At 68.2% G+C, this 57,671-nt stretch carries 47 protein-coding genes, 2 tRNA genes and 2 pseudogenes; 19 read left to right on the forward strand and 32 right to left on the reverse strand.

Features of this window, described 5'->3' with window-relative positions; all coding sequences use genetic code 11:
* Both ACFYWM_RS04180 and ACFYWM_RS04185 read right to left on the reverse strand, forming a co-directional pair.
* A partial coding sequence (locus ACFYWM_RS04180; protein WP_389908277.1) for a hypothetical protein occupies positions 1–182 on the reverse strand: 182 nt, incomplete at its 3' end.
* Between the two features lie 212 nt (positions 183–394).
* Positions 395–1,234, reverse strand: coding sequence for an oxidoreductase (locus ACFYWM_RS04185; RefSeq protein ID WP_389908279.1), 840 nt, complete (start codon positions 1,232–1,234; stop codon positions 395–397).
* A 122-nt stretch (positions 1,235–1,356) separates the two neighbouring features.
* Between ACFYWM_RS04185 and ACFYWM_RS04190 the strand changes: the two genes are divergently transcribed.
* The gene (locus ACFYWM_RS04190; protein WP_389908281.1) at positions 1,357–1,902 is read left to right on the forward strand and encodes a TetR/AcrR family transcriptional regulator; all 546 of its coding nucleotides are present in this window, start codon (positions 1,357–1,359) and stop codon (positions 1,900–1,902) included.
* Positions 1,903–2,013: 111 nt separating this feature from the next.
* Here the strand turns inward: ACFYWM_RS04190 and ACFYWM_RS04195 are convergent, their stop codons facing one another.
* Both ACFYWM_RS04195 and ACFYWM_RS04200 read right to left on the reverse strand, forming a co-directional pair.
* Positions 2,014–3,492, reverse strand: coding sequence for an MDR family MFS transporter (locus tag ACFYWM_RS04195; RefSeq protein ID WP_389908283.1), 1,479 nt, complete (start codon positions 3,490–3,492; stop codon positions 2,014–2,016).
* A 413-nt stretch (positions 3,493–3,905) separates the two neighbouring features.
* Positions 3,906–4,742 carry an oxidoreductase gene (locus tag ACFYWM_RS04200; protein ID WP_389908285.1) on the reverse strand — a complete coding sequence of 279 codons (837 nt, stop codon included), beginning with the start codon at positions 4,740–4,742 and terminating at the stop codon, positions 3,906–3,908.
* Positions 4,743–5,100: 358 nt separating this feature from the next.
* Between ACFYWM_RS04200 and ACFYWM_RS04205 the strand changes: the two genes are divergently transcribed.
* Positions 5,101–5,982: a helix-turn-helix transcriptional regulator gene (locus ACFYWM_RS04205; RefSeq protein WP_389908287.1), complete on the forward strand. Its 882-nt coding sequence runs from the start codon at positions 5,101–5,103 to the stop codon at positions 5,980–5,982.
* A gap of 31 nt (positions 5,983–6,013) precedes the next feature.
* On the opposite strand, the gene ACFYWM_RS04210 is transcribed toward ACFYWM_RS04205, so the two are convergent.
* Positions 6,014–6,709: a TetR/AcrR family transcriptional regulator gene (locus ACFYWM_RS04210; RefSeq protein ID WP_389908289.1), complete on the reverse strand. Its 696-nt coding sequence runs from the start codon at positions 6,707–6,709 to the stop codon at positions 6,014–6,016.
* Between the two features lie 71 nt (positions 6,710–6,780).
* Here ACFYWM_RS04210 and ACFYWM_RS04215 point away from each other — a divergent pair, with 71 nt between their 5' ends.
* The 3 genes from ACFYWM_RS04215 to ACFYWM_RS04225 all read left to right on the forward strand — a co-directional run bounded on the left by ACFYWM_RS04215 (position 6,781) and on the right by ACFYWM_RS04225 (position 8,579).
* Positions 6,781–7,464: a hemerythrin domain-containing protein gene (locus ACFYWM_RS04215; RefSeq protein ID WP_389908291.1), complete on the forward strand. Its 684-nt coding sequence runs from the start codon at positions 6,781–6,783 to the stop codon at positions 7,462–7,464.
* A gap of 134 nt (positions 7,465–7,598) precedes the next feature.
* The gene (locus ACFYWM_RS04220; RefSeq protein WP_389908293.1) at positions 7,599–8,267 is read left to right on the forward strand and encodes a DsbA family oxidoreductase; all 669 of its coding nucleotides are present in this window, start codon (positions 7,599–7,601) and stop codon (positions 8,265–8,267) included.
* Between the two features lie 33 nt (positions 8,268–8,300).
* A complete protein-coding gene (locus tag ACFYWM_RS04225) occupies positions 8,301–8,579 on the forward strand; it encodes a hypothetical protein (protein WP_389908295.1) in 279 nt (92 codons plus the stop codon).
* Between the two features lie 148 nt (positions 8,580–8,727).
* Here ACFYWM_RS04225 and ACFYWM_RS04230 read toward each other — a convergent pair whose 3' ends face one another.
* The gene (locus ACFYWM_RS04230; protein ID WP_389908297.1) at positions 8,728–9,249 is read right to left on the reverse strand and encodes an AAA family ATPase; all 522 of its coding nucleotides are present in this window, start codon (positions 9,247–9,249) and stop codon (positions 8,728–8,730) included.
* Positions 9,250–9,352: 103 nt separating this feature from the next.
* Complete coding sequence (locus ACFYWM_RS04235) at positions 9,353–9,511, reverse strand: hypothetical protein (RefSeq protein ID WP_389908300.1); 159 nt, start codon at positions 9,509–9,511, stop codon at positions 9,353–9,355.
* A 247-nt stretch (positions 9,512–9,758) separates the two neighbouring features.
* Here ACFYWM_RS04235 and ACFYWM_RS04240 point away from each other — a divergent pair, with 247 nt between their 5' ends.
* The gene (locus tag ACFYWM_RS04240) at positions 9,759–9,917 is read left to right on the forward strand and encodes a hypothetical protein (protein WP_389908302.1); all 159 of its coding nucleotides are present in this window, start codon (positions 9,759–9,761) and stop codon (positions 9,915–9,917) included.
* 2 nt (positions 9,918–9,919) lie between these two features.
* Positions 9,920–10,174 carry a hypothetical protein gene (locus ACFYWM_RS04245; RefSeq protein ID WP_389908305.1) on the forward strand — a complete coding sequence of 85 codons (255 nt, stop codon included), beginning with the start codon at positions 9,920–9,922 and terminating at the stop codon, positions 10,172–10,174.
* Between the two features lie 160 nt (positions 10,175–10,334).
* On the opposite strand, the gene ACFYWM_RS04250 is transcribed toward ACFYWM_RS04245, so the two are convergent.
* The 3 genes from ACFYWM_RS04250 to ACFYWM_RS04260 all read right to left on the reverse strand — a co-directional run bounded on the left by ACFYWM_RS04250 (position 10,335) and on the right by ACFYWM_RS04260 (position 12,248).
* The gene (locus tag ACFYWM_RS04250; RefSeq protein WP_389908308.1) at positions 10,335–10,709 is read right to left on the reverse strand and encodes an STAS domain-containing protein; all 375 of its coding nucleotides are present in this window, start codon (positions 10,707–10,709) and stop codon (positions 10,335–10,337) included.
* Between the two features lie 68 nt (positions 10,710–10,777).
* Positions 10,778–11,236, reverse strand: a complete 459-nt coding sequence (locus ACFYWM_RS04255) for an STAS domain-containing protein (RefSeq protein ID WP_389908311.1) — start codon at positions 11,234–11,236, stop codon at positions 10,778–10,780.
* Between the two features lie 415 nt (positions 11,237–11,651).
* Complete coding sequence (locus ACFYWM_RS04260; protein ID WP_389908314.1) at positions 11,652–12,248, reverse strand: STAS domain-containing protein; 597 nt, start codon at positions 12,246–12,248, stop codon at positions 11,652–11,654.
* Between the two features lie 35 nt (positions 12,249–12,283).
* Between ACFYWM_RS04260 and ACFYWM_RS04265 the strand changes: the two genes are divergently transcribed.
* Positions 12,284–12,613 (forward strand): helix-turn-helix transcriptional regulator, encoded by a 330-nt coding sequence (locus ACFYWM_RS04265; protein ID WP_389908317.1) that lies wholly within the window; start codon positions 12,284–12,286, stop codon positions 12,611–12,613.
* Positions 12,614–12,777: 164 nt separating this feature from the next.
* A pseudogene (locus ACFYWM_RS04270) lies at positions 12,778–13,565 on the forward strand (IS5 family transposase); the annotation flags it as partial.
* A gap of 83 nt (positions 13,566–13,648) precedes the next feature.
* Here the strand turns inward: ACFYWM_RS04270 and ACFYWM_RS04275 are convergent.
* The 9 genes from ACFYWM_RS04275 to topA form a co-directional block, all read right to left on the reverse strand.
* Positions 13,649–13,725 (reverse strand) — tRNA-Thr (locus ACFYWM_RS04275).
* 64 nt (positions 13,726–13,789) lie between these two features.
* Complete coding sequence (locus tag ACFYWM_RS04280; RefSeq protein ID WP_389908320.1) at positions 13,790–15,298, reverse strand: alpha/beta hydrolase; 1,509 nt, start codon at positions 15,296–15,298, stop codon at positions 13,790–13,792.
* Positions 15,299–15,683: 385 nt separating this feature from the next.
* Positions 15,684–16,541, reverse strand: a complete 858-nt coding sequence (locus ACFYWM_RS04285; protein WP_389908323.1) for a stage 0 sporulation family protein — start codon at positions 16,539–16,541, stop codon at positions 15,684–15,686.
* A gap of 261 nt (positions 16,542–16,802) precedes the next feature.
* The gene (locus ACFYWM_RS04290; protein WP_389908326.1) at positions 16,803–17,957 is read right to left on the reverse strand and encodes a glycosyltransferase family 4 protein; all 1,155 of its coding nucleotides are present in this window, start codon (positions 17,955–17,957) and stop codon (positions 16,803–16,805) included.
* A complete protein-coding gene (locus ACFYWM_RS04295) occupies positions 17,954–18,652 on the reverse strand; it encodes a hypothetical protein (protein WP_389908329.1) in 699 nt (232 codons plus the stop codon). The genes ACFYWM_RS04290 and ACFYWM_RS04295 overlap by 4 nt, the downstream gene beginning before the upstream one ends.
* A gap of 500 nt (positions 18,653–19,152) precedes the next feature.
* Positions 19,153–20,334 (reverse strand): DNA polymerase III subunit delta', encoded by a 1,182-nt coding sequence (locus ACFYWM_RS04300; protein WP_389908331.1) that lies wholly within the window; start codon positions 20,332–20,334, stop codon positions 19,153–19,155.
* A gap of 29 nt (positions 20,335–20,363) precedes the next feature.
* Entirely contained in the window at positions 20,364–22,424 is a 2,061-nt protein-coding gene (gene tmk, locus ACFYWM_RS04305) for a dTMP kinase (RefSeq protein WP_389908334.1), read from the reverse strand.
* 236 nt (positions 22,425–22,660) lie between these two features.
* Positions 22,661–24,088, reverse strand: coding sequence for a metallophosphoesterase (locus ACFYWM_RS04310; protein WP_389908337.1), 1,428 nt, complete (start codon positions 24,086–24,088; stop codon positions 22,661–22,663).
* 161 nt (positions 24,089–24,249) lie between these two features.
* Positions 24,250–26,901, reverse strand: coding sequence for a type I DNA topoisomerase (topA, locus tag ACFYWM_RS04315; RefSeq protein ID WP_389908340.1), 2,652 nt, complete (start codon positions 26,899–26,901; stop codon positions 24,250–24,252).
* Between the two features lie 157 nt (positions 26,902–27,058).
* Between topA and ACFYWM_RS04320 the strand changes: the two genes are divergently transcribed.
* Positions 27,059–27,244 carry a DUF5703 family protein gene (locus ACFYWM_RS04320; RefSeq protein WP_084195129.1) on the forward strand — a complete coding sequence of 62 codons (186 nt, stop codon included), beginning with the start codon at positions 27,059–27,061 and terminating at the stop codon, positions 27,242–27,244.
* A 195-nt stretch (positions 27,245–27,439) separates the two neighbouring features.
* On the opposite strand, the gene ACFYWM_RS04325 is transcribed toward ACFYWM_RS04320, so the two are convergent.
* Positions 27,440–29,821: a chaplin family protein gene (locus ACFYWM_RS04325; protein ID WP_389908343.1), complete on the reverse strand. Its 2,382-nt coding sequence runs from the start codon at positions 29,819–29,821 to the stop codon at positions 27,440–27,442.
* A 974-nt stretch (positions 29,822–30,795) separates the two neighbouring features.
* On the reverse strand, positions 30,796–32,103 hold the full coding sequence (locus ACFYWM_RS04330) for a M20/M25/M40 family metallo-hydrolase (protein ID WP_389908346.1): 1,308 nt from the start codon (positions 32,101–32,103) through the stop codon (positions 30,796–30,798).
* A 166-nt stretch (positions 32,104–32,269) separates the two neighbouring features.
* On the opposite strand from ACFYWM_RS04330, the gene ACFYWM_RS04335 reads away from it, so the two are divergent.
* Both ACFYWM_RS04335 and ACFYWM_RS04340 read left to right on the forward strand, forming a co-directional pair.
* Positions 32,270–32,355 (forward strand) — tRNA-Leu (locus ACFYWM_RS04335).
* Positions 32,356–32,419: 64 nt separating this feature from the next.
* A complete protein-coding gene (locus ACFYWM_RS04340; protein WP_389908349.1) occupies positions 32,420–32,851 on the forward strand; it encodes a hypothetical protein in 432 nt (143 codons plus the stop codon).
* Positions 32,852–32,899: 48 nt separating this feature from the next.
* Here ACFYWM_RS04340 and ACFYWM_RS04345 read toward each other — a convergent pair.
* The 3 genes and pseudogenes from ACFYWM_RS04345 to ACFYWM_RS04355 form a co-directional block, all read right to left on the reverse strand.
* Positions 32,900–34,012, reverse strand: a pseudogene (locus ACFYWM_RS04345) (recombinase family protein); the annotation flags it as partial.
* 381 nt (positions 34,013–34,393) lie between these two features.
* Complete coding sequence (locus ACFYWM_RS04350) at positions 34,394–35,269, reverse strand: hypothetical protein (protein WP_389908351.1); 876 nt, start codon at positions 35,267–35,269, stop codon at positions 34,394–34,396.
* On the reverse strand, positions 35,270–35,668 hold the full coding sequence (locus tag ACFYWM_RS04355; protein WP_389908354.1) for a hypothetical protein: 399 nt from the start codon (positions 35,666–35,668) through the stop codon (positions 35,270–35,272).
* 699 nt (positions 35,669–36,367) lie between these two features.
* Between ACFYWM_RS04355 and ACFYWM_RS04360 the strand changes: the two genes are divergently transcribed.
* Positions 36,368–36,715 carry a GntR family transcriptional regulator gene (locus tag ACFYWM_RS04360; protein WP_389908357.1) on the forward strand — a complete coding sequence of 116 codons (348 nt, stop codon included), beginning with the start codon at positions 36,368–36,370 and terminating at the stop codon, positions 36,713–36,715.
* A gap of 353 nt (positions 36,716–37,068) precedes the next feature.
* On the opposite strand, the gene mobF is transcribed toward ACFYWM_RS04360, so the two are convergent.
* The 3 genes from mobF to ACFYWM_RS04375 all read right to left on the reverse strand — a co-directional run bounded on the left by mobF (position 37,069) and on the right by ACFYWM_RS04375 (position 41,815).
* The gene (mobF, locus tag ACFYWM_RS04365; protein ID WP_389908360.1) at positions 37,069–41,028 is read right to left on the reverse strand and encodes a MobF family relaxase; all 3,960 of its coding nucleotides are present in this window, start codon (positions 41,026–41,028) and stop codon (positions 37,069–37,071) included.
* Between the two features lie 313 nt (positions 41,029–41,341).
* The gene (locus tag ACFYWM_RS04370) at positions 41,342–41,530 is read right to left on the reverse strand and encodes a hypothetical protein (protein WP_389908363.1); all 189 of its coding nucleotides are present in this window, start codon (positions 41,528–41,530) and stop codon (positions 41,342–41,344) included.
* A 6-nt stretch (positions 41,531–41,536) separates the two neighbouring features.
* A complete protein-coding gene (locus ACFYWM_RS04375; protein WP_389909301.1) occupies positions 41,537–41,815 on the reverse strand; it encodes a LysR family transcriptional regulator substrate-binding protein in 279 nt (92 codons plus the stop codon).
* On the opposite strand from ACFYWM_RS04375, the gene ACFYWM_RS04380 reads away from it, so the two are divergent.
* Positions 41,799–42,056, forward strand: coding sequence for a tyrosine-type recombinase/integrase (locus ACFYWM_RS04380; RefSeq protein ID WP_389908366.1), 258 nt, complete (start codon positions 41,799–41,801; stop codon positions 42,054–42,056). The two genes, ACFYWM_RS04375 and ACFYWM_RS04380, sit on opposite strands and share 17 nt — an antisense overlap.
* Before the next feature lie 220 nt (positions 42,057–42,276).
* Complete coding sequence (locus tag ACFYWM_RS04385) at positions 42,277–42,417, forward strand: hypothetical protein (RefSeq protein WP_389908369.1); 141 nt, start codon at positions 42,277–42,279, stop codon at positions 42,415–42,417.
* 555 nt (positions 42,418–42,972) lie between these two features.
* On the opposite strand, the gene ACFYWM_RS04390 is transcribed toward ACFYWM_RS04385, so the two are convergent.
* The 4 genes from ACFYWM_RS04390 to ACFYWM_RS04405 form a co-directional block, all read right to left on the reverse strand.
* On the reverse strand, positions 42,973–43,332 hold the full coding sequence (locus ACFYWM_RS04390; RefSeq protein WP_389908372.1) for a hypothetical protein: 360 nt from the start codon (positions 43,330–43,332) through the stop codon (positions 42,973–42,975).
* Positions 43,333–43,506: 174 nt separating this feature from the next.
* On the reverse strand, positions 43,507–50,937 hold the full coding sequence (locus ACFYWM_RS04395) for a LamG-like jellyroll fold domain-containing protein (protein WP_389908375.1): 7,431 nt from the start codon (positions 50,935–50,937) through the stop codon (positions 43,507–43,509).
* A gap of 810 nt (positions 50,938–51,747) precedes the next feature.
* Positions 51,748–52,287, reverse strand: a complete 540-nt coding sequence (locus ACFYWM_RS04400; protein ID WP_389908378.1) for a S1 RNA-binding domain-containing protein — start codon at positions 52,285–52,287, stop codon at positions 51,748–51,750.
* Between the two features lie 4 nt (positions 52,288–52,291).
* Positions 52,292–52,906: a recombinase family protein gene (locus tag ACFYWM_RS04405; RefSeq protein ID WP_389908381.1), complete on the reverse strand. Its 615-nt coding sequence runs from the start codon at positions 52,904–52,906 to the stop codon at positions 52,292–52,294.
* A 179-nt stretch (positions 52,907–53,085) separates the two neighbouring features.
* Between ACFYWM_RS04405 and ACFYWM_RS04410 the strand changes: the two genes are divergently transcribed.
* The 3 genes from ACFYWM_RS04410 to ACFYWM_RS04420 all read left to right on the forward strand — a co-directional run bounded on the left by ACFYWM_RS04410 (position 53,086) and on the right by ACFYWM_RS04420 (position 56,692).
* Positions 53,086–54,603, forward strand: a complete 1,518-nt coding sequence (locus ACFYWM_RS04410) for a Mu transposase C-terminal domain-containing protein (protein WP_389908384.1) — start codon at positions 53,086–53,088, stop codon at positions 54,601–54,603.
* A gap of 7 nt (positions 54,604–54,610) precedes the next feature.
* Complete coding sequence (locus ACFYWM_RS04415) at positions 54,611–55,447, forward strand: AAA family ATPase (RefSeq protein ID WP_389908387.1); 837 nt, start codon at positions 54,611–54,613, stop codon at positions 55,445–55,447.
* Positions 55,448–55,618: 171 nt separating this feature from the next.
* Positions 55,619–56,692, forward strand: a complete 1,074-nt coding sequence (locus ACFYWM_RS04420; RefSeq protein WP_389908390.1) for a tyrosine-type recombinase/integrase — start codon at positions 55,619–55,621, stop codon at positions 56,690–56,692.
* A 79-nt stretch (positions 56,693–56,771) separates the two neighbouring features.
* Here ACFYWM_RS04420 and ACFYWM_RS04425 read toward each other — a convergent pair whose 3' ends face one another.
* Positions 56,772–57,125 (reverse strand): hypothetical protein, encoded by a 354-nt coding sequence (locus ACFYWM_RS04425; protein ID WP_389908393.1) that lies wholly within the window; start codon positions 57,123–57,125, stop codon positions 56,772–56,774.
* Between the two features lie 135 nt (positions 57,126–57,260).
* Between ACFYWM_RS04425 and ACFYWM_RS04430 the strand changes: the two genes are divergently transcribed.
* Complete coding sequence (locus ACFYWM_RS04430) at positions 57,261–57,605, forward strand: helix-turn-helix domain-containing protein (RefSeq protein WP_389908396.1); 345 nt, start codon at positions 57,261–57,263, stop codon at positions 57,603–57,605.
* Positions 57,606–57,671: the final 66 nt, after the last annotated feature.

A 57,671-nucleotide genomic window follows, 5' to 3' on the forward strand; every position in this document is an offset into this window, starting at 1 on the left:
GGCTCGACGAGGTCGGTGGGCTTGAGATTCAGCTCGTTGGTCGCCGACACGAAGCCAAGACCCGCACCCCCCACGGCCGGCAACGCGATCCCCGCGACCAGCAACCCCGCCGCCGCCGCGACGGCGACAAGACGCCCGATCTTGGACGCGGTCCCTGACTGCCCTTCACCCCGTTCAGACATAAGCCATAGATTATGGGGTTTTCCCGGTGCTCCTCGCACAGTCGTGCGTCCCCCGGCGAGAAAACGGAGCCTTCTCCCCCGCACGCGCACACCTCCGGCGGCGGACGGCGGCCGGTCACCGGACCCCGAGCGGCCCGACAGGGGGACACGGAGAGCGCCCTCGACATACGGCGGGCCCTCCCGGCCCGCGGCACGGCGGCCGTACGGAAGGTTCACTCACCGGGCGGGAAGTCCGCGGAGCGGCTCACCTCCGCCCACCGCGCGGCCTCGTCGGCGCGGGCACGGGACGACCGCTCGGCCATCTCCACCGCGCCCGCTCCGAGCAGCAACCGCAGCGGCGGCTCGTCGAGGTCCACGATGTCCAGAATGACGCGTGCCGCCCGTGCGGGGTCACCCGGTGCCATCCGGTCGAAGCCCGCGCGCCGCCGGTTCATCGCGCCGACGGTCTCCTCGTAGTCCGGCCCCACCGCCGGGACACGCATGGACGACCCGGCCCAGTCGGTACGGAACGCACCGGGCTCGACGATGGTGACCTTGACGCCCAGCGGCTTCACCTCGTTGACGAGCACCTCCGAGAAGCCTTCGAGCGCGAACTTCGCCGACTGGTAGGCGGCCAGGCCCGGGGACCCGCCCACCCGCCCGCCGATGGAGGAGAACTGCACGATGTGCCCCGAACGCTGTGCGCGCAGCACCGGCAGGGCGGCCTTCGTGACGTTGACGGCCCCGAAGAAGTTGGCCTCGAACTGCGCGCGGAAGTCCTCGTCCGGGGTCTCCTCGATCGGGGAGGAGTTGGCGTAGCCGGCGTTGTTCACCACCACGTCGAGCCCGCCGAACTCGTCGACGGCCAGCCGTACCGCGGCACGCGCGGCCCCGGCGTCGGTGACGTCGAGAGCGAACGTGCGCACGAGGTCGCCGTACTCGCGCACGAGGTCGTCGAGCTGTTCCGGCCGGCGGGCGGTGGCGACCACCCGGTTTCCGCGTTCGAGCGCGGCCACCGCGAGCTCGCGTCCGAAACCGCGCGAGCTCCCGGTGATGAGCCAGGTCCTGATCACAGTGCCTCCTAAGGGCGACCCAGAAGTATCTGCCACATTGATGTGACACTACTAGGATTTACCGCCTCATAGTTGTGCATGTCAAGCCGACAGGTGTCACACCTCGCTACACTGACTGAATCATGAGAGCTGACGCCGCCCGTAACCTCGCCGCGGTCCTGCGCACGGGTGCCCGCCTGCTGGCCGAGGACCCGTCGACGAGCATCGGCACGATCGCGGCCGAGGCAGGGGTCGACCGGCGGACCGTCTACCGGCGCTTTCCCACCAAGGAGGCCCTGCTCGCGGCGATCTTCGAGGCGAAACTCGACTCCGCCGAGCGGGTGCTGGACGAGGCCCGGCTCGCCGAGGCCCAGGTCGCGGTGGCCCTGCACCGGTACGTGGAGGGCATAGTCCCGGTCAGCCGGGAGTGGCCGGTGGACGTGCGCCGGATGATGCGCGCGGACCCGGCCGCGAGCGCCCGCAGGGAGGAACAGAGCGCGCGGCTCGACAGGTTCGTCCGGCGGGCGGCCGACGAGGGTCTGTTACGCGCCGACGTGCCCGCCGACTGGGCCCGCGCCATGCTGGACCACCTCGTCGACACCGCCGCCCACCGGTTCCCCCTGCTCGAACCCCCTCAGGCCGCCGATCTCGTCGTCGAAACGCTGCTCAACGGCGTCGGGCGTCGATAGCCGACCGGGCCCGGAAAGGGCCGGAAACAGCCGGAGGGGCATCCGGAACGGACGCCCCTCCTCGAACGCGTACCCCTTGAGCGCGTTCGAGGGGCACGCGTTCCACCGTCGTCACGCCGGTGTCATCGACTTGGTCTCCTCGGTCTCGTCGGTCTCGCCGGAGTTGTCCGCCCGGGCGGGCAGCAGCAGGGCGGTGACGATCACGGCCACGGACAGCACCGCGCCGACGACGAAGGCCAGCCGCATGCCGTCGAGGGTGGCGAGCGCCGTCGTGACCCCCGCGGATTCCAGGGTGTCGGCTCGCGCGCTCATCACGGTGATCACGAGCGCGGTGCCGACGGCCGCGGCGACCTGCTGCAGCGTGCTCAGGATCGAGCTGGCGTGGGAGTAGAGCGGCGGCGGGACCGCTCCGAGCCCGAGGGTGAACACCGGGGTGAAGGTCGCAGCCAGACCCACCATCAGCAGCGTGTGCAGGCCGAGGAGCTGCCAGAGCGGCATGGTCATCGTGACCTGGGTGAAGCCGACGAGCGCGAGCGCGATCCCGATCGCGCCGGGGATGACCAGAACCCGGCCGCCGAACCGGTCGAACAGGCGTCCGACGGTCGGACCGAGCAGCCCCATCGCGAGACCGCCCGGCATCACCAGGAGCCCGGCCTCCAGGGTGTTGAGCCCGCGGATGTTCTGCAGGTACAGCGGCAGCAGGACCATCGAGCCGAGCATGGCCATGAAGGCCACCGCCATCAGGATCAGCGCGACCGTGTAGGTGCGGTAGCGCAGGGTGCGCAGGTCGAGCAGCGGCACGTCTCGCTTCTGCAACGACAGCTGGCGGAAGACGAAGACGGCGATGGCGATCAGGCCGGCCACCACGTACGAGACGGCGACGACGAGGTCACCGCCCTCGAACCTGCTGAGCCCGTAGACCAGGCCGCCGAAACCGGCGGCCGCGGTCACGACGCTCAACCAGTCGATGGTGCTGAACTTGGGCTCCCCGACGTTCTTGAGCTGCTTCAGGCCCCGCCAGGTGATCAGGGCGGCGATGGGGAACACCACGGCGAACAGCAGCCGCCAGGACCCGAACTCGAGGATCACCCCGGAGACCGTCGGACCCATCGCGGGCGCGACCGAGATGGCCAGGGAGACCGTACCCATCACCCGGCCGCGGTCGCGCTCGGGCACCACCTGCATCAGCGTGGTCATCAGCAGCGGCATCATCACGGCCGTACCGGACGCCTGGACGATGCGGGCGCCCAGCAACACCTCGAACGACGGCGCGACGGCGGCCAGCGCCGTGCCGAACAGGAACAGGCCCATCGCGGTGGTGTACGCGCTGCGGGTGGACACCCGCTGCAGGAACCATCCGGTGATCGGGATGACGGCGGCCATGGTCAGCATGAAGGCGGTCGAGAGCCACTGCGCGGTCTGCGCGGTGATGTCCAGCGCGGTCATCAGCCGGGGGATCGCGTTGATCATGATCGTCTCGTTGAGGATGACCACGAACGTGGCGAGCACCAGCAGCCGGATCACGGCCGGGGTGCGACCTGGAGATGCGGTCGCGGACTTGGCGGGTGAGTCGAGCTGTGTGCTGAGCACGGGACCTCAATCGAAGTTGTCGGACATGACGTGGTCATGGCTGGTGTCCCAGCCCTGGGTCTCGCAAGAGTCGTGGTCATGCAAAGACTGACTCACACCACCGACAAAACTCATCGCCCTTCTCCAGCATTCCGGCAAGCGGTATGAAATGTCACCTGATTTTCACCGGCGACCGGCGACTGCAAGATCATCCGAAGAGGCGCCCGGACTGCCCGTGACCTGGGCGGACCGCACCGGGCTCCGCCGCCTCGCCGCGGGGCGGTTCAGACGTACCTCAATCAGGCGCCCCTGCTCGGTCCTGGCAACAACCTGGACGGCCTCGGCGTCCCGAGGCATCATCCGAGGCATCACCCGAGGCATCAGAGGTAGCCCCCTGAGGGGCCCCGCCGGGCCGAAGGCCCCTTCCGTGCGACTCAGCCGCCGACGTGATCGGTCGAGCGGGTCAGTTCCTGCCAGGTGTCGAGCTCCGCGCCGACGGTCGCGAGCTTGGCCCGGATGTCGTTCAGCGTCGAGGTGCCCAGCGGGATCCTGGCCGGCATCTCGCCGAGATCCGCGACGGTCAGGATCGCGGCCGCGGCCTTCACCGGGTCGCCCTCCTGCGCCCCGTGGTTCTCCCCCGCCCAGGCACGCGACGCCCCGCCGGTGGTGGCGTAGTCACCGATGACCGCCTCCACGTGCCGCAACGACGACGAGCCGAGGAAATCGGTGCGCAGCGGGCCGGGCTGTACCGAGGTCACCTGGACACCGAGCGGGACGAGCTCCAGACGCAGCGCCTCGGTGAGGCCCTCGACCGCGAACTTCGTCGCGCTGTAGACCCCCCAGCCCGCCCACGCGACCACCCCGCCGGTCGAGCTCACGTTGAGGATCCTGCCGCGACCGGCCGCGCGCATCACCGGTACGACCGCCCGGATGACCGTCAGCAGGCCGAAGACGTTGATGTCGAAGACACCGCGCGCCTCGGCGTCACTGGTCTCCTCGACCGCGCCCACCAGCCCGTACCCGGCGTTGTTCACCAGGACGTCGATGCCGCCGAACCGGGACACCGCCGCTTCGACGGCCTTGTCCACCTGCCCCTGGTCGGTGACGTCCATCGGCGCCACCAGCAGGTTGTCCGGCCTGCCGGGCAGTGCTTCCTCGACCGCCCGAGGGTCCCGCGCGGTCGCCACGACCGAGTCGCCGCGCTCCAGCGCGGCCTTCACGATCTCCAGGCCCAACCCGCGTGACGCGCCGGTGACGAACCAAACAGACACGATGTTCTCCCTTGCCGGATGTTCCGGATGTCGCTGACGCATCCCATTAGGGCCCCGCCGGGAGGCGGAACGAAGAGGATGACCGGTACCCGTCGTCCTGGCTCCGGCAGAGCCACGAAGCCGTTGTCGGCGGCACGTCCTCCCTGGTCTTTACACCGCTTCCCTGATCTGATCTCCACACTGCGCCCGCGCGCGAAGACCGGACCGCCCGGCTCCGGCGGTACCGGATCGAGCCGCATGGATCCGGCGGCATCGGATTGGGCCGCCTGATTCCCGCAGCACCGGGCCGGACCGCATGGCCCTGGCAGTACCACCCACAGCCCGTTCACCGGCGGCCTGGCCAGCCATACTGGTCCGCATGGCGACCGGTAACGAGCTGCGCGACTTTCTCACCTCGCGACGCGCGGCGCTCTCACCCGAGGGGGTGGGGCTGCCCCACCCCACCACGACCCGCCGGGTCAAAGGGCTGCGCCGCGAGGAGGTCGCGATCCTCGCCGGGGTCAGCGTCGACTACTACGTCAAGCTCGAACAGGGCCGCGCCGGCAACGTCTCCGATCAGGTGATCGACGCGGTCGCGCGGGCGCTGCGGCTCGACGAGGTCGAGGGCAGATACCTTCGATCACTGCTGCACCCGGGCGTCGAGTACGCCTCTCGCCGCGGGCCTGCCGCGGCGAAGGCACGACCCGCCCTGCTGTCCATGATCCACGCCATTGACGTGCCGGCCGTCATCCACGGCCCGCGCCTGGAGGTGCTCGGGATCAACCACGCGGGCAGGGCATTGCTTGACGATTTCGGCGCGATGCCGATCGCGGAGCGCAACACCGCCCGATGGATGTTCCTGAACCCCCGCGCCCGCGTCGTCTACCGTGACTGGGCGGAGATCGCCGCCGACGTCGTCGCCGTCCTGCGGGCCGGCGCGGTGCCCGGCACCGACGACGAGGCCCTGTCGAGGATCGTCGGTGAGCTCAGCACCCGATCCGAGGAGTTCGCGAGCATGTGGGCCGACTACCGGCTCTCCGAGCACCAGCACGGCGTCAAGCGGTTCTTCCACGAGGCCGTCGGCGACATGCGGCTCAACTATCAGACGCTGCATCTGCCCGACGGCCACGGACAGAGCATCGTCGTCTACACCGCCGACACGGGATCACCGTCCGAGGAGAAACTCCGGCTCCTGTCCAGCTGGACCGCCGAGGCGAGCCCGGAACCCGCGCGAAGGACCGCGAAGGACCGCATGCGATGAGGCGCGGCCGGGCCCGGGGCGGGTCGTGCGATCAGGGCGCCGTACCGTTGCCCGAAGCGTTGCCGAGCGCTCGTGAGCCCCGTGAGCCGGATTCCGTCACGTCGCCCTCCTGCCCGGCCGCCGGGTCCAGCAGGGCGGCGGCGGCCTGCTCCGCCAGCCAGGCGGCGCCGTCGGCCCAGTCCCAGCCGAGCTCGCGGACCGTCTTCCACCCGCCCCTGCCGAAGTAGAACCAGAGAATCTGCTCGGTCCTGACCTTGTCGGTACGAACGGCGCCGAGCGTCACCAGGTGTTCGGCGATGCCGGCGAGCCGGCTCCGGTAGCGCCGGACGGCGTGCTCGGCCACGGCCGCCACCGCGGGATCGGCCGTGGCATTGTCGAACAGCAGGTTCATGACGCCCTCGTGGCGCCGCGTCATGTCGCCCGTACCCTCGGCCGTCCGGCGCAGGATGTCGCGGCCGTCGGCCGAGACGAGCACGGCGTTCAGGGTGACCTGGATCTGCTCGTCGCCCAGGCTCTCCGCGACCAGTGCCTCCATCAGTGCCGCCTTGCCTCCCACGCTCGTGTACACGGTGTTCAGGGCGACTCCCGCCCGTTCGGCGATCCCGGCCACCGTGGCTCTCGCGTACCCCTGCTCCGCGAAGAGCTGCTTCGCGGCTCGCAAGATCGCGGCGCGGGTCTCCCGCGCCGCGACGGCCCGGACCGTCGAGGTGTACGCACGCTTTGTCATGAAATCACTATGACAGCAGCACATTGATAGTATTCTTCGTATATTCAAAGTATGTCTGTTAACATGAAATGGTGTTGATCGACCCGAACTCCCCCATGGGCAAGCCCGAGACCCAGCAGATGAAGGTCATCCACCGCGCGATGCGCCGCGAGTTCGCGCAGCTCCCCGAGCTGATCGCCGCCGTGCCCGCCGACGACGTCGCACGCGCGCGCCTGCTCGGCGCCCATCTCACCCTGGTGCTCGACATGCTGCACGAACACCACGAGGCCGAGGACGAGCTGCTCTGGCCGATCCTCGTCGAGCGTGTCCCGCTCCAGAAGGACCTGATCGAGGTCATGCAGCGGCAGCACGACGCGATCGCCGGAGCCGTCGGCGTCATCGAGACCGAGCTGCCGGGCTGGACCGCGGACGCGAGGCCCGCGGCCCGCGACCGCGTCGCCGGCGCCCTGCGCGCCCTCGAATCCGCTCTCACCGAGCACCTCGAGCTTGAGGAGAGCGCGGTGCTCCCGCTCATCCACGAGCACCTCACCGTGCCGGAGTGGCTGGCGCCGCAGGAGCACGCGATGAAGCACGGCCCGAAGTCCCTCACCGGCAAGCTGACCCTGGCCGGCATGGTCCTGGAGGACGCGACACCGCGCGAGCGGACCTGGTTCCTCAGTGAGATGCCCGCTCCGGCCCGGCTCCTGTGGCGCATGATGGGCGCCCGGCGGTACGAGGCCCACACGCGCGCGGTGCGCGCCGGAGCATCGGCCTAGGAACGGATGACGACGGCCGACACCGGCCCCGGCCGATTCCGCACCCTGACCCCCCTCACCGCTCCACCGGTCGCCAACAAGGTCGGCACGACGCGGACGAGGACGAACACCTGCCGTCTACCGATAGGACGTTCATGAAGCTTGAGATATACGCCGATGTGCTGTGCCCGTGGTGCTACATCGGCAAGAGACGCCTGACGGCCGCTTTGGCGCAGCACGCCGACCGCGACGACCTCGAAATCGTCTGGCGTGGCTACGAGCTCGCTCCGGAAGCGGGCCGGACCCCCGGCCCAACTGCCGCCGAGGCCATGGCCGGCTGGTTCGGCGAACAGGCACCCGACCGCATCGCCCAGATCCGGTCGCTGGGCATCGCGGAGGGCCTGGAGTTGAACCCGCATCTGTCCCGCCCGGTGAGCACCTTCGACGCACACCGGCTGAACAAGCTGGCCGCCGACCGCGGCCGTGCCGACGAGATGATGGAGCTCCTGCTGCACGCGTACCACACCGAGGGACTCAACGTGGCCGACCCGCAGGTCCTGCGGCGTCTGGGCGGCGAGGCCGGGCTGGACGACGATGAGGTGCGCGCGGTCCTGGCCGGTGACGACTATGCCGAACAGGTACGCGCCGACCGGCGCCGCGCGGCCGAGCACGGTGTCACCGGCGTTCCCAGCCTGGTGATCGACGGCCGGCCACCGGTCTCCGGAGTCCAGCCCGTCGCCGACCTGCGACGGCTGCTGGAGCACGACCCGACCGGATCACCTGCCGGCCGAACCGGCGTGGAAATACCTCGGCCCGAGATCTGATCTCCGCACCTGCCGCTTCGTGAACCTGGCACCGTGGGCTTGTCCTCGCCCAGGCCGATCACGCTCGCCGAGGCCCGAGAAGTGATCGACTCCGACGCACACGGCGACTCGGGTGATCGCCTTCACCTGTCGCGGGTCTTCGTCACCCCCGAAGTAGACGGCTGGCCCCTGGGCATCGGGGCCTGGTGCGATCCTCGCGCCGGCGATCGTCACGAGGACGTGCTCAGGTCGTGCAAGGCGCTCAGTGCTCGCTACGGACGAGCCCAGGCTTACTACTACGGTGAGCGGGGGGACGGCTCGGCGGGCTGGTAGCCGAGTAAGGCTGATACAGCCTGAACACCACACCACCGGTGTCCGTCGAAGCGGAGCAAGCTCGGTCACGCGGTTGGTCACATGGAAATCCCTGGCGCTGTGACCGGAAGCGTTCACCGGGGTGCATAGTTTTCACATAGGGCGGACCTCAACTTTTGACGGCTTCTGCGATCCGCAGGGCGGCCTGGGCAGGCGTGAGGTGCGTGGTGTCGACGACCTCGGCCTCGCCGTGCAGCCACGTGCGGGCCGCCTCGGCGTAGGGCTCAAGATATTTGAGACGGAAGGAGGAGGGGCCAAGAACAGTGTCCCCCTCGATGCGCCTGCGGAGGGTGTCCTGGTCGGCGTGGAGGACGAAGTGCCGTACCGGAATGGCGTAGTGGGCGAGGCCCGTGCTGATCTCGCGCCAGTACTGCTCGACCAGGACCGTCATGGGCACCACCAGAGTGCCGCCGGTGTAGTCGAGTACGCGGCGGGCGGTCTCGACGACGAGTGGCCGCCAAGGCGGCCAGTGCTGGAAGTTGTCCGTCTCGGGCAGCCCCGGCGCGATGTCCATGAGTGTCTCGCCGACCTTCTCGGCGTCGAACACCCGTGAGTCCGGGAGCAGTCGCTGCACGAGCGCACTGGTCGTCGTCTTGCCCGCGCCGTGGGTGCCGTTGAGCCATACGATCACGGGACCCGATGCTAGTGCTGCGCGAGCCGCGGGAACGGGCGCCGAGAAACAGGTCCCAGTGCCATGGCGGATGGCACGGGCCACCTCCGGTGAACGTTCCCGGTCACGGCCAGATCGCTACGCCGGTGCGACGCGCCAGGGCGTGCAGACCGGAAAGCTTGCCGTGGTGGTCGCGGTGGAGCAGATCGGTGATCACCTGCCGGGGTCCGGTCCGCCGCACCTCCGAAGGGGCGATCTTCTCGGCGACCAGGAGCGCACGCACGGCGCGATCGGCCTTCCCCCAGATCGTGTATGCCCGTGTAGTAGCTGGCGCGACGTTCCGGAGTTGGAATCTCTTCCGGAACTATGTCCCTGGCGTGCTCCATGGCCGTCCCGGCGTCCCCGAGAACGATGAACACACCGATCTTGTACGTCGCCACATGCCTGGCGCTGAGCACGAGCTTGGGCGCGTGTCGTGCGGCCTCTCTCCGCTTCGGTCGTGGATGGAGCGGCATCCGCCCGAGCTGACCGTGAAGGGTCCGCGGGGCTGGCGCATGGCCACGGTGACCATGGGTCCGCGCTCGGGCAGCTATCTGGTCTCCCTGCGCGGCGGCTCCGGCCTCCAGGCGGTGCGAAGCGAGCATCCCGAACAGGTGGTTGCCCTGATCGTGGCTGCTCGGGGGACGTGACCGTGCACGGCTGGGTCATCCTGGGCGATGCGGCCACCAAGAGAGCCAACGGCCAGGAGGTCGTCGTCACGGTCGGCAAGTCGGGCGACATCGGGTCGGCCATCAGAGCGTGGGAGGACGCTGAGCGCCACCGGATGCTGTACGAACTGGGCAACCTCGGTCGCCTGGTCGATGCCGCGCTGACCCGCCTCCAGGTCCACCACCGCACTTCGAACAGTCGCGGAAACCACGTGCTGCGAACCGACGACATCAAATGATCACCGATCGGGTGCGGCGACAGACCTCCCGTGGTCGCGTTGCCGTACCCGACCAGAAATGACCGTGATCAGGTAACCGTGTCGTCCGGTGGCAACCTGACCCGGAGCGCAGTGCCGCCAGGCGCGAGCACAGCCACCGTGCAGGGGCGGGCTTCTCCTTCTATGAGGGAGAAGATGTAGTGCGTAGCAGGGCCAGGGCGTCGGCGCGGGTGGGCTGGAGGGTGAAGTGCTGGACCAGCCCGGTCGTCTCGAAGATGCGCCTGAGGTGAGGAGGCAGGTCGCTCAGGACGATGAGGCCGCCGCGGTCGGTGATCAGGGTCCGCAGGGTGAGGAAGATTCCAATGCCGGTGGAGTCGCAGAAGGTCAGGCCGCCCACGTCCAGCAGCAGGTGGCGGTAGCCGCCTTCCAGCAGGCCCCGGATTTGGTGGTGCAGGGGGGTGGTGTTGGTGTAGTCCAGCTCACCGGCCAGCGTCACGATCAAAGTGGTGGGCAGGGTCGGGTCGGGGTGGGAGGCGAGCTGGACGGCAGAAGTCATTCGGAGGCTTTCGGCGACGAGGTGAGAACAGGGGCGGGGCGGTTGCCACCGGGACGCGGTGTCGTTGATCAGGCACCGGTGGGGCCTCGGGGAATCGGTGTCGGCGGTGGTGTCGGCTCCGGACTCTGCCTGATCTGCTCGGGGAGAAAGGGGCGCGGCGCATGTGATCGCAGGGCGTGTACCGCGTCGGGCAGCGTCAGGCGAACCTCGAAGTGGTCCACCATGCGGGTCAGTTCGAACAGACGACGCGCGCGCCCCTGCGGGGCGAGTACCACGATCAGGCGCCCGCCGCGCCGCTGGACCTCCTGGCGCATCTTCACCAGGGCGCCCACCCCGGCCGAGGCGATGAAGCTCACCTGGGTGAGGTCAACGACCAGCCGCAGGTCCTCGAAGGTGAGCAGCGCCTTCTCCAGCGCCACCGCCACAGCAGGGACGGTCACCGCGTCCAGCTCGCCGATCAGGCGAAGCACCCGCACCGGCCCCAGCCGCCAGCTCTGTACCTGTGGCGGTTCTCGATCACCCGTCATGACGCCGTCCCCTCACGGTCGCGCACTGCGCCAACGGGACCACTGTTCTGGTAGGTGCCTGCGACGTCCATTTCGTACGCGCGACGTGGAGGGCCGCGAGCAACCCGGCGTGCATGGTCGCAGTGAGCGGCTTGGGCCGAGCAGGGCCGCGCCGAGCTCGCCAAGCAGCTGCGAAGGCCCGCTGGAGGTGCGGGCCGTGAGAACGGCCGGAAAGCCCCAGCCCAGCTCGTGATCGTTTGGCGTCGCGTGAGCTGACATCGCAACCGCGGGCGGGGGCTGGTGGAGCTTTCGCGCAGGTCGTGGACATCTTGTCGTCTCTCAGAAGACGTTGCCTAGGTCCGCACGGTCGGTCGCGGCCTGAAGGCCGGGCCAGAAAATCAGCCGCAGGCCGCCTCGGCGCGCCGGCCGGGCGCTGTCATGCGCACTCATCGAGGGCGTCCGCCTCATTCAGCAGACCGAGCAGGCGGCGCATGCCGGGCGGTACGTTGATCAGGTGGGCCACGCCGTCGCGGCACAGGCCGGTCAGCATGCGCAGGCCCGCGAGGTCGACGAACTTCAACTGGCCGAGATCGATGATAAGGGTGTCCTCGCCCCCCTGGGCCAGGGCCAGGGTGCAGGCGACCGCTCGGGTGTTGGTGACGTCGAGTTCGCCGATCAGGTGGACCGCGCCTCCGGGCGAGGCCGGGCTGTAGGTGATGCGCAGCGTGCGGTCGAGGTAGAGCACGGCCTCGACCCAGCGCTCGCCGGCAACCTGCTCCTGGACGCTCACAGCTTCACCGTCGGTCGCCCGTCGCGGGCCGGCGGCCGAGGGGGCCGGCAGCCGGTGTTGCCGGGCGCGGGCGCAGGCCAGTGCGGGCCGGTGCTGCACGACAGCCATGTGATCGATCCCCTCGCTTGCCTGATACATGCCGATGAAGCCGGATGTCTCCACCCTATGCGGGAAAGAAGATACATGAAAGATGTTTCCGGTATAGTTCTTCCCGTTCTGATACCTGTAACGTTTTCGTTCCATGGTGAGCTGCTCTGGCGACGCGGAGAGGATGTGACGTGGCCGAAGACAGTCCCGATCAGCCGTCGTCCTCGTGGACCTTCCTGACCCATCACGCCCGGGTCCTGCTGGAGATCGCCCGCGACCCGCAGGCGCGGTTGCGCGACATCGCGGCCGTCATCGGCATCACCGAGCGCGCGGCACAGGGCATCGTGACCGACCTGCACCAGGCGGGCTATCTGACCCGCTCCAAAGTGGGCCGCCGCAACCACTACACGATCAACCCCGACCGGCATTTCCGCTACCCCACCGAGGCGGATACGCCCATCGGCGTGCTGTTGGACATCTTCGGCCGCCACGACCAGACCAACCGCGTAGGTCAGCGTTGACGTCGGGGGCGTGACAGCTGGCGATATCGAGACCCCCGACGGTCGCCACACGCGGCAAAAGGCCGCACTACAGGCGCCCGGCCAGGCGGTACTAGGGACTGTACGAAGTTGAGATCAGAGGGATTCGCCTGCGCTTTGGTCTGCGGTCCTGGTAGGCCATCGTCATGGCGCGTGGAGAGCTCACCGATGAGGAATGGTGCTTGATCGAGCCTCACCTGCCCCTGGGTGAACGAGGCCCGATCCCGGACTTGCGGCAGCAGTTCAATGCGGTGATGTGGCGGTTTCGTACCGGCAGCCCGTGGCGGGATCTGCCTGTCGAGTACGGGCCGTGGTCCACTGTCTACGACCGGTTCCGGTCGTGGGCGATGGCGGGCGTTTTCGAGCAGTTGATGCAGGCCGTCATCGCCGAGGCCGCCGCTCGCGGGCAGACCGATCTCGGCCTGGTCAGCGTGGACTCCACCACGGCCCGCGCTCACCATCATGCCGCTGGAATGATCCTGGACGGTGACCTCATCCAAGCGCTGCAAGAGGCCGCCGAACAGAAAAGGGGTTACGCCAAAGGGACAAAACCCTCAATACGGCGAAGGCGGGGAGGAAGATCGGACAGAACCCGGCGGTTAAGGCTGCGGCGCAGGATCCGGCTGACGGCGGCCCAGCTGGGTCGTTCACGCGGTGGGCCGAGCAGCAAGGTCCACCTGTCGGCCGACCGGCGATGCCGTCCGCTGTCTTTCATCTTGACTCCGGGCCAAGCTGGAGACAGCCCGCAGTTTCATGCCGTCCTGGCCCGCATCAAGGTCCGCTGCCCCTGGGCCGCCCGCCCACCCGCCCTGCCGCGGTGGCCGCCGACAAGGCCTACTCCTCCCACGCCAACCGCATCTATCTGCGCAGACGCGGCATCAAGGCCGTTATCCCGGACAAAGCCGACCAGGCGGCCAGTCGCAAGAGACGCGGCTGAGGTGACCAGCCGCTTCGCAGCGCTGTTAGCAAGGGTGTTAGCAAAAGGCCCCCACCGGAACCCGGTGAGGGCCTCTGACCTGGAGCCGCCTTGGGGAATCGAACCCCAGACCCCTTCATTACGAGTGAAGTGCTCTGGCCGACTGAGCTAAGGCGGCGTGCCGTGTTTCACCACGGCCTACGGCAGTCTACAGGCTCCCGGGGCCTTCCCGCGCCTCAGAATCAGTTGATCTTGGGGCAGCGGGTTCCGTCCTTGGGGACGGTCAGGTTGATCAGGTAGTCGTCCACCAAACGGTCCACACACGCCGAACCCGTCAGGTAGGCGGTGTGCCCGTCGCCGTCGAAGCCGACGAGGACGCCGGAGGAGAGCTGGGAGGCGAGGGCCTTGGACCACTGGTAGGGCGTGGCCGGGTCGCGTTCGGTGCCGACGACCATGATGGGCGGGGCTCCGGGCGCGTCGATCTTCGCCCGTGGGCCTCCCTTGGCCGGCCAGTACGCGCAGGGCAGCGAGCTCCACATGACGTACGCGCCGAACAGCGGGGCGTCCCTGGCCGACTCGCGGGCCGCCGTGGCGTAGGCGGCGGAGTCGCGGGGGTAGGGGGCGTCGACGCAGTTGACGGCCAGGTTGGACTCGGTCTGGTTGGTGTACTCGCCGTCGGCCTCGCGGTCGATCAGCAGGTCGGCCAGGCGGAGCAGGATGGTGCCGTCGCCCTTCAACGCCCGGCCGAGCGCCTGGCGGAGAACCGGCCAGGCCTGCCGGTCGTAGAGCGGGGTGATCAGGCCGAGGGTGGTCCAGGCCTCGGTCACCCTGCGGCCGTCGCCCGTCGCGTTGGTCAGGGGAGCCGTGTCCGCGCGGCGGAGCAGGGCGGCGATCTCCGTACGGGCGGAGCCGACGGAGCCGCGGAAAGGGCAGTCGGTGGCCGTGAGGCAGTCCGCGAGGAACGCGTCGAGGGCGACCTCGAAACCGCGTGCCTGCGTGGCGTTCAGCTCCAGCGGGCTGAGCGAGGGGTCCACGGCGCCGTCAAGGACGAGGGCGCGTACACGACCGGGGAAGAGGTCCGCGTAGGCGGCGCCCAGCTGGGTGCCGTACGACTTGCCGAGGTAGGTGAGGCGGGAGTCCCCGACCGCGGCGCGCAGCAGGTCCATGTCCCGGGCGGCGTCGGCCGTGCCGACGTGCGGCAGGAGCCTGCCCGAGCGGGCCTGGCAGCCGGAGGCGAACCGTCGCGAGCCCTCCTCCAGCATGGTGACCTCCCCCGGCGAGTCGGGCGAGCTGTCCAGGCCGACGTAGGTGTCCAGCTCGCTCGTCGACAGGCACCGGACGGGCGCGGACTCGCCGACCCCGCGCGGGTCGAAGCCCACGACGTCGAAACGGTCCCGTACGGCCTCGCTCACCGCCATACGGGCACCTCGTGCGTACTTGACCCCGGAAGCGCCCGGCCCGCCGGGGTTGAGGAGGATCGAGCCGATCCGGTCTCCCGAGGCGGGCAGCCGGATCACGCTGAGCTCGATCTTCTCGCCGTCCGGCCTGGCGTGATCGAGGGGGACGGGGAGCTTCGCGCACTCGAAACCGTCCCCGCACTCCTCCCAGCCGAGCGACGTTCTCCCGGCCTCACCGCCGCCCGTACCGCTGCCGGAACCACTGCCGGAACCGGCGCTGGCGTCGGTTCCGGTGCACGCGCTCGCCAGCAGGGTCACCGCCGCCGCCAGCACGGCGACCACATGGGATCTCACGCCTTGTCCGCTCCGTAGTCCGTGGGCCGGGATCGCACGCGGGTCCGGCGAGGGGAGCCGACGCGCGCGGAGAGGCTGACCGCTCGCATCCTATGCCCGCACCGGGCTTCGCGACCGCGCATCACCCAGGCGGACACGCGGGTCACGAACGCCCACATGACACGGCCCCCGGGCGGGCGTGCGAGCCGGGAGCGGCCGCATGACACGAACTCCGGGCGGGCGTGCGAGCCACGAACGGCCACATGACACAGGCCCTGGGAGATCGTGTCCCAACGTCCACGCTCGCCCAGAAGCCGTACGGGCCCGGGGACATCACGGTCCGAGAGCGGGCACGCGGCACCGGCCACCCTCCGGTCCGCCGTCGGTGACCCTCACCGCGTCCCGCTCACCCCTCCGGTCCCCCCTCGGCGACCTTCACCGCGTTCCCGTACGCCGCGTCGTGCTGCTTGCGCGGGGAGCACACCGACGCCGACGGGCACGCGCAGCGGCGGCCGCCGTCCTCCAGGCGGACGACGACGGAGTCGGAGGGCACGTTGCGGCCCACGACGGTTCCCGCCCCCTCTGGGGTGTCGACCTTCAGCCCGACGCGGGGCATCCTGCTGTGCGCGTCGAGATAGAGAGGGTGCTCGTACTTCAGGCAGCACATCAATCGCCCGCACGCCCCCGCGATGCGCAGCGGGTTGACCGGCAGGTCCTGGTCCTTGGCCATCCGGACGGAGACCGGTTCGAAGTCCTTGAGGAAGGTGGCGCAGCACAGGTCACGGCCGCAGGGGCCGATGCCGCCCTGGAGGCGGGCCTCGTCGCGGGGGCCGATCTGGCGTAGTTCCACCCGGGCGCGCAGGTTGCGGGCCAGGTCGCGGACGAGGGCGCGGAAGTCGACCCGCTGCGGGGCCGAGAAGTAGACCGTGTAGACGTTCTCGGCGTCCGTGTAGTCGACGCCGACGACCTTCATGGGCAGCGTGTGCCGCTTGATCAAGCGTTTGGAGACGCTGCGGGCCTCGGCGCGCCGCCGCTTGTTGCCCTCGTCGCGGGTCAGGTGCTCCTCGTTCGCGATACCCGCGCACACCGGCAGCCCGCCGACCTCCTCGCTCGTCCACTGGGGCGCCCAGACGCACTCGGCCACCTCGGGCCCGGCGTCGGTGGGGACCAGCACCTTGTCTCCGACCTTGGGACTGTGCTCGCCGGGATCGAGGTAGTACAGCCTGCCGTAGCGGGTGAAACTCACCGCCATGATCATGCCCATATGGCTCCAAACCTGGGGGTACGGCTCGTGCTCACCTTACGCGGCATACCCAGGAACACGGAGGGCCGCCCAAAGCCCCCTGCCCGGCGGCCGGGAAGCCGCGCACACCTTCCAGCCGACCCCGGCCGAACACCATCGAACCCCGCCGAACACCGTCGAACACCGTCGAACGGCGGACACCTCCCGCCCGGCGTCCTCGGCCGTGGCCCGGTCCCGGACCGGTCGCCCGCCATGAGCGGCGGCCCCGCGGGACCGCCGCGGTCAGCGGCCGAGTTCGGCGAAGGACTTCTCCCAGCGGGAGACGATCGTGGAGATGTCGTAGTTCCTGGCCGTCTGGAGGGCGTTCTCGGCCATCCGGCGGCGGCCCTCCTCGTCGTCGATCATCTGGATCAGCCCGCTGGCCAGGGCGTCCACGTCGTCGGCGGGGACCAGCAGCCCGTTCACGCCGGAGGTGATGATCTCGCGGGGGCCCCGGGGGCAGTCAAAGCTGATCACCGGCACCCCGGAGGCGAACGCCTCGATGATGGTCATGCCGAAGCCCTCGAAACGGGAGCTGACCGCGTGGATCGAGGCCTTGGCGAGCTCACCCTCGATGTCTCCGGTGGGCCCCATGAACGTGACGTTGTTGTGCAGGCGCAGCTTCACGGACTGCCTGACCAGCTTGTCGCCGACCCGGCCCTCGCCGTAGATCCGCAGCTTCCAGTCGGGGCGTTCCCTGGCCACCCGGACGAACGCCTTCAGCAGCCGGTCGTACCCCTTCACCGGCACCAGCCTGCCCGCGGCCAGCACGATCCGGTTCTCCTGCCTGGAGCGCGGACGCGGCCCGCCGGGCAGCCCGTTGCCGATGGTGAACACCCGGGTGGACGACCCGTTGAGCATCTTCCGGTAGTCGTGCTCGTCGGCCTCGGTGAGGGTCACCACGGCGTCGAGCTTGGGGTACCACGTCCGGATCTCCTCGAAGATCCCGGGCTGGTGGGCCTCGAAGTGCAGGTGTTCCTGGGCGATCGTGACGACCCGCTTGCGGGCGTACCTCGCGGCCATGATGTTGAGCCCCGCGCGGGTGGTGACCAGCACGTCGCTGCGGAGCCTGCGCAGCTCGCGGACGAGGACCTCGTCACTCCAGGCGCTGAAGGAGGCGTACGCGCGCTCCTCGGGGTGGATCAGCGCGCTCTCCCGCGCGCTCAGCCGCTCGGCCTTCTTCGTGTACGGCCAGCGGACCCTCGCCCCCTCCCTCAGGTCGACCAGCGAGCGCAGGCGAACCCGCGAGCCCAGCGGCAGGAAGGGCATGTCGGCGTGCTGGAAGACGCTGACGATCTCGACCTCGTGCCGCTCGGACAGGGCGGTGGCGAGGTCGAAGGTGGCGCGGATGGTCCCGCCCATGCCGTAGGCGTTGAGGATGAGAAAGGAGATCTTCACGGACTCGCCTCCTCGATGCTGAGCGCGACGGCGAGGCTGTCGGTCTCGGTGTAGTACGGCCGGACCCTCACCTGCCCGACACGTTGGGCAGGAAAACGAACTTTGGTCTTCTTGTCCGTTATGTCATCAAGGCGGGTCGCCAGCGGCAGCCGCGTTCCGGAGATCTCCGCGTAGAGGTCCCAGAAGACCCGGCGCCGCACCTGCGTCTCGGCCATCGGCGCGATCTCCACCCCGCCCTCGAACCACCGCCCCTGGAAGCTCGCGGGCCCGCTCACGGGCTCCGGCCCCCGGCGGGCCACCGCCACGAGCCGGGCCGCCCCCCGGATCGGCTCGCCGTACGCGACGGCGCCCTCCACCTGGATCACGCCGTCCTCAGCGGTCACGCGGATCACCTCGACGTACGGCTCGACCTCGCGGACCCGCAGGCCCAGCGTGCCGTGGGAGGTACGGAACGCCCTGATCTCCCGGGTGCGAGGGGTCTCGGCGTAGGACCACAGCCCGTCGAGCGAGAATCCCGGGTCGTCGGTGACGATGGGCTCGCCGTCGCGCGACGCCATCCAGACACCGGCGGACAGTGCCGTCAGATTCGTGGCCCCGCATTCCTCGCCGGTCTCCACGTGCCGCAGGACGATCTCCGCGTCGTTTCCGGCGGCCGACTCGGGCCATTCGATCCTCAGCCTGTCGTCGTCTCCCACACGGCTCGTGACGGCTCGCCCACTCACAGGTGAAATCATCCCGTGGCGTGCCCCAATGCTCACCAAGATTCCCCCGGCCTTCTCTGCTCATCCCCGTAGAGCAGGACACTGTCCACTGATTTATAACGAAATAGCGTATTTTAGCCTGTTAATCTTAACGACTCGCACTCATACTTTGAGGTGACTTAGCGATGAATGGTTCCATCTAATCGGAAACAGACGGGTAGTGACCACTTGATGGCGGTCTATACCCGCCTCACCAGGCGATATCCGCCGGGCCGGTCCAGAAGAGACTTCGAAGTGTCCGATACCGGACAGGGTTGATCCCCTCGAACTCCGGCTCCCGGTGAACCACGAGGGCGGCCGCCCACGGCGCGGCACGGCACGGCACGCGCGGTCCGGCACCGCCTCGCGCGGGGAACCGATACCGGCTCACGCCCGGGAGCGATTCACGACCGAGGCCGGCTCGAAAACCAGCCGGACTCACGGCCGCGACGGGCTTACAACTGGGGCCGGTGCAACGAGATGGTCATCGACTCGACCGCCATCTGCGGGCTGACGTTGGACGCCAGCCGCCTCCGGCAGCGCATGATCGCGTCGATCCTGCGCAGGGTGTCCTCGGGCGTGGAGGCGCGGGCCAGCTCGTCCAGGTCGGCGCGGCGGTCCTCGCTGGCCAGCTCCACGTACGCGCCGAACTGCACCGCCAGCACGTCGCGGTAGAACGCCACCAGATCGAGCAGGGACGCGTCGATGACGTCACGCTTGGTACGGGTCGCCCGGGACTTCTGCCGGTCCTCGAGATCCTTGAGCGCCCCGGCACCGCCGCGGATCAGGCCCCTGTTGAGCCCCTTGCCCGTGGAGCCCTCGCCGTAGGCCTGGCGCAGCTCGGTGATCTCCGACTCGTTAAGCACCGCGGTGACCGCGGCGGCCTCGTCCTCGGCGGTCTTCACCAGCCGCTCGGCGGCCATCACGCACTCCCCGACGCCGGTCAGCGACCGGGGGATGGACAGCACCGCCTCGCGACGCGCACGCGCCTCGGCGTCCAGTGCCAGCCTGCGGGCGCGGTCGATGTGCCCCTGTGCGGCCCTCGCGGCGAACTCCGCCATCGCCGGCGGCACGTTCTCGCGCGTGGCCAGCACGTGGGCGACCGCCGCGGTGGGCGGGGTGACGAGCGTGACGAGCCGGCAGCGGGACCTGATGGTGATCATCATGTCGTCCGGGGAGGGCGCGCAGAGCAGCCACACCGTCTTCGGCGGCGGCTCCTCGATGGCCTTGAGCAGCGCGTTGGACGCCCCCTCGGTCGCCCGGTCGGCGTCCTCGAACAGCACGACGCGCCAGCGGCCCAGCGTCGGCGCCCCGGCCGCGCGCAGGATGAGCCGCCGGGTGTCCTTGATGCCGTACGAGAGCCCCTGCGGGCGGACGATCTCCAGGTCGGGGTGGGAGCCCACGGCCACCTGGTGGCACATGTCGCAGTGGCCGCACCCCTGGTCGGGGCAGAACAGCGCGGCGGTGAACGCCCGCGCGGCCTCCTCGCGACCGGACCCGGGCGGCCCGGTGAACAGCCACGCGTGGGTCATCCCGGCGCCGCGCCCCCCGGCCAGCAGGTCGGCCCCGGCCGCCGCCGCCCGGCGGAGCGTCGCGGCGGCCCGCTCCTGCCCCACAAGATCATCAAAGACTCCCACGCCCCCAACCTACCGCCGGGGACGCGGGCTCAGTCGCGGATGGCGGGCATCGTCCCGGTGACGTCCTCCGACTCCCGCGGCACCGGGTCGGGCAGGACCTCGCGGACCCGGTCGTGGATGATCGAGGAGATCTCGTTCTGGGACAGGGTCCCGTCGACGACCAGGTAGCGGTCGGGCTCGGCGGCGGCCAGTGCCCGGAACTCGCGACGGACGCGCTCGTGGAACTCCAGGGGCTCCGACTCGATGCGGTCGGCGGCCCCGCCCAGCCGGGCCAGCCCCACCGACGGCGGGGTGTCGATGAGCACCGTGAGGTCGGGGACGAGCCCGCCGGTGGCCCAGCTGTTGATCCTCGTGACGTCCTCGGCGTCCAGGGCCCGGCCCGCGCCCTGGTAGGCGAGCGACGAGTCGACGTAGCGGTCGGAGATCACCATCGACCCCCGGTACAGGGCAGGGCGGATGACCTTCTCCACGTGCTCGGCCCGGTCGGCCGCGTACAGCAGCGCCTCGGACCGCGCGGACAGCCCCTGGTGCACCGCGTCGAGCAGGATCGCGCGCAGCCGCATCCCCACCTTGGTCGAGCCGGGCTCGCGGGTCTGCACGACGTCGAAGCCCTGGTCACGCAGCCAGATCGCGAGCAGCCTGGACTGGGTGGTCTTCCCCGACCCCTCGCCGCCCTCGAACGCGACGAACATGCCACGCCCCTGCTCGGCGCTCTCGGGGGCGAACCGCTCGCCCCGCACCGCGGCGACCAGGTCGGCGATGATCGAGACGCCCCTGCGGTCGTCCATCTGCCGCAGCGCGACGATCCCGACGACCACCGCGAGCAGCCCGCCGACGAGCAGCACCAGGTTGGAACCGTCGAACCGGTAGACCGGGTCCGGGCCGACCCTGATCTGGTGCTCGCCGAACAGGCCCGCCAGGGTCGGCGCGACCGCGACCACCAGCAGCAGGGTCACCCGGGCGAGCGACTGCAGGAAGGAGAACGTACGGCCCCGCAGGCTGTCGTCCACCTCCAGTCCGATCATGGTGTAGCCGATGATCCAGGCGATCCCCGCGCACGCGCCGAGCAGCACGGTCAGCAGGACGACGATCACCAGGTTGTGGACGAGTGCGACCGCCACGAGGACCAGCCCGGCCACCACGATCGACAGGCCGAACAGCCTCCGCCGCGACAGCTCCCTCAGCAGCCTGGGCCCGAAGAACATGCCGGAGGCCATGCCGACGAAGACCGCGCCGAAGACCACGCCGTACGCCGCGTCGCCGCCGCCCAGCGCGTCCACGTAGATCTTGGCCACCCCGACCACCGCGCCACCGGCGGCGAACGCGCCCAGCATGCCGATGATCAGGCCGCGGATCAGCCGGTTGCCGCCGACGAACCGCCAGCCCTCGAAGATCTGCCGCAGCACCGACGGCGTGGCGGTGGTCCGCGCGCCGCTCCTCGGGATGTCCTTGAGCGAGAAGATGATGACGGCCGAGACCAGGTACGCGAGGGCGTTGATGAACAGCGCCAGGTAGGTCTCGCGCTGGGCGAGGAAGGGCACCAGCCTGCCCAGGAAGTCGTCGGCGACCGACAGCAGCGCGAACAGCAGCGCCGCGATGGGCGCGGTGCCGTACGTGACCAGGAGGTTGAGCTGGTTCGCCTCCTCCAGCCGCTCCTTGGGCACCAGGTTGGGCACCGTGGCGTCCTTGGCCGGGACCCAGAAGAGGTTGACGCACTCGACCAGGAACGTCGCGACGATCACCCACTGGTAGCTGCCGATCAGCGGGATCGACAGCACCAGCGCGAAGCGCAGCAGGTCGCAGAAGAACATCGTCAGCCGCCGGTCGAACCGGTCGGCGAACACACCCGCCAGCGGGCCCAGCACGATGGCCGGGAGCATCTTCGCCACGAAGACGCCGCCGATGGCCAGGCTCTGGACCCTGTAGCCCTCCGCCGCGGTGAGGTTGCCCGCCAGGGCGGTCAGCGCCAGGAGGTTGAGCCAGTCTCCCAGGCTGCACACCGACATCGCCGTCCACAGCTTGCGGAACGGGGCATTGGCCAGCACGTGGGGGGGCTTGCGTCGCGCGGTGCTCCGGCCAGGGGTGGTCATAGTGTCAGCGTATCCAGATGCTCGCTGGGCTGGGGAAAACACGAGCCAGGCGGAGATGCCCGGCTGCCCGTCGCACGAGGGTAATACGTCCGCCCCGTCCCTCGCAGGTCACCCCCGGGAAAAGAAGCGCCCGGTGCCGCTGTTTCCAGAGGTGCTCGCGGAAGGGGTTCCAGAGGTGGCCCGTCCCACTGTTCCCAGGGGTGGCGGAGTTCCCGGAGGTGCTCGCGGCGGGGTCCCTAGGACCGCTCGTGGTGGACTTCCAGAAGGGTGATCTCGGGGGGTGCGCCCACCCGGACCGGCGGCCCCCAGAAGCCCGCGCCCCGCGTCACGTACACCTGGGTGCCGTCCACCTCGCCGAGGCCGGAGACGACCGGCTGCTGCATCGGGACGACCAGGTTGAAGGGCACCATCTGCCCACCGTGCGTGTGACCGGAAAGCTGGAGGTCCACGCCGTACGTGGCCGCCTGGACGGCCTGGACCGGCTGGTGGGCGAGCAGGACGGTGGACCGGGAGCGGTCACGGTCGCCGCCCAGCGCCCGCTCGAAGTCGGGGCCGTCCCCGGAGGCGACGCCGCCGAGGTCGTTGACCCCCGCGAGGTCGAGGACGGCTCCCCCGTGGGCGATCTCGACGCGCTCGTTGCCCAGCGGGCGGACGCCGAGCCCGCGCAGCTCCTCCGTCCACTCCTGCGGGCCGTTGGCGGTGTAGTACTCGTGGTTGCCGGTGACGAAGTAGGCGCCGTAGCGGGATTCGAGGTCCTTCAGCGGCCTGGCCAGCGGGCCGAGCTCGGCCACCGTGCCGTCGACCAGGTCACCGACGACGGCGACCACGTCGGCCCTCAGGGAGTTGATCATGCGGACGATGCGCCGGGTGTGCTCCGTACCGGTGAGCGGGCCCAGGTGGATGTCGCTGACCACCGCGAACCGCAGGCCGCTCAGGCGCGGGTCCAGCCTGGGCAGCACGACCCTCACCGGTTCGATCACCGGGTCGCCCAGAGCCGTCCGGACCCCGAACCCGACCGTGCCCAGCGCCCCCGCCCCGGCGGCGACCGCGGCCGTACGGGCGATGAACAGCCTCCTGCTCATCGCGGCCGGACCGTTCGCCCCGCCCGCGGCCCCACCACCGCGCCGCGCGTCCCCGGCGCCCGGAACGACGATCACACCACCGACGGCGGAACCCGCCTCGGCCTCGGCCTCGGGCCGGCCGGCGGCATCGGGCTGGGCCACGGCGACCGGAGCGGGCACCGGCTGGGCCGCGGCCACCGGGGCGGGCACCGGCCGGGCGGCCCGCTCCGCCCTGCGGGCGGCCACTCCCAGCGGGACCCGGCGACGCTCCGCCCGCCGCTCCACCACGCCCAGGACCGCCAGGGCCACCGCCCTGGGAATCTCCAGGAGCACCAGGGACACGAAGAGGTAGAACATGATCGCGATCCAGAAGAACCCCGGCCAGGCCAGGAAGTGACCCCACTCGCTACGGGAGGCGACCAACGTCGCCGGGGCGAGCACGGCCAGGGCGACGAGGATCCACGTCAGCACCCGGCGGGTCCGGCCGGGCCGGGTGGTGAGGCGGATCAGGCGGTGCCACAGGTAGAGGTGGACCACCGTGACCGCGCAGACGACCAGCGACACGAAGCCCACGATCGTCACTCGCCCCTCCAGCTCGCCCACCGGCCGTTCCCGGCGCGTTCCGAAGAACGCCCGGGACGGCGGATGCGTTCCCAGAACCCCGGAAGTTCCGAAAACCCCGGGAACAGGGCGTCAGGCTTCTCGCCCTACGCGCTCCCGGACCACTGGAACCCGTACGTTCCGAGAACCCCGGGAACGGGGCGTCAGGCCTTCGCCTTGGCCCTGGTGGTGGGACGCTTGGGCGCCGGACCGCGGGCGCGGCGGTCGGCGAGGAGCTCGGCGGCGCGCTCGGTGGTGATCTGCTCGACCTCGTCACCCTTGCGCAGGGAGGCGTTGGTCTCCCCGTCGGTGACGTAGGGCCCGAATCGCCCCTCCTTCACCACGATCGGCTTGCTGGAGACGGGGTCCGCACCCAGCTCGCGCAGCGGCGGCGCGGCGGCCGCCCGCCTGCCCCTGGTCTTGGGCTGGGCGAGCAGCTCCTTGGCCCGATCGAGGGTGACCGTGAACAGCTCCTCCTCCGACGCCAGGGAGCGCGAGTCGGTGCCCTTCTTGATGTAGGGCCCGAACTTGCCGTTCTGGGCGGTGACCTCCTGGTCGTCGATCACCCCGAGCACCCTGGGCAGCGAGAGCAGCAGCAGGGCGTCCTCAAGGGTGATGGTGTCCAGGGACATCGTCTTGAGCAGCGACCCGGTGCGCGGCTTGGGAACGTCGGCCTTCTTGGTCCTCTTCTTGGCACCCTCGGCCGGCGGCGCCTCCTCCGGCAGGATCTCGGTGACGTACGGGCCGTAACGGCCGTCCTTGGCCACGATCACGTGCCCGGTCGCCGGGTCCTTGCCCAGCTCCCGGTCACCCGTCGGGCGGGAGAACAGCTCCTCGGCCATCGCGGCGGTGAGCTCGTCGGGGGCCAGGTCCTCGGGCACGTTCACCCGGGCGCCGTCGCGGTCCAGGTACGGGCCGTAGCGGCCCACCCGGATCATGATGTCGGTGCCCCTGATCGGGAACGAGCTGATCTCCTTGGCGTCGATCTCGTTGAGATCGGTCACCATCTCCTTCAGGCCCTCGTCGCCGTCCACGCCGAAGTAGAACCGGCGCAGCTCCGGCACCCGCTCCGCCCTGTCGTTGGCGATGTCGTCGAGGACCTTCTCCATGTCGGCGGTGAAGTCGTAGTCGACGAGGTGGCCGAAGTGCTGCTCCAGCAGGTTGACCACCGCGAACGCCAGGAAGGACGGCACCAGGGCCGTGCCCTTCTTGAAGACGTAGCCCCGGTCGAGGATCGTCCCGATGATCGACGCGTACGTCGACGGGCGGCCGATCTCCCGGTCCTCCAGCTCCTTGATCAGCGACGCCTCGGTGTATCGCGCGGGCGGCTTGGTGGCGTGCGCCAGCACGTTGAGGGCGGACGCGGTGAGCGGGTCGTTCTCGGTCAGGTTCGGCAGGCGCTTCTCGGAGTCGTCCCGGTCGGTGGACGGGTCGTCCGCGCCCTCGACGTAGGCCTTCAGGAAGCCGTGGAAGGTGATCGTCCGCCCGGAGGCGGTGAACTCGACCCGCTCGCCCGAGCCGGACGTGCCGTCCACCTTGACGGTGACCGACTCGCCGACCGCGTCCTTCATCTGGGAGGCCACGGTCCGCTGCCAGATCAGCTCGTACAGGCGGAACATGTCGCCGCTCAGCCCGGTCTCGCCCGGCGTGCGGAACTCCTCGCCCGAGGGACGGATCGCCTCGTGCGCCTCCTGCGCGTTCTTGACCTTGCTGGCGTAGACGCGCGGCTTGTCGGGCACGTACGCCGCGCCGTACAGCTTGATGGCCTGGCTTCGGGCCGCCGCGACGGCGGTCTCCGACAGCGTGATGCTGTCGGTCCGCATGTAGGTGATGAAGCCGTTCTCGTACAGGCGCTGGGCGACCTGCATGGTCGACTTCGCGGAGAAGCCCAGCTTGCGGCTGGCCTCCTGCTGCAGCGTGGTCGTCCTGAACGGCGCGTAGGGCTTGCGGGTGTACGGCTTGCGCTCGACGGACCTGACCTTGTACGAGACACCTGCCAGGCGCCCGGCCAGGGCGGTGGCGGCCTGCTCGTCCAGGTGGAGCACGTCGGCGCTCTTGAGCGTGCCGTTGCTCGCGAAGTCACGGCCCTGGGCGACGCGCTTGCCGTCCACGCCGGTGAGCATGGCGGTGAACTCGTGCGGGACCTCGTCGCGGCCGGTGTCGAGCAGGGCCTGCAGGTCCCAGTAGCTCGCGCTGGTGAACGCCAGGCGCTCGCGCTCGCGCTCCACGACCAGCCGGGTCGCCACGGACTGCACGCGCCCGGCGGACAGCTTGGGCTTGACCTTCTTCCACAGGACCGGACTGACCTCGTAGCCGTAGAGGCGGTCGAGGATGCGCCTGGTCTCCTGGGCGTCGACCAGCCTCAGGTTCAGGGTGCGGGGGTTGGCCACCGCCTCCTGGATCGCTCGCGGCGTGATCTCGTGGAACACCATGCGGTGAACCGGGACCTTGGGGTTGAGCACCTCACGGAGGTGCCAGGCGATCGCCTCGCCCTCGCGGTCCTCGTCAGTGGCGAGATAGAGCTCGTCGGCGTCCTTGAGCAGCTGCTTGAGCTTGCTCACCTGCGCCTTCTTGTCGTGGTTGACGACGTAGAGCGGCTCGAACTCGTGATCCACGTTGACGCCGAGGCGCGCCCAGGACTCCCCCTTGTACTTCTCGGGGATGTCGTCGGCCTTCTCGGGGAGGTCGCGAATATGCCCGATGCTGGACTCCACGACGTAGCCGCGGCCGAGGTACCCGGCGATGGTCTTCGCCTTGGAAGGCGACTCGACGATCACCAGGCGGGTTCCGTCGGCGTTGCCGTTCTTGGCTGGCACGCTGCTTCCTACCTCGCTGTTCGCATTCGTTCCCCGTTTTCTTCCCCTCGGGTTACCCGGTCTCAGCCGGGGACACTCCCAAGAGAAGCCGCAAGGACGCAGAATAAAGCCCTATGAGTGTCGACGTCCCCCAGCTCACCCTCGGAGACTAATCGCTGTGCTCGACTACTCCTACTTGGTTCTCCACCTTCCGCGTGGCACATCCCGGGACGCAGCCCGGCGGATACTGACCGAACATGCAGAATACGGCGACTGGGAACTCGACCGCCTGCGACTGTATCCCGACGGCCGCCGGGACGTCCGACTGCGCCGGAAGATCATACGTGTGACCAGGACGATGTGATCCCGGACATGGCTTTGCCCGCTCCGGGCCGCGCCCCCGGAACGGGCAAAGCTTCCCTGCCTCGCCGGCGGAGCGGACGCCGCGCCAGGAGGGCGCGGTCGTCCTGTCTCACCGTCGTCGAGGCGTCTACGGGCCTTCCTCGGTGGCTCCGGGAAAGCGTGTCCAATAGGTGACTAATGCCTTACTTTTCGCGCCTTACTTCTTGCCGAAACGGATCCGGCGGGTGGTGCCGAAGACCGTCGCGGCGACCGCGGCCATCGCGCCGATCAGCAGGGTGACCAGGGAACCGACGTTCATCCCCGTCACGCCGACGGGCTGGGCGGCGCTCATCAGACCCAGGTCACCGACCGGCAGGGAGCCCGCCGGAGTCGAGGAGGCCAGGTCGGTGACGGGAGCCAGCGGCGAGCCGTTCCCGGCCGCCGCGGCCCGGTCACCCGCCGGGCTCGCGGGCGCGGCGGGCACGGCGGGGAGCTCGGGCAGCTTCGTGGCGGCCGGGAAGCGGGCCTGGTCCGCCCCCTGGGCCGCGGGCGCCGACGGCGCGCCGGAGGCGGACGCCTGACCGGCCGCGCCACCGAGAGCCGGGACGGCCGGGAGGGCGGGCAGCAGACCGCTGGTCTTGTGCCTGCCGGGCTTGAAGTCCCGGTCACCTCGGCCACCGTGGTCGTTGCCGTGGTCGTGGTCGCCGTAACCGTAGTCACCGTGACCGCCGTGACCGCCGTAACCGTAGTCACCGTGACCGCCGGGGCCCCACGGGCCGCCCCAGTGGCCGCCGCCGCCCGGACGCCCGGACGAGCCTCCGACGCGGGAGCCGCCGAGGCAGCCCGCGGCGGCGTCGCCCAGGACGGCCACCGCGTTGCCGCAGATGTTGATCGGGGCGGTGATCGGCGCCACCACCTGGTTGCCGCCCAGCACCGAACCCTGGCCGGAGGTGCGGTTGCCACCCGCGCCCGTACCCGCGCCCGCGCCGCCCGTGACCGAGGCGCCGCCCCTGCACGCCGCCGCGGCCTGGCCGAGCACGCCCACCGCGTTGCCGCACACGTTGACCGGGGCGGTGATCGGCGCCACCACCTGGTTACCGCCCAGCACCGAACCCCGGCCCGACGTGGTGTTGCCACCCGCGCCACCGCCGCCACCGGCGCCACCGCCCGTGACGGACGCACCGCCCTGGCAACCGGCGAACGCGCCGCCCAGGACGGCGATCGCGTTGCCGCAGACGTTGATCGGGGCGGTGATCGGCGCCACCACCTGGTTACCGCCCAGCACCGAACCCCGGCCGGACGTGGTGTTGCCACCGGCACCCGCACCGCCGCCCTGGCCCGCCGGCACCGACACTCCTCCGGGGCAGCCCGCCCGGCCGCCGCCGACGGCGTTCCCGCAGACCTCGGCGGGAGCGACGATCGGCGCCACCACCTGGTTGCCGCCGCCGGCGCCGAAGCGCCCGTCGGTGTCGTTGCCCCCGGGGCCACCCGGGCCGCCGGGACGGGGACCGCGCTCCCAGCCGCCACCGGGACCACCCGAGCCGGGGCCGCCGGGACGCGGGCCGTGCTCCCAGCCGCCACCGGGACGCGGCCAGTGCTTCCCACGGCCGCCGTGGTCGCCGTAACCCGGCTTGCCGGGCTTACCGGGCTTGCCGTGCTCTCCGGAACCGCCGGGCCCACCGGGCTTACCGGGCCACCCCGGACCGCCCGGGTGTCCCGGCCGTCCCGGACCGCCCGGGTGACCAGGCCCACCCGGGTGTCCCGGACCACCGGGGTGCCCGGGACCACCCGGGGTCCCGGGGCCGCCCGGAGTGCCAGGACCGCCCGGGGTGCCGGGGCCGCCCGGGGTGCCGCCGCCGATGACCTCGGCGCCGCCCTCACAGCCGGAGAAGGCCCCGCCGACGACGGCGACGGAGTTGCCGCAGATGTTGATCGGGGCAGTGATCGGCGCCACCACCTGGTTACCGCCCAGCACCGAACCCCGGCCGGACGTGGTGTTGCCACCGGCACCGCCGCCGGCCCCACCCTGGTTGCTCACCGAGGCCCCGCCGCGGCAACCGGCGGCCGCCCCGCCGAAGATCGCGAAGGAGTTGCCGCAGGCGTTGATCGGGGCGGTGATCGGCGCCACCACCTGGTTGCCGCCGCCGACGCTGTGGTCACCGTTCGTGCGGTTGCCACCGGCTCCGCCGCCGCTCCCGCCCTGGTTCCGCACCGAGGAGCCGCCCCGGCAGCCCGCCTCGGAGCGGCCGAACACCGAGACCGCGTTGCCACAGGCGTTGACGGGCGCGGTGATGGGAGCGACGACCTGGTTGCCGCCCAGGACGCTGCCCCGGCCGGAGGTGGTGTTGCCACCGGCGCCCGCGTCGCCACCGCCGTTCTCGACGGAGGCGCCGCCCTCCGAGGACGCCGCCGACTGCCCGGCCACGCCGACGGCGTTGCCGCTGATGTCGATCGGCAGGGTGATCGGCAGTTTGACCTGGTTGCCGCCGCCGATCGAGTGGTCGCCGTCGGTGTCGGCGAAGGCCGTACCGCCGCCCATGGCCATGACGCCCAGTGCGAGCAGTGCCGCGGGGGCGGTGCCCGTAACCCACGTACGCATGATTGAAGCTCCTAGCAGTTTCGGGGGGGACCTGACCCTCGTGAGGGCATGGAGGCCATGCGAAGGCCGGACAGACCCGCACAGCGGAAGCCCCGACGGCCGTCACGAGGAATGGGGATTGCCTTTTCTGCCGCCTGCTGATCGCTCACGGGACGGAGCGGTTCTCCTGGGGATGGAGGATGAAGGCAGGCTCCGCGACCGGCGGATCACCCGAGAGGGGATGGGCCGGTGCGTGCGAAGAGATCAGTCAGGAGAGAAAGAGGGGTCGTCCGCCGCTGTGCGGACGACAGGGGGGAGCACGAACGCCGGCGGGACACGCCGCGTCATCTGCCGCGGGTCGTAGGCGAACCACGCGACATCCCCCGGACCCGGTCCCGGAGGGCCGGATCCACCACCGCTCTGGGGCACGAATCCATTGGCGCCAGAGCCGTGTTCGACGGTGGCGGGTGCCGGGAACCCCGGCCTGGACTGGCTGGTGAGCCCGTCCACACCTCGCCCCGCCATGGCCTCGGCGTTGTGCGTCGCCGACAGCCCGCCGCTGACCGTGGGGAAGACATCGGCTCGGGAAGCCGATCCGGAAGCGGCTGTGTGAGGGGTCTGGGAGCGGGCCTCTCCTGTCGTCGCGGTGGTGTCCGCGACCGCGGGAGCGGCGCCGAGGAGCCCGAAGACGACCGCGAGCAGCCATGCGGCGGCCAGGAGACCGCCGACAGCGAGGGCTCGCCTGACGCCCCGCCGAGTGCCGGCCGCGAACCGCGCCATCCGGTCAGCCCGATCGGGGATCGTGTCGTCGACGGGAAGGGTCACGGGCGCGCGTCGGGCAGCGGGCGAGGACGCCCTCCACTGCCCGTGCGGCACACGTGCCACGTGACCTCCCCAAAGCTCCTGGACGGGCCCGTTCGGACACGAGCCATCCCTCGACGGAGAGTTACGCTAGCACCACATCGAGTTAACGCAACGCGTTTCCCGGGAACGCCTCAGCAGCCGTCCAGGAAACGGTCAAGGACCCTCACCCCGAACTGGAGCGAATCCACCGGAACCCGCTCGTCGATGCCATGGAACATCCCGGAGAAGTCCAGGTCGGCGGGCAGCCGCAGCGGCGCGAACCCGAACCCCCGGATGCCCAGCCTGCTGAACGCCTTGAGGTCCGTACCTCCCGACAGCGTGTACGGCACGGCCAGCGCGCCCGGGTCCTCGGCGATCAGGGCGTCGGCCATCGCGCGCACCAGGGGCCCGTCGAAGCCGGTCTCGATGGCGATGTCGTGGTAGACGAACTCCCTGGTCACGTTGGGGCCGAGCAGCCCGTCGAGCGTCTCGAAGAACTCGTCCTCGTATCCCGGCAGGAAGCGGCCGTCCACGTGCGCGGTCGCGGTCTGGGGGATCACGTTGGCCTTGTAGCCGGCCTCCAGCATCGTGGGGTTGGCGGTGTTGCGCAGCGTGGCGCCGATCATCCGGGCGAGCGGCCCCAGCTTGGCGACGGTCTTCTCGGCGTCGTCCAGGTCGAGCTCCAGCTCCAGGGCCCTGGAGGTCTCCTCCAGGAACGTCCTGACGGTCCGCGTCATGCGCACCGGCCATTCGTACCGCCCGATGCGGCCCACCGCCTCGGCCAGCTCGGTGACCGCGTTCTCCGCGTTGAGCATCGAGCCGTGCCCGGCCCTGCCGGTGGCGGTCAGGCGCATCCAGGCGATGCCCTTCTCGGCGGCCTCGATCAGATAGAGCCTGCGCGCCTCGTCGATGGAGACGCTGAACCCGCCCACCTCGCCGATCGCCTCGGAGCACCCGTCGAACAGGTCCTTGTGCTCCTCGGCCAGCCACTGCGCGCCGTACTTGCCGCCCGCCTCCTCGTCGGCGGTGAAGGCCAGCACCACGTCCCTCGGCGGGCGGCGGCCCTCGCTGAGCCGCTGCCGTACGACCGCGAGGATCATCGCGTCCATGTTCTTCATGTCGACCGCGCCGCGTCCCCAGACGCAGCCGTCGGCGATCTCGCCGCTGAGCGGGTGCTGGGTCCAGTCGTCCGCGTTGAAGGGGACGACGTCCAGGTGCCCGTGCAGCAGCAGGGCGTCACGGGAGGAGTCCTCCCCCGCGATGCGGGCGACCACGTTGGCCCTGCGGCTGTCCGACTCCAGGATCTGTGGCTCCAGCCCGACCTCGGACAGCTTCTCGGCCACGTACTCGGCGGCGGCCCGCTCACCGGGCCCGGAGTTGTCGCCCGCGTTGGTCGAATCGATCCGGATCAGGTCGCGGCACAGCCCGACGACCTCGTCCTCAGCGTTGATCGCCGTCATGTGGACTCCCTGGGGTTCGGTACGGCTTCCACCTCCCATCCTGCCGTCGGCCTCCCCTTCCCGGCACCCCGCCCGTGCCCGCTCTCTTACCGATATGACGCCGGCTCAAGAGTTTGCTAACCTGAGTCCGCCGACGCGGGATGACGGTCTCGCGTGCAGGCACCACGTCCGGGTGGCGGAATAGGCAGACGCGCTAGCTTGAGGTGCTAGTGCCCTTTGCGGGGCATGGGGGTTCAAGTCCCCCCTCGGACACAAACCGGTGGCCTATAGGGTCCTGGTCACGTGCAGACGTGACCAGGACTTTCTGTTTTGACGGATGGTAGATCAGCCGCAGTCCGATGTTCGTGTAGATCTTGGCCTTCCGGACCGGGTCGGCATTCGAGAGAACTCGCACCATGTCCCCAAGCCTGTGCGTGATCTCCGCCAGCTCATCACGCCCCAGCCACCTCTGAGGCAGTACATGCGCGCGGCCGAGACGTTGCTCGGCCGCAGCCTTGCGGACAAGCTCTTCCTGGATCCATCCGGCGACGAGCGCCGGGTCGGCGCCCGCCTCAAGGGCAGCCCGATGCTGGGCGAGCTTGCGGTCGCACTCGGTGATCTGGCGGCGTGCCACAGCGAGTGCTTGGGCCTCGGGCGGTGTCACGTCCTGTGCGGCTGCCAAGACGTCGAGAGTCTGATCAACGTTGTGGGGCGCGAACAGCCGGCCGAGCCAGCGGTCCAGTCGCGGGACCACGCGGTCCTCTCGTAGGTAGACGTTGCGGGGGTGCATGAGGTGGTTGGCCAAGGCATACTCCTCAGGGAAGCGGCAGCGGTAGTAGGCCGCGTCGTTGACCCACTGGCCCTGCATTCTGCGGTCGCAGACACCGCAGTACAGCAGCCCCCGGAGCTGATACGGCTTGGGGGTGCGCTTGCGGGTCTTGTCGGTGTGGCGATCGCCTCGCCCCGTCAGCGTCATCTGCACGGCGTCGAAGTCCTCCGTGGACACGATCGGCGGGTGAACGACTGTCTTCGACCAGACCCAGTCCTGCTTGGAGTTCCACCTGAGCTTCGTGGTGTGGCCCAGGCCGACGTCGTCCACATCGATGAGGACCTCGTCCTTGCGCTGGCGGTTCCACACCTGGTGGCCGGTGTAGCGGGGGTTGGTCAAGATGGCGCGCACCGCACTCTTGGACCAGGCGATGCCGGAGCGGTGACGGTTCCGATCCGGATCGTGAGCTGATGGGCTGGGAATCCCGTTGCGGGTCAGTCTCTCGGCAATGGCGAACAGGCCGTAGCCGTCGAGGAAGACCGCGAAGATCTCTTCCACCACGGGCGCGGCGACGGGATCAAGCTCCAGCCGGTGAGCACGCTTGCCGTCGGCCGCCTTGGCCGGGTTGGGGTGTGGGCCCGCGTCGGCCAGCCGGTAGCCGTAAGGCGGCCGACCTCCCAGAAAGCGGCCTTCCATCTGGGCTTGGGCTGACATGGCGCTGCGCACGCGGATCTTGATGCGGTTGCGCTCGCCTTTGCTCATACCGCCGAACACGCTCATGACGAGGTCATGGGCCTCGTTGTTCGGGTCGATGGGGCCGCCCACCTCGGGCACCCAGAGCGGAACCCTGAAGTGCTCGAAGACGGGAAAGGTCAAGCCGTACTGGTTGCCGTAGAAGGCTCGTTGCGGCTCACCGATCACCACCGCGTCGAAGCCGCGGTCGGGGTTGCGTAGTTCGGCGAGCAGCGCCGCCGCGTGCGGGCGGCGCTGCCAGGGGATCGAGCGGGACTTGTCGACGTCGAAGAACTCGGTGACGATCACGCCCCCGCGCGACTCGATGAGCGCGCGGGAGCGGGTGATCTGCCAGCCTCGCGAGGACTGGGGATCTTGCTTGTCCTCGGTAGAGACTCGGCCGTAGAAGGCGAAGCGGATGGTGTTCATGGGTCCTATGCGACGTTGGGGCGGTTGACCAGCATGGCTTGGTGAGCCTCCAGCAGGATGGCGAGCAGTTCCGTGGCGGCACCGGGCGTCAGGCGGGGCGGTCCACTTGGTAAGACGATGTGCGGAGTCCGCTGTTTACGAGTGGTGGATGCGGTCATGATGAGAGGCGCTCCTATGCGTTCGTTACTGGCGGGTAGGGGTGCGGCCCCGGCGACGTGCTTGGCGGTACTGGAGTCGGGGCCGTTTTGCCGCCGTACCTTGGCGTAGATCCGCACGTTGCGGCTGGCGCCTCGGCAGGGCGGCGGGTCGGATGTTTCCGTGACGTCGAAAGCGCAGGCTGCCCGCGGTGTTTTCTCAAGCAGGACGGTGCTTTGCGTCTGGTCATGACGCAGATCTCTTAGCCACGAGTGGGTGGCACACCGGGCAGCGCGCCACAGTGTTGTCGCGAATTTCCATCTGTCGAGTGCGCTCGTCGCAGTGACCGCACCAGTCTGGGGCGATCTTCAGCGACGGACTGGGCTCGACGCCCTTGACCGCAGGCAGGAACCTGTCGGGGTCATCCTCGATTGCCGTGGCCACGTAGCGACTGCGGTACTTGACGGGCCGGCCATCGAGGATCGTGTGGCGGATCGCGGCCGCGTCGAGGAGGCGAATCTCGCGGCCGGTCAACTCAGCCAGGAGCTGGACGATACCGCGATCGATGGAGTCGTCGTCGTTCGCCCAGGCACGCGCGTTACGACGAGAAGATGACTGATTTTCTTCATCTTCTTCCGTCCTAGTCCCCTTCGGGGACTGGACGGAACTGGGTGGCGTTAGTAACGCGTTACGTTTGGCGTTACTGACGCCACCGTCGACCGCGGGTGGCTCGGTCCGGTCGCGTTGCTTGTCTCGCCACCTCTTCTGCCGCTCGGCGTTGGCCTTCCGTTCTTTCTCCGCCCGCTCCTTAGCGAGCACGAATGCGAAGAAGTCATGGATCACCCACCCCTCCGCCACAGGCGCCGGGCAGAGATCGGAGGGACACTCTTCGCCAGGCGGATGCCAGGTACCCCGGGACACGAGTTCGGTGATGAAGCGCAGCGGCTTTCGCACTCGCGGACACACGTCGATCAGGTCTTCCTGGAGTACCGCACCGTCGGTCAGGTTGCGGGCACACCAGAAGATCGCTGTGAAATGCATACGGAATGCGGCGTCCGACAGGCTTGCTACCTGCCTCCGAGTCGGGAATCGGTCGTCGAAATACAGCCTTTCTCGTTTCATCTAGTGCCTGCCTCTGTCCGTCAGATGCAGACCGGCCGTGGTGTTGAAGGCACGGTCGATTCGGAGCGCGAGGTCACGTGCTGACTTCCGGGCTGCCGCAAGTTCTGACAAGGCCTTGTCAAGACGCTCGCCGGGGTCGCCATGATCGTCACCCAGGTGCCCGGATTCCTGCATGCGCCGCAACGCCTCGCCGAGTTGCCCCAGTAGTTGGTCAAGCCCAGCTGTCGAAATGCCGATGCGGCCGAGGACGTCGTACACGGTGGATGGATAGGTGACGCCGACATGGGAGAGCGTGGCGTGATTGAGGACCCGGACGGCCTCGGACACGGCTGCGGCGACCTCGCTGGTGTAGTCGTCACCATGGGGGCCATCTGACGACAGCCAGACGGTCTCAGCCATCGACGTTGACTCCGATCGCTGAGATCTTGTCAAGATGCCCGCGTCCCGTCAGAGTAGTGACGAGAGTTAGCAGCCGACGCATGAGCCATTGGGGCACCCCTAGGGTGTCCGTGCTCGCGATCGATGGGATGCTGAACATGACCTACTCCTTTCGAGTGGGTCTGACGGAAGGCCCGGCGCCGGCGAGCGTCCAAGCAATGCGGGCGCCGGGTCCTCCTGTAGTGAACGTGCAGAGGGCCAACTTCATGATTCGGCGGGAAGCTGTTCAGCTACGCCGACATGCGCAGTTGTCCGCTTCTCATCTACCGGTGCTCCCCCAGACGTCTCACCCCCTCGTGTTCCAGGAATCACGTACGTAGCAGACCTATCTCCCATGATGACACAAATGACTTTGCTGGGCTTGACTGAAACAAGTCAGAAGATTCGCCTCGCGCTTGAGCGCCTCGCGATCCCTCTGCGGCCTTCATCACCTTCATGCCGCGCCGCTGATTTGCCATGCACGCACATCCATGCGGCTAGTGATCCAAAAGACGGCCGACATCGCGCCAGGTCGGAGCCATCAGCCCATGGCGATCGCTCTCACCTTTCCTCCTTGCTTGGCGATCAGTTTGACCTAAGTAGACAGTACTGTACTAGTTCAATCTAGGTAGAGCTCAACCATGCTTTCCTAGTACAGCTGAAGGGCTTAGCCTTGGTGATGTGTCCGTGCCTGATTTCAGCGACCCTCGGCCTGCCTACCTGCAGATTGCAAACGACCTGCGTCAAGAGGTGGCGGCAGGTCGACTCAAGGTCGGCGAGCGGCTTCCGGCGCGGCGGCAGTTGGCCCAGCGCTACGGTGTGGCCGTCGAGACGGTCCGTCGAGCCTTGGACGAACTCGCGCACGATGGCCTGATCAGCACGCAATCGACGCGCGGCACATACGTGGTCAAGACTCCTGACCAGGATGAGCCGTCCTCCGAACTTCAGCAGGCGATGACCGAGGTGCGCCGGCTGGCCAAGCGCGTAGAAGATCTGGAGTCTCGCGTGAAAGACCTCGAAAGCCGCTGACCCCCTCCACGCGCCCCTTCGAGCTCCACCCCTTCAGAACGCCGCGCGTGCAATGCCACGCACCTTCGAGATCTCTCTCTCGGAGTTCCGGGCTCTTCCTGGCAGCAGCCGAACCGGCCTGCGCGGAGTCGCAGGTCCAGGTGGAGCGGCCCGAGCGGAGCGAGGGACGACTACCTGGAGGTGTGGCTCCGCGCAGGCCATCATCGGCTTGCGAGGAAGACTCGGGCGGCCGCGATCCTCGCCCGCCATTGAAGAAGATCGTTTCTGGCGGTTCCGCCTGCCAGCGTCTTCTTCCAGAGCCCGCGAAAGGCAATGACGCTCTCCCGCGCCGGGCGGCGCCTATGCTTCCGTGCTCACAAACTGAAGCCAGACCCACGACGAAGATCGTTGCGAATGTGATTGGTCGGTGGCCGGTATGCCGGGGAGGGGCCACGCTGGTTGATGCGGCTGTGGGACGGCTGAGCGTCCGGTCGCTTTGCTGTGGCCTGTTCGGCTCGGACGGCTCGTTCGAGGTCGCGCTGGTCAGGTGACAGGTCGACGCGGCGCATGATCTCGCGTTGAATCGTGGTGAGTTCGCGCTGAGCGGCCTCATGAGCTTGGCGAAGCTCTTGAAGGCGCATCTTGACGATGTCGACATCGCTGTCTCGGGCAGCCTGCAGGCTGATGTCGAAGGAGTGCGACAGTTCGGCGTGGCGGCGGCGCAGGTGCGGCCAGGCACCAACCGGCGGGGCCTGTGCGGCGGTCTGGCGAGCGGACTCTTCCAAGACCGGGCCGTGGGCACGGATCGGCGCGAGGCGCTGGATTATGCGCTCCTCACTTTCGTGCAGGTCGATGAGCTCGGCCGTCAGGTCTCGGCGGCGGCCTCGCTGCCACGGGCGCAGGCTGGCCAGTTCGTCCTTGACGGCATGCTCTTGCCGGCGCAACTCAGTCAGGCGCCGGCGGCCCTCGGTGACCGCCTGGCGTGCCTGCTGGAGCTGGAGGGCGGCAGCCTCCGCCATCTCAATCCGGTTGGTCTGCTCCTCGATGTCGACGCGCTCGGCCAGCAGGCCGCGTTCGTTTGGGCCTCCGCCCTCAGCGGCCAGGCGCTGAGCGATCTGTTCGGCGGCTCTGGCTTCGGCGACCGTCGTGTCGAGTTGTCTTCCGAGTCGGCTCATGCGGTGACCCAGCTCGGCGTCGTCGGCCAACCCGACACCATAGGGGGAGTTGGTGAGGGACTGCAGGACACGGGCGCGCTGCACGATGATGCGAGCCGCGCGATCGGCGGCCTGCACCTCGGCTTGGGCACGCTCGAACTCGGCGCATGGAGACGCGTCTGCTTGGGCAGACGGGATGAGGCGTGTCTGGTGGGCGATGGGTTCGGGTTCGGGAGTCAAGAGCTGGTCGGCGCGGTCGCCGTAGAGGGTCGTGGCGTAGGCCGCCAGGGCGCGCTGCAGTTCGTCGGCCGGGCCGCGGGTTGGGCCGTGGCGGAGCCGGTCGGCGTCGCTTTCCAAGAGCTCAAGAGGTAAGTACAGGTGGGCACTGTGCCGATCGCGGCTCAGGGCCGTGTACGCGCTGTTCGGGTCCAGGCCCAAACCGTAGACGAACGTGTTTCGACCGGTCAGGCCTTGGGCGGAAGCCACGGTCATCACGGTGCCGTACGACAGGCCACCAGCCGCGATGTAGGCAGAGCTCACCCATTCACGTACCAGTGCGGCTCCATCCAGCCCAGCCTGACGCCACTCGACCTGTACGCCCCGCCTGCTGTCGATGGCGGTGACATGGCCGCGGTAGCCATTGAGAACGTCCACCGGGCCTTCGCCGCGGCGAGCGCGGTAGTCGTTCTTGCGTACCCGTACGTGGTCCCCGACGGCCAAGGCGATGCTTGAGCCACCGGCCAGGTGGTAGAGGCGTTCAGGGCCGGACAGCTCGCCCAGTTCGCGGCGGATCGCTCGGGCGGCCAGGTTGAGCCGGTTGGCAGCCTCGTTCGTTCCTGCCAGCACCAGCAGGTCGGCCAGTTCGTCATGCACGCCCGGCCCTCCGACGCCCCGGTACGGTTGCCGGGCGCCGGCCCAGTCGGCGATCAGCCGGGCCATCGTGTCGTCGGCGCCTGCCTCGGCGTGTACGTGGCCGCCTGAGGCCCAGGCGTGCAGGGCTTGGCGGCGTTGGCCGGCTCGGAACAACTCCAGGGCTTGGCGTTCGAGAGGGTCGCGCTGGCGGCGGTTCTGCCGCAGCACCAGCCCGTCGACCTGGCGGTGGACGGCGGCGAATCCACCGCCCACGCCGATCGCGCGCAGTTGCTTGGGATCCCCGAGGAGCACCACCTTGGTGCCGTGCCGTTCAGCGTCGTCCAGGAGAGTGGCCAACTGGCGGTCGTCGACCATGGCGGCTTCATCGACCACCAACGCGTCCACCCCGGCCAGCCCCCGCCCGCGCTGGATGCGCAGCAGCCAGGTGGCGATGGTGTCAGTGCCGATGCCGGATTCGGCGCGCAGGGTGGCGGCGGCGACCGCCGCGGTGGCCGCGCCCCGGACCACCAGGCCACGGCTCTCGTAGGCGGCACGGGCGGCGGCCATCAACGTGGTCTTGCCCGCGCCGGGCACGCCGATGATCGCTTCTACCCCGTGCCCGGCGCGCAGGACTCGTTCCAGCACAGCTCGTTGCTCGCCGGTGAAGGCCATCTGGTGGCCGACCTGGAAGGTGTCCAGGGCCAGGCGGACGGCATCAGCGTCCAGCACGGCCACACCGCTGTTGTATCGGCGACGCACGGTGGCCAGCAGGGCCTGTTCGGCGGCAAGGATGTCGGTGCTGGTGTAGCGAGCGGAGTTGGCCATGTGACGCGCTCCGGCATCACTCAGCCGCACCGCTGGAGCCAGTGCCAGCACCTCATCGGCCAGCGTCTCGGCCTCGGCCAGATCCGTCACCCCGTCGGGGAGCGCGTCCACGACCGCAGCCAGCACAGCGGCCCGGGACACCTCCTTGCGATGCGCGGTCAACCCGCCCTCCGTCCGCCAGATCCAGGCCGCGATCTCCGCCGGAGAAGGCCGCGCGGGCAGCGGTGCGCCACTACGGCAGGCTGCGACCAGCGCGACCGGGTCCACACCGGCCGCTTCGAGCTGGTTGTGCCAGTCAGCGCGTAACTCGGCTTGCCCGGGGTCGGTTCTGTGCTGGCGGCTTTCGGCCGAAGCCACCTTCTTGGCCCGCCGAGAAGCCTCTCCAGCGGCGAAACCGAGTTTGGTCAGTACCTGCTTCACCTGGCCGTCACGCTTGGAGAACAACGTCCGCACCGCGGCTGGGATGGCCGCGATCTCCCACTCTCCGGTCTCCGGATTCCGGATCCAGGCGATGCCGTAGCGCTCAGTCGCCACTCGGCGCACTCGCGCCTTGAAGAAGGCGTCGGCGGCGTACGCGTGCCGGTATAGGTCCCGTCCTCCGGACGCGACCGCCGACCATTTCCCATCCAACCCGCGCGCTGCGTTCACGATCACCACGTGCGCGTGCCAGTGCGGATCCGGCGCCGACGACCCCACCGGACGCGCGGTTCGGTGCGTCATCACCCAGCCGAGTAATCCGCTCGTGCCCATCTGCTCAGCCAGCCGGCCGTCGCCCTGGTGACCTCGCTGACCGTAGCCCACCCACTGCTCAACCGCCGCGACCGTCTCGAACACCGCTTCAGCGGCCACGCCTTCCAGTGCCGTCGCGAAGCTGGGGTCGGCCAGCCCGATCAGCACCGACACGCTCTTGGTCACGTCAAGAGTCAGGTCATAGCCGCGGTTGCCGATGCGAACTCGTGCGTCGCGCCACTTACGCGCGTGCGCCAATTCCTCTCGCTCGTACACCTCTGCCAGGTCGACACCGGCGGCGAAGGCCAACCGTTCCAAATCATCAATGCGCACCAGGTGCGCCTCGCCCTGCCGAGCGATACCGCGTGCCATCTGAGCCGCCCGCTTGACCATCGCCGGGCGGGCGGCCAACAGGCCCTCCACAGTGGTACCGCGCTTGGCTGCGGTAGCCTCCAGCGCCTCCCCAAGCGGCGCCGCAGGCAGCTTGCCGCGTGGATCGACGACATGCTTTGCCTTCATCAGCAGCTCGCCGGTAATCGGGTCCTCACCGTTCATCAACGCCCGCGCCATACCGTGCTGGTCGGCCGTCAGCGCAGTGCCCGGGACGATGCCCACCTCACGCAGACCCGCACCGATCCACACCAGCCCGCGCTCACCGCCCAGCCGGTAGCTCAGCTGCCCGTCCAGTTCCTCGCTGGGGTCGTGACCGCGCTCGCCCGCATGCGGCACACCACAACCGGCGCCCTCCCGTAATCGATAATCCACCTGCTCCATGCAGGGGCCGAGCACATTCACCCAGGCCATAAGCCCCCCGTCCAGACGGTGGCGGTAGCGACGATGGCAGGGCCACTGATGGCGGGAGCAGCCCAAGATGTATCGCAGATACCTTCGGTCTAAGTCTTGAATTGATCTTGTAAGAAATTATGACAGATTGTGTTGATGTTAGGTAGATCGTAATTAGAGATGGTGATAGCGGTGTTGAAGTAGTGGTTTCTAAAAGATCTTGCTTGAAGGTTGTTGCACGTGGATTTGATTGTCAGTAACTGGCTGCCGATCACTTTGGGGGCCGGGTGGCCGGGGGTGCTCTCTATCGGCTCAGGTGGTCGTGGAGCATCCGGTTGAAGGTGTCGCGCAGGTCGAGGTCGCGGGTGACCTCCGGCAGGGCGCGGGCCAGCACCGGTTCGGGGGTGCGGTCGGCCATCACCAGCCCGGCGCGCGGCGCCCAGGTGAGGTGTTCCATGCCCACCACCCGCATGCCGTTCGGGACGCCGAACATGTGCAGCTAGGCATGGGCGATGACGCTGGACCAGTGATGTGTGGCGACGTGGGCGAATAGGGCCGAGACGGTGTCGGTCTCGACGGCGGGGACCGCGACGGCGCCCGCAGTGGCGAAGACGGCGTCCAGGATCCGCCGATTGCGCATCTGCGGGCTGAGCAGGCACAGCGGGAGCGCGGCGACTTCCGCCCAGCGCGTCACGTCCCGGCCGGCGAGCTCGCCGTCATCAGAGGTGAGCAGCAGGTAGCATTCCTCGTACAGCGCTGGCGTGCGCGCCGCCCAGATCCGCCTCGTCGAGGTAGGTCAGCGCCACGTCGATTTCGAACTCCGCCAACTGCCGGTCGATGTAACCCGGATCGCCACGGCCGCCAGCCTGGAGGGCCGCTGGAGAGGCCACTCCCTGCGCCGCGGGTTCGCCACCGCCGCCCGCCGCGCTGGCGCCCACCTGGAGCGTATCGGCCGCCACGGCGGCTGGGCCGATGGCTCCACCGCCCTGCTCGGCTACATAGAAGAGGCCGACCGCTGAAGCGACACCCCGGTCACCGACCTGTGAGCTAGAAGGCGTGCGCGGCCGGATCGACGCGCCGCCGCGCATCAGCGTCCAAGGCGTCGTGCACGGACTGGGCGGGGATCTCCAGGCGCCGGGCAAGCACCGCTTGGCCCTCTGCCTTCCCGAACGTGTTCCGAGCCGCCAGGTAGGCCAGGAAGGACCTGACAGGGCCCTCGGGGCGGCGTAGCGTCGAGGCATGGCCGAGGAGCAAGAGGACCCGCCGATCTGCGGCACCTACTTGGGGGCGGGCGACAAGTGGATCGACCGCAACGGCAGCAGCAAGAAGCGGAGCGTCTGGGCGGCGTGCACCTCGTGCGCCGGGACGGGGCGGCGATAAGCGACCCGATCAGGCCCCGAACGCGATGGGGAGGGCGGCCAGCGGTAGGCCGCCTGCGGATCGCGTGCCGGTTCTGTCACGGCCGGGGCTGGGTCGATGCCGAGGATGAGCCCGCCGAACCTCCCCATTACCGGATGAGCCGTCGCCAGCATAGGAGCATCGCATCTGGTCCGACTCCGCAGCCGCGGCCTTCCTAGGGTGCCGCTACTTCTGAGATCAGAGACGGTGGCCCACCTGGACGAGAACACCCGCACCCTGGTGATGACGCCCTGCCAATGCCGGACGTCCAGGGACTTGTCGGCGAGCGCGTAGAAAATTGCAGGGTCTATGGGTAAACCTCTTACGGGGGAGCCCGTTCTCGGCTGCGAGGCGGTGCACTTGCTGACCCACGTAGAGCCGCGAGTATTTCGCGCAGCGGACGTTTGGTGGTGCTCAATCGGTTCCGCTGCCAATCGGAGTAGCCACGATTCCTAAACCGTCGGCCTGACCGGGTCCGGCGAGAGCACTGTGAATGTCATCTATGCCCGACTAGATTTAGACCAATAAGCCTTACCGTCAGGAGGCCTCAATCTTCATAATTAAAAGCTTACCGGCTCCTGCACCCGCCTTTTCTTGAGCATCCTTGATCGCTTTTTGTTGCCGTGGATCCATAGGGCCAATGGATTCAGAGAATTCTAGCGAGTAAAGAGAAAGTCGCGTGTTTTCCCATTGGCTCGACTGCATCGTTATAGATTTAGGGAGCTGTTGATCGATATCTTTCCACCCGTGCTCTTGCAGGATGACATTTGCCTTTTTAAGCGCTTGCTGAGAGTCGGGGCCTCCGACATCAATTATCAAAACCTCTTTAACTAAAGTCAAGCCGTCCCATGTAACTTCGGTCGTAGTTTCCGCTAGCACCTTTACGATGCTGCGCATGTTTTTGACGACATTAGGATCGACTCGGGACTCCTGGGGGAATAGTTCGGAGCGACAGCCCGAGAGAAGGAGGGCTACGCACGCAAGCGCTACTGATACCTTAAAAGCGTAGAGGGATGGCTTTATTTTATCGAGGCCAACTAATGAAAAGTTAATTGGAAGCACCTTCTTTGACTAAATTGTTACGCAGCTCTGCTGGGCGCAGCGCCAGTATTCGGCCAAGACGCCACTGTTTTTCCATCCGTATATGTAACTCATGCGTTTCATTGCTTCCGTCTGAAATCCCTTGGCCTTAAACTGAGGTGATAGTTCGGCTTTGTATCCACTCTCGACCCATTTCACGAACTGTTCCTTATCACCTGCGGCGCATCCACAATAAGCGAGAGTCGCTTCCCAAGAGTTGATGTTCCGGCGCACTCCCCCGACTGTAACCTGTATGGTATCCATCTTCTCTCGCATCCACGCAGCAGCTACTCGTATGGCCCATTTTGGATCGTTGATCATAATATCCGCGATCTCTGTATTTGAGAGCTTTCCGTCAGCCCCGTATTTCTCTTTCCAATCATTCTTATAATACTTATTCAGCATCGCTCGGGCGTTGCGTATCTCGAGCTGCGTGATGCCATACCCTCTGTCTTTATTATAGTTTGTGCCCCACGCAAATGCATTACCTATGTTATCCACCTTTGGTTCAGACCACAGATTTTCGTACATAAGAACAGCGAGAAGCGCATTCTGGTCGACCCTATGCTCTATTGCTGCGGGCTTAATATATTTAGCATATTGGACAACCCTTGCGTAAACTGCGACGTTGGCCCAGCCTGGACAGCCTGTCGCCCCCAATGCGTCTGCGAGAGCGCATGAGCCCCCTCCTTTTTGGAGGGAATAAAACATCGTCCCGTTTTTGGGGGAATAATATGCTACTCCGTTTGCTGTTTCCCTGACGTTTTCGAGCTTGAAGCTGTCCAGTCCTCCAACTTTCACCCAATTGAAGGCTAGTTGCTTGTTGTCCAGTTCGGGAGACCAGCGAACAAGGTATTCCTGCTGTACACCTTCTTTAGCGTCCCAGTAGTTTGGCTGATCCACTTCTCGACCGTTGTGCATGTACTTGTAGCCGAGCCTTGCAATTTCGTCATCACCGAGCTGCGGCAAAGACGCATACGTTCCGTAGTTTCTCTCCCAATAGTAGTTGTCCTGCTCATTGTTGGGTCCGTTATACACCAGATCCGAGACGTAGCTTCCCGCGTTGTAGCTCGAGGAGAGGTTCGGGTTGAAATCCCAGCTTGAAGACGGGCGTGAGTTGAAGTAGTCGTTCATGCTGAAGGACTGCCAGCCAGAACCGCCGCTTGCGCTGCTCGGGGAGCTCGCAGTATTGAGCTGGATAGAGTTGTGCCCGCTGGGGTCGGTGTGGGTGAGAGGGCCGGCGTTGGCGTAGGTGTAGCGGTTGGCCTGCACCGATGGGTCAGGGTTGAGGGTGGCGGTGTCGCGGGAGGTGAAGGCGCCGATGCCGGGCTGGTACCAGCGGGCGTGCATATTGACCTTGCCGGTGTCGGGGTCGGTGTACTCGCCCTGGTAACCGAGGCCGCGTTGGGTGCCGGAGCGGTGGGTGACCTGCCCGAAGGGGTCGTAGGCGGTCGAGTCGACCAAGGCGGTGCCGGAGAAGGTGGCGACCATGTCGCCGTGCAGGTCGGTCATCGTGACCAGTGCTGGGCTCGCGCCCTCCTGGAGGCTAAGCAGGCCGCCGAACGGGTCGCGGCCGTACTTGGCCTGGACGGCGCCCACGCCGTCGGTGGTGGTGACCAGGTCGTTGCTCAGCCCTGAGTAGACGAAACGCTGCTGGGCGCTGCCCTTGGTGCGGGAGGTCATCCGGTTCAGAGCGTCGTAGCCGTAGGTGGCATCTCCGTCGGAGATGAGCCGGTCGAAGGCGTCGAAGGCCAGGTTGCGGGTGACGCCGGCTTTGGTCTCGGTGGCGGTGGTGCCGCGGGGGGTGTAGGTGTAGTCGGTCCCGGCGCCGGAGGTGAGGCGGTTGCGCTGGTCGTAGACGAACGTGTTGCTGCCGGCTTTGGTGCGGTTGCCGGAGGCGTCCCATTCGTAGTCGGTGACGGCGCCGCCGGGGGCGGTCCAGGAGGTCAGCCGTCCGGCGCGGTCATGGGCGTAGGTGTTGGTGCCGGCTCCGGCGGTGCCGGTGGTGGTCTTGGTGGTGAGGTTGTCGTCCTTGTCCCAGGCGTAGGTGATCTTCGACAGTTCGGTGCCGGAGCTGTTCTTCACCGCCTGGGCGGTGAGCCGGTCCATGGTGTCGTAGTCGTAGGTCTGGGTGTTGACCGGAGCGGTGGAGATCTTGGTCTTGAGTCGGTTGGCGTTGTCGTAGCCGTAGGTCCAGGTGCGCCCGGTCACCGGGTCGCTTGCGGTGTTGAGCCGATCTGCGGCGTCCCAGGTGTAGTTCGCCGTCCCCGCCGGGTCGACGCGCTGGGTGAGGTTGCCGGTGGCGTCGTAGGTGTAGGCGGCGATCTGGTTGGTGGCCTTGGAGACCTTGGTCAGCAGGCTGCGGTCGTTGTATTCGAGGGTGTAGTCGCCGATCGCGGTGAGGCGGCCCGCGCTGTCGTAGGTGGTCGCGCGGTTCACGGTGGCCATCGAGGTTCCGCTGCCGGCTTCTGTGGTCATCCGGTTCAGCTGGTCGAAGGTGCGGTCGATGCGTACCCCGCCCGGCTGGAGGGTGGCGGTGGCGTTGCCGGAGGCGTCGTAGACGCTGGTCCAGGTCCGATCGGCGGCGTTCGGGTGGGCGGTGGTGGACGGTTCGATGACCGACTCGACCAGGCCGAGGGTGTTGTAGGTGGTCCAGGTGGCGTTGCCGCGGCCGTCGGTGGTGCGGGTGCGCGCCCCGCTGGCGTCGTAGCCGAACGTCGAGGTGATCGACGAGGTCGCGGTGACCGGTTCGACCAGGGAGGTCAGCCGTCCTGCGGCGTCGAACGTGCGCTGGGTGACATACCCCTCACCGGAGGTGGTGCTGGTCGGGTTACCGGCCAGGTCGTAGCCGAACTCGACGCTGCGCACCGCAGTGGTGCCGGTGAGATCCTTGGCGGCGGTCTTACGGCCGGCCAGGTCGTAGCTGGCCTCGGTGGCGTTGCCCAGGGCATCGGTCACCTTGGTCTGCCGGCCCATCAGGTCATAGCCGAAGATGGTGGTACGGCTGGCCAGGGTGGTGGAGGTGGGGGTCGCAGGGGCGGCGGTGGAGGTGACTTCCCCAGCGGCGTTGACCGTGTACGTGGTGGTCTTGTCACCGGGGGCGACGGTTTTGGTGAGGTTGCCCGCGGCGTCGTAGGTCAACTTGGTGGTGTGCGCCACAGTGGCGGGGGTGCGTTCGATCTGGGTCTGAGTGATCTTTCGGCCCAGGTCATCGTAGGTGGCCTCGCTGCGCGCCCCGGTGGGGTCGATCACCGCGAGTTGCTCGCCCAGCAGGGTGTATTCGGCCACCCGGACGCCGCCTGGCCCCGACGGGCCGGGTTCGACGACCTTGACCGGGCGTCCCAGCGCGTCATAGGTGGTGGAGGTGACGTGCTCGCGCGGGTCAGTGACCGTGGTCTGCCGCCCGGCCGCGTCGTAGCCGAAGCTCACCGCAGGGGTGATCGCGCTGCCGCCCGGCGGGGTGTAGGACGAACCGGCCATGGAGGTCAGACGCCCGGCCTTGTCGAAGACGGAGGTGGTGGTGTGCCCTTCAGCATCAACGATGTGGCTCTGCAGGCCGACGCTGTTGTAGCCGTACCTGATGGTGGGGCGCCCGGTGGTGGCGACGGTACCGTTCTTCTCGATCGTCACCTGTGGTGCCTTAGCCTCCACCAGCTGGCCGGTGAGGTCGTAGCGCATCGTGGCGGTAAAGTCCGTGGGCGTGGCGCCGGAGGCGTTGCCACGCGGGTCGACAGTTGCGGTCAGCAGACCGCGGTCGTCGTAGTCGCTGGTGGTGACCAGGTCCTCGGCTCCGTTCTCCACGGTTTGCCGGGTCACTTGGTTCAGCGCGTTGTAGAGGTAGGAAGTGGTTTCGACGCGGGTGGTGCCGGCCGCGGTGAAGGTCTTCTTGGTGACGTTGTTGTTCTTGTCGTACTCGAAGGCGGTTTTACGGCCGAGGGTGGCGGGGGCGAAGGTGGTGGAGGTGAGTCGGCTGGCGGCGTCGTAGACGTAGTCGGTAGTGACTTTCTCGCCGCCGGTGTCCTGGCCGGCCGGGTCGTTGGTGACCTTTTTGGTGAGGTTGCCAGCTGGATCGTATTCGTTTGATTCCAATACCACATCCACCACATCGTCCGGGGCCGTCAGGCCGTTGAGGCGGACGTCGTCGCCACTCGTTGTCGCCGCGCGGTTATCCATCCAGTAGGTGTAAGCCTTCTTACGGCCCATCGCGTCGATTTGACCGGCTAGCCGGCCGCCGGGGTCGTAGGAGGAGGATGCCAATACCACGTCCTGGGCGGGCTGTGGGCTGACCGGGCTGCCGGTCCAGTTCTTCAACGTGCGAGAGGTCGGCTCTCCGCGTTTGGTGTAGGCGAAGGTGATGACCGTGCCCACCGGGTCGGTTTGGGATGTCTGAGCGCCGGTGACATCCCAGGTGGAGGTGGTCACTCCGTCTTCGGGGTCGGTGACCGTCTCCACCCGCCCCTTGGGGTCGTAGGTGTAGGTGGTGGTGCGCGTCGCATCGCCGCCGGTCAGGTCGGTCACGGTGGTGGTGAGCTTATTGCCGTCAGCATCGTAGGTCAGCGTGGTCTTGGCAGTGTGGGTGACGTTGGTGACCTCGTTCTTCACCCCGGGATTGGTGCGGGTGAGCAGACGGCCGAGGCCGTCGTAGGTGAAGGTCGTATTAACCCCGCTGGGATGGGCCGCCGAAATCTCGGCGCGGGAGGTCAGCCGGCCTACCGCGTCGTAGGTGAACGTGGTCTTCAGCCCCGATGGGCTGGTCTGCTCGGCCACCTGCCCAGATGCGGTGTAGCGGTAGGTCGTCTCGTTGAGCTCGGGATCCTTCGCTGATTTCAGTAGTCCGGCCGGGGTGGTGCCGCCGCCGATCGCGGGCTCGGTGCCGTCGGTGTAGGTGGAGATCACCGACCGGCCGGTGGGGAAGTCTGAGGTGGCCGGGCTGGTTATCTTCGTCACCTCACCGTGGCTGGTGTATTCGGTGGTGGTGGCGTAGGTGGTGTCGGTGTCGGAGGCTGAGCGTCCGTCGCGGTGCACGGTCACCTGGTCGTTGCGCGGGTCGAAGGCGTCGCTGGTGTTGAGGTGGTACTTCCAGGTTTCGATCGCGCATTGTCCTGGGGCGCGGCAGTATTTGCGGGCAATAAGGTTGTCGCGTTCGTCGAAATAGACGTCGTTGACGATGTCGTTGCGGTCGATCAACTTGGCCAGAGACCCCGACTGGTTGTACTCATGCCAGGAAGTGTGCCCCAGCTGGTCGGTTTCCCCGATGATGCGGTATCCGCGCCAGGCGTCGTAGAGGTACTTCAGCTGCTCGTTGCGCGGGTCGGTGACGGTGACGCGGGCGGCCCCGGTCTGGGGGTCGTAGGTTTGAGCACCGATCTTCCAGGTACCGCCGTTGCGGTCGACGTGGGTGGTGAGCCGGTCGGTCGCGGCGTCGTAGGTGTTGACCGCCCACACCCGGCCCGAGGGCAGCGTGACACCGGTGAGCTTGTGCGCCGCCTCAGCCCGGGCCGCGTAGTGCGCGCTCACCTCGGCTGCGGTCAGCGGCTTGTCATAGATCGCAACCTCGTCGATGAACCCCTTGAATGGAAACGCCGCCCGCGGGGTGGGTACCGCTGGGGAGGTAGCCGGGTCGGCCACGCCGTTGCCCACCGTGGCGATGCCGCGCCAGGAGGTCACCGCTGCGCTCAAGGTGCCAACCGGCGCGCCGTCGAGGAATAACGTCTGGTTCTGGCCGGAGACGGTCAATACCACGTGGTGCCAGGTGTTGTCGTTGACCACGCCGGTGGAGGTGATCGGGGCGGCGACCGCGGCCAGCGAGCCGCGCAGCTTGCCGTCGGTGCCGACATACAGCATCGGCCCCCACGGAATACTGGAGGTTTCCTGGGTGCCGGCGGCCATCAGCACCCCGGACTGGCTGGTCTTGAACCACGTCTCGACCGAGATCTGATCACCCAGGTGCGGCACCGTGTCGGCGGGCAGCTTCAGCGCCGAGCCGGTGGTGAACTCCACCGACGTGTCGGTGCTGCCAGCCAGCGCGCCAGGCTTGGCGTACCCGACCCCCTGATAGGTCGCATTGGCCTGGCCTGCGCCCTGGTCGGTTGCAACCGTCCCTGATGCCTCGCCCAGTCGCCAGTAGGCGTACGGGTCGTCGTCCAGCACGCCGCTGCGGTACTGGGAACCGGTGCCGTAGCTGTAGTGGGTGCAGTTGGGGGCGGCCACCGGCGCGCACACCCCGGTCAGCCGATCCCCGTCGTAGTGGTAGGTCCACGTCAGCGGCGTACCGTTCACCGGGTCGCTGGAGACCGAGGTGACGTGGGCGCCGGTCCAGGTGAAGGTCAGCGACCGCCCGCCCGTGGCCGTCACAGTCGCCAGTTTCCCGCCCGCACCGTAGGTCAGCTCCTGGCCACGGCCCCGCGAATCGGTGACCTCGCTCAACCGGCCTTGGGCGTCGAAGGTGTAAGTGGTGGCCGATTTGTCCATCAGCCGCCAGGTGCCGCCGCTGTCCTCGGCCAAGGTGGCGTGCATGCCCGGCGGCGGCTGAAAGACCCCCGCCCCGCTGCCCATGAACCGCACCTGGCGGCCGTCAGGGTAGGTCACCAGCGCCGAGACCGCTGAACCTCGCACCTCCTTGACGAGCTTCATGTCCCAGCGGGTCGACCACCCCGCGCCGAAGATCCCATCGGTGCGCGGGTCCATGCTGTTGTAGGAACGCGTCACCGACAAAGGCGGCCCGGCGACGGGAATCGACAGGTCGGTGGCGGTGGTGGTGTAGTTGCCGCTCTGCTGGTGAAATTCTTGACCGCCCACGCCAGGAGTGGCTAATTGCGAGGTCACCACAGGCTGGCGCACCCCGGTGACGAAGGTGTGCACCGGTGAGAGGGTCGACGTTGAGTTAGAGGTGTCGGTGACGGTGACCGTCCACCAGTACTGCTTGCCCCACGCCAGCTTGGCTGCGGGCACCTTCCAGGTGTTGACCCCGGCGGCCAGGGTGCCCGAGGAGGTGCACCCCGTCCCGGTCATCGTGTCCTTGTCGCAGATCTTGAACGCGTACCGCACCGATCCGCCCACCGTGCTGCGTCCTTGGGCCCGCAAGGTGGGAGTTAGCGAATCCATCAACATCCCGCTGCGCGGAAAGGTGTTCAGCAACGTCGGCTCACCGACCAGCAGCGAAGCCTGCGACTGTGCCGGGATGACCGAGGTCTTCGACGAAGACCCGGCCTGGGTGCCGGTCGTCTGCTGATCGACGAAGCGCTCCTCGATGGGGACCGCCCCTTCGGGCGGTTCGATGTCCGAACGCCATTGGCCGTCAACTACCGCCGCTGACATCTCGGTGGTCGCCTTGCTGCTCACCAACGAGGGGAAACCCGCTGCTGATCCTGTCAACTGCTTCGGCGTGTCCGCGACGCCGTGATAGAGCGCGGCTGATCGCATTGCGGCAGACACTGGAACTGCTTGGAAAAGCAGCAAGCCAGGGGTCACAGTCGTAACGACGGCTACCGATGCCCACGTTTTCACGCGCGCTGAAAACAACCACGGCACATTTCGGCGCATACGCCGTCATCCTCCGAACACGTCAGCGCGAGAGCCAACCGCTCCCGTGTTACCCCAGCCCGCCGCAGCACTCTGGCCAGGCCAAAGACGACAGTTCGGAGTGCAGAACAAGCAAACGATCAAAAATTACCTACAAAACCTTTATGTTCGCAATATGTGCAAGTGCGGGAGAAAGGACAGGCTTTCCGGGTTTAAAAGTGTCGTGCATTGGTTTCGTGTCTGCGTAATTACTTTGAGCCACCGACAGGGTGGACCGAAACGATCACGCAAAGGCGGCGGCCCTTGATCGCCGACTCCTTCGCATGCATTCCCCTGAGCTGCCCTAACAGCACAGCTCACGCCTGCGAGGCTGTGATGATGTCCATGGAAGTTTGGCGAAAAAGGCTGCAAGGAGGGGCGCCGTTGATTTTAGGATGTCCGAAAATGGGCGCAAGAAGCGACGGAACGCAAGAGGCGGCCGCCGTGGACGGAGGACGACAGCGACGAGTTGGCGGCTTGATGTGATGCAGAACACGCCACGCCGAGATGGTCTCGCTCTGCCTATAACTCTTGAACAGCCAGTTCCAAGATCACTTCTATGACTTAACACCCCGGATAAGTAACGTTATTCGGGGAGCTTAGGTAGGATCTCCCCGGATAACCACCGGGAAGCTGTGACCTTCGGGGCTTGATGGCCGGTAGTTTGCAGAACTATCTGGCAGGCTCGCGGTTGGTGGGATGCCCGCTGAGTGCAAGGGCGATCCGGCGTCGGGCGAGGTCGACTTCGACGATTTTCACGGTGAGGATGTCGCCTGTTTCTGCGGTGCCGCCGGTCAGTTCGGAGGCGGGCAGGAGGCCCTCGAAGCCGTGGGCTGCGTCTTCGATGCGGACGAAGGCGCCGATGGGAGCGACCTTGGTGATGGGGCCGGTGATAGTCCGGCCGATCTGTTTTTGAAGATCAAGTAGTGGGTCTTCCTGGAGCGCTTTGAGGGAAAGAGATACGCGCCCGCGTTCGGTATCGATGTCGAGGATTTCGGCGGTGACCTCTTGGCCGACGGCGACAACGTCGCAGGGGTGGTGGATGGGCCGCCAGGACAGTTCGGGGATGTTGATCATTGCGGTGAAGCCGCCGATGTCAACGAAGGTGACTCCGAAGCTGGCGATCTCGGTGACCGTTCCGGTGATGATCTGGCCTTGGTGCACTGTTCGGAGGAAGGCCGACTCGCGCTCGTTCAGGACCGGGTTCGGCATGTCATTACTCCTGGACCTTGGCGGGGGCGTCGGTGAGGTAGCGGTGCAGGGAGGTTTTGGGGATGCCGGTCTTGGCCGCGACTTGGCCCAGGGTGTTGCCTTGGGCTTTGAGCAGGCGGGCGTAGTCGATTTTGTCGGCTGGGTGGGCGACGGGGCGGCCGATGTGGCGGCCGGCGGTTTCGGCGACGGCGCGGGCGTGGGCGGCGCGCTCGGCGGTGAAGGTGCGTTCCATCTCGGCGAACAACGCGAGCAGCAGGAAGGCGATGCGGCTCATGCCCTCGTCGGTGGTGTTGATGGGCAGCGGGTCGGCCAGGGAGCGTACGCCGATGCCGCGCTCGGACAACTCGTGCACGAGGTTGAGGACTTCGCGTAGGTTGCGCCCGAGCCGGTCCAGGGTGTGGACCACGATGGTGTCGCCCGCTCGGGTGTAGGCGAGCAGGGCGGCCAGGCCCTCGCGGTCGATGCTGGTGCCGGTCTTCTTGTCGGTGTAGATCCGCTCGGCGGGGATGCCGGTCGCGTTGAGGGCGTCGAGTTGGCGCTCCAGGCTCTGTTTGGTGGTCGAGACGCGGGCGTAGCCGAGTTCGAGGCCGCGCGAGGGGTGATCGGAAGCAGATGCCATCGGCCAACCATACCGGAATTCATCTCCGTACTACTGTTGTGGAACAGTCGTTGTGGAACGATTTCCGGAACGGTTCAAGGCTGGTTTTTGAGGCTCGACGGCCAGCGCGGCGGAGGTGTTCCACTTCCAAGGTTGTGGAACAGCAAGCAGGCGATCATCGGGGCGGCGATTCTGACGGTATGACCTCACTCGCGGCGAACCAACCGGAAAATCCACCCCAGCCCCTCACCACGCCGCCCGCGCTGACCGAACCCCAGCGACAGTCGGCGATGGACCGCTTGGTGATCCTTCGGTCCCATCTCGATGACGCCGTCCCGATCGTCCGCGTGGCCGAGACGAAGGGCATCCCGGAACGAACGCTGCGGCGATGGCTGAGCGCCTACCGCCGCGACGGCCTGACCGGTCTGGCCCGGCAACCGCGTGCTGACAAAGGCCGGCGCCGGTTACCGGATGAGCTCGTCCTGCTGATCGAAGGCCTCGCCCTGCGGCGGCCGCGGCCGAGCATCGCGACCGTGCACCGCCACAGTGCCGAGGTCGCCGCCCAGCGAGGTTGGCCCATCCCCTCCTACGCCACCGTGTACGACATCACCCACCGTCTCGATCCCGCGCTATCGGTCCTCGCCCACGAGGGGACCGCACGCTACCGGGAACTGTTCGACCTGATCCACCGCCGCCAAGCCGAGCGGCCCAACCAGATCTGGCAGGCCGACCACACCCAGCTGGACCTGTGGGTGATCACCCCTTCCGGAAAACCGGGGCGGCCCTGGCTGACGGTGATCGAGGACGACTACTCGCGAGCGATCGCCGGCTACGCCGTCAATCTCAGCGCGCCGTCGGCGCTGATGACCGCGCTGGCCTTCCGGCAGGCGATCTGGCGAAAGGCCGAGCCCGACTGGCACGTGTGCGGCATCCCCGAGGCCTTGCACGTTGACCACGGATCCGATTTCACCTCGGCGCATCTGGAGCAGGTGATGGCCGACCTGCGGACCCGCCCTTTCTTCTCCCTGCCGGGGCAGCCGCGCGGCCGCGGGAAAGTCGAGCGCCTCTTTCGCACCGTCAACCAGCAGTGCTTGGCGCACCTGCCCGGATACGCCCCGCGCGGTACGCCCGACCGCGCCGGGCGGGCACAGCTGAGCCTGGCCGAGCTGGAGGAGGCCATCGGCCGCTTCGTCCGAGAGGTCTACAACCTCACCCCGCACAGCGAAACCGGCGCCCCACCGCAGCAACGCTGGGGATCAGGTTCCTTCCTGCCCCGCCTGCCCGGCTCCCTAGAGCAGCTGGACCTGCTGCTGCTCACCGTCGCCAAGCCGCGCACCATCCACCCCGACGGGATCCACTTCCAATCCCTGCGCTACCTGGACCCGCTGCTGGCCGCCTACGTCGGCGAGCGCGTCATCATCCGCTACGACCCCCGCGACATGGCCGAGATCCGGGTGTTTCACCGCGAGCGGTTCCTGTGCCGGGCCATCTGCCCCGACCTCGCCGACCACACGATCAGCCTGAAGGACATCACCGCGGCACGCAACGCCCGGCGTCGTGACCTGCGTTCTCAGCTTCGTGAGCGGGCCAGCGTGGTCGATCGCCTGATCGACGTTCATCGCCCATCTCCATCCGACCTGCCCCTACCTGAGGCATCCGCCGCCCCGGCGCCACCGGTTCCCGCACGGCCGCGGCTCAAGCGGTATCGAGAGGAATGATCACGCCATGGACACCGCCCCGCCCCCCGAACAGCAACCCTCACCAGATGCTGAGCGGCCGTTCCTAGTAACCAAGGAGCACCGGCGATTCACCGAGTTCGCCGAGGCCTGCCGCCGCGAGCGCTACATCGGCCTGTGCTACGGACCTCCCGGCGTCGGCAAGACCCTGTCGGCCCGGTACTACGCGAGATGGGACCTCATCGAGCGCTACCTGCCGCAGCGTTTCTGCGATGACTCACTCCTTCCGCCGCAGGCACTGGCCGTACGCACCGCGATGTACACCGCACCAGTCGTCGCCTCCCTGCGTCAGATCAGCTCCGAACTGCGCGGCATCAGCTCCCAGCTCAGCTCGGCGATCGAAGGCCACCTGTTCCCCGACCGATACACCAGCACCTACACGCCCTACGCCTACACCGACCTGGTGATCGTGGACGAGGCCGACCGGCTCAAGACCACCGCGCTGGAGGTCGTCCGCGACCACTACGACCAAGCCGATCTGGGAATGATCCTCATCGGCATGCCCGGCCTCGAAAAGCGCCTGGCCCGCTACCCGCAGCTGTACAGCCGGATCGGCTTCGTCCACGAATACCGGCCACTATCGCCTGATGAGCTCACCTTCGTCCTGCGCCACCACCACAACAGGATCGGACTTCCCCTATCGGCCAGCGACTTCACCGACACCGAAGCCCTGGCCGCGATCCACCGGATCACCCTCGGCAACTTCCGCCTCGTACACCGCCTGTTCGCCCAGATCACCCGCATCCTAGAGATCAACGGCCTACGTACCATCACCAAGGAGGTCGTCGAAACCGCCCGCGAATCACTGGTCATCGGCACGCTCTAACGCAACAGCCAACCAAGCGCGTGAGGAGGAGAAGCGACCGCCGCCGGATGGCAGAACATGCCATCTACCGCAGAAGATTACGGGCCAACGACCGCTGAAAGTCACACACCGGGAAGCAGCCGGGCTAATGCCGAAAAAACTTCCCGGATAATAAGGAGAGGGATCCGGCGAGTGACCGCAAGCACCGACAGGAAGATCAACAACAGTGGCGACGGGGAGACCCGCAACCAGGTTGACGATCGCGATGGCGGGCGGGACGGCGGCCGAGTCGACAATCGCGTTGCCGATCAAGGTGGGTTCAGGGCGGGCAACGTGGTGGCGCTTCGGCCCGGTCGTGAGCCGGGGCCGGTGGCGGCCGCTGCGGAAATGGCGCTAGCCGCGTTCGGTACGCATCTCGATCGGTGCGCGCTGGCGAAGAACACGGTGACCGCCTACCAGCGCCAGGCGCTGGCCTACCAGGAGTGGTTGCTCGCGCGCGCGGCCGAGCACGCGGACGCGTTCGTCGACCTGGTCGGCGCCGAGGCAGCGGTCACCGCGTGGCGCCAGCACCTGCTCGCCGCGGGGGCGTCGCCGGCGACGGTGAACCAGGCGCTGGTTGCGGTGACGCTGCTGTATGAACACGGGCCCGCGCTACGTTTGGCGGTCAAGCGTGCCCGGGTGCCCAAGCCCGGTGCTCCGGAGGTGTTGTTACGGGCGCAGGAAAACGCGGTCCGCCACGCCGCCGACCGCCGCGGCCCCCGCGACGCCGCCCTCATCGCCCTGCTCCTCGGCGCCGGCGCCCGCGCCGAGGAATGTCAGCGCCTGCGCATCGGCGACGTCCTGGTCACCCCACGCAGCGGCACCGCCCGCATGCACGGCAAAGGCGACGAGGTGCGCACCGTCCCGCTTCCGGTCCCGGCCCGTGAACGGCTGACAGCCTGGCTGCAGGTGCGCGCCGAGCTGCTGGCCGCTAGGCCTGCCCTGGCCGACACGGTTGGGGAGGGGCTGTGGGTCGGTCAGCGCGGACGGCTGTCGGTCGACGGCGTCACCGACGTGGTCCGCGCGGTCGGCAAGGACGCCGGTCTGCCAGGCCTGCGACCGCACCGGCTGCGGCACACCTACGCCACCCGGCTACGCGAAGCCGACGCCGACCACGCTCAGATCCAGGCCCTGCTCGGGCACACCTCCATCGAGACCACCGCCCGCTACTTCCGCGCCTCGGCCACCGAGGTCACCGACCTGGTCGACCGCGCCCTCGACTACTGATCAAAGATCGTCAGATGGCGTGAGTGCCCTAGAGGGCGCTGAGATGGGCCGAATCTTCGTCACCTAGTGGTCGCGTCCGTTAATTCGTCGGGGGTGGCGGGTCGAGCCAGGCCGTAGTGTCGCCGAGGTAGAAGCCGCAGGCGCAGTCGAGGGCTTCTTGCGAGGTGCCGGCCGAGCGGCCGGTGGGCAGGACGGACTTCTCGTAGTTGTCGTGGCTCGCGCGGTAGATGGCAAAACCCCAGCTGGTGGCGGATCCGACGTAACGAAGTCGGCAGAGCGGCAGGGTGGTGCCGTCGGGGAGCCGGCTGGCGACGTAGGCGAACTCGCCGTGGTAGCGGACGGTGATGCCGACCAGCTGAGGCCAGCGCTCGCGTGCCCTGGCCGCCAGACGCTGGCGTAGCGAGGTCATGGTCGACTCCGGTGGCCTTGCCATACGGCCATCGTGCCCTACCCGCCTGGCTGCACCATGGGACGCATGCCCTCCAGTCCCTATGTCATATGCCTTGGTGACGCTGAGCGCGCCGAGCTGGAGTCCCTGTCCTGGCGGGGCTCAGCGCCGTTTCGCCTGGTGCTGCGATCACAAATCGTGCTGCTCGCCGCGGCGGGCACGGCGAACCGGATGATCGCGGAGCGGCTGAGCATCTGCCAGGACACGGCCCGCAAATGGCGGCGCCGCTACTGTGAACAGGGCATCGAGGGACTGGCCGACGCACCGCGCCCCGGCAGGCCGCGCGTGTTCTCCGCCCGCATCGTGGCCGGGGTCAAGGCCCTTGCGTGCGAGATGCCCACCTCGAGCGGAACTCCCCTGGCCCGATGGACCTGCCCCGAGCTGGCCCGCCATGCGGCAACCAGCGGCATCGCTCCCGCGCCCTCGGCGTCTACCGAGCGCCGCTGGCTCGCCAATGACCCCTGAAGCCCTGGCAGCACCGGTCGTGGATCTTTCCCCGTGACCCGCACTTCGCCCTCAAGGCATCCCGCG

The organism is Streptosporangium sp. NPDC002721, from assembly GCF_042888905.1.
In the GTDB taxonomy this organism is placed as follows: Bacteria; Actinomycetota; Actinomycetes; order Streptosporangiales; family Streptosporangiaceae; genus Streptosporangium.

What these genes read in the sequence shown, in the direction of transcription:
- ACFYWM_RS04205 (WP_389908287.1), top strand. Translation starts at nt 5,101, where the DNA reads ATGGCGACCGGTAACGAGCTGCGCGACTTTCTCACCTCGCGACGCGCG.
- ACFYWM_RS04330 (WP_389908346.1), bottom strand. Translation starts at nt 32,103, where the DNA reads ATGACGGCGATCAACGCTGAGGACGAGGTCGTCGGGCTGTGCCGCGAC.
- ACFYWM_RS04370 (WP_389908363.1), bottom strand. Translation starts at nt 41,530, where the DNA reads ATGTTCGGCGTCCCGAACGGCATGCGGGTGGTGGGCATGGAACACCTC.
- ACFYWM_RS04405 (WP_389908381.1), bottom strand. Translation starts at nt 52,906, where the DNA reads ATGGCATCTGCTTCCGATCACCCCTCGCGCGGCCTCGAACTCGGCTAC.
- ACFYWM_RS04340 (WP_389908349.1), top strand. Translation starts at nt 32,420, where the DNA reads ATGGTAGATCAGCCGCAGTCCGATGTTCGTGTAGATCTTGGCCTTCCG.
- ACFYWM_RS04260 (WP_389908314.1), bottom strand. Translation starts at nt 12,248, where the DNA reads ATGGAACGAAAACGTTACAGGTATCAGAACGGGAAGAACTATACCGGA.
- ACFYWM_RS04410 (WP_389908384.1), top strand. Translation starts at nt 53,086, where the DNA reads ATGACCTCACTCGCGGCGAACCAACCGGAAAATCCACCCCAGCCCCTC.
- ACFYWM_RS04210 (WP_389908289.1), bottom strand. Translation starts at nt 6,709, where the DNA reads ATGACAAAGCGTGCGTACACCTCGACGGTCCGGGCCGTCGCGGCGCGG.
- ACFYWM_RS04325 (WP_389908343.1), bottom strand. Translation starts at nt 29,821, where the DNA reads ATGCGTACGTGGGTTACGGGCACCGCCCCCGCGGCACTGCTCGCACTG.
- ACFYWM_RS04385 (WP_389908369.1), top strand. Translation starts at nt 42,277, where the DNA reads ATGGCCGAGGAGCAAGAGGACCCGCCGATCTGCGGCACCTACTTGGGG.
- ACFYWM_RS04220 (WP_389908293.1), top strand. Translation starts at nt 7,599, where the DNA reads ATGAAGCTTGAGATATACGCCGATGTGCTGTGCCCGTGGTGCTACATC.
- tmk (WP_389908334.1), bottom strand. Translation starts at nt 22,424, where the DNA reads ATGACCACCCCTGGCCGGAGCACCGCGCGACGCAAGCCCCCCCACGTG.
- ACFYWM_RS04425 (WP_389908393.1), bottom strand. Translation starts at nt 57,125, where the DNA reads ATGGCAAGGCCACCGGAGTCGACCATGACCTCGCTACGCCAGCGTCTG.
- ACFYWM_RS04395 (WP_389908375.1), bottom strand. Translation starts at nt 50,937, where the DNA reads ATGCGATCAGCCGCGCTCTATCACGGCGTCGCGGACACGCCGAAGCAG.
- ACFYWM_RS04355 (WP_389908354.1), bottom strand. Translation starts at nt 35,668, where the DNA reads ATGGCTGAGACCGTCTGGCTGTCGTCAGATGGCCCCCATGGTGACGAC.
- ACFYWM_RS04255 (WP_389908311.1), bottom strand. Translation starts at nt 11,236, where the DNA reads ATGACGGGTGATCGAGAACCGCCACAGGTACAGAGCTGGCGGCTGGGG.
- ACFYWM_RS04190 (WP_389908281.1), top strand. Translation starts at nt 1,357, where the DNA reads ATGAGAGCTGACGCCGCCCGTAACCTCGCCGCGGTCCTGCGCACGGGT.
- ACFYWM_RS04285 (WP_389908323.1), bottom strand. Translation starts at nt 16,541, where the DNA reads ATGGGCATGATCATGGCGGTGAGTTTCACCCGCTACGGCAGGCTGTAC.
- mobF (WP_389908360.1), bottom strand. Translation starts at nt 41,028, where the DNA reads ATGGAGCAGGTGGATTATCGATTACGGGAGGGCGCCGGTTGTGGTGTG.
- ACFYWM_RS04415 (WP_389908387.1), top strand. Translation starts at nt 54,611, where the DNA reads ATGGACACCGCCCCGCCCCCCGAACAGCAACCCTCACCAGATGCTGAG.
- ACFYWM_RS04390 (WP_389908372.1), bottom strand. Translation starts at nt 43,332, where the DNA reads ATGCGCAGCATCGTAAAGGTGCTAGCGGAAACTACGACCGAAGTTACA.
- ACFYWM_RS04350 (WP_389908351.1), bottom strand. Translation starts at nt 35,269, where the DNA reads ATGAAACGAGAAAGGCTGTATTTCGACGACCGATTCCCGACTCGGAGG.
- ACFYWM_RS04250 (WP_389908308.1), bottom strand. Translation starts at nt 10,709, where the DNA reads ATGACTTCTGCCGTCCAGCTCGCCTCCCACCCCGACCCGACCCTGCCC.
- ACFYWM_RS04400 (WP_389908378.1), bottom strand. Translation starts at nt 52,287, where the DNA reads ATGCCGAACCCGGTCCTGAACGAGCGCGAGTCGGCCTTCCTCCGAACA.